56 protein-coding genes and 1 pseudogene (2 of these 57 running past the window's edge) are annotated in these 57,671 nt (G+C 41.5%); 21 read left to right on the top strand and 36 right to left on the bottom strand.

From position 1 onward, the window contains the following. The 6 genes from rplB to rpmE all read right to left on the bottom strand — a co-directional run. On the bottom strand, positions 1 to 679 hold the 5' portion of the coding sequence (gene rplB, locus ABMY42_RS16170; RefSeq protein WP_005450574.1) for a 50S ribosomal protein L2. It extends 146 nt beyond the left edge of the window; the window shows 679 of its 825 coding nt (coding positions 1-679); its start codon is at positions 677 to 679; its stop codon lies off the left edge, out of view. Positions 680 to 694: 15 nt separating this feature from the next. After that, on the bottom strand, positions 695 to 997 hold the full coding sequence (rplW, locus tag ABMY42_RS16165) for a 50S ribosomal protein L23 (protein WP_004398471.1): 303 nt from the start codon (positions 995 to 997) through the stop codon (positions 695 to 697). After that, positions 994 to 1,596 carry a 50S ribosomal protein L4 gene (rplD, locus tag ABMY42_RS16160; protein WP_005435074.1) on the bottom strand — a complete coding sequence of 201 codons (603 nt, stop codon included), beginning with the start codon at positions 1,594 to 1,596 and terminating at the stop codon, positions 994 to 996. Before rplD ends, rplW begins: the two co-directional genes overlap by 4 nt. Positions 1,597 to 1,613: 17 nt before the next feature. Next, positions 1,614 to 2,243, bottom strand: coding sequence for a 50S ribosomal protein L3 (gene rplC / locus ABMY42_RS16155; RefSeq protein ID WP_005435072.1), 630 nt, complete (start codon positions 2,241 to 2,243; stop codon positions 1,614 to 1,616). Between the two features lie 14 nt (positions 2,244 to 2,257). Further along, entirely contained in the window at positions 2,258 to 2,569 is a 312-nt protein-coding gene (gene rpsJ, locus ABMY42_RS16150; RefSeq protein ID WP_004410492.1) for a 30S ribosomal protein S10, read from the bottom strand. Positions 2,570 to 3,025: 456 nt separating this feature from the next. Further along, the gene (gene rpmE, locus ABMY42_RS16145; protein WP_005450576.1) at positions 3,026 to 3,247 is read right to left on the bottom strand and encodes a 50S ribosomal protein L31; all 222 of its coding nucleotides are present in this window, start codon (positions 3,245 to 3,247) and stop codon (positions 3,026 to 3,028) included. 297 nt (positions 3,248 to 3,544) lie between these two features. Here rpmE and priA point away from each other — a divergent pair, with 297 nt between their 5' ends. The 7 genes and pseudogenes from priA to rraA all read left to right on the top strand — a co-directional run bounded on the left by priA (position 3,545) and on the right by rraA (position 11,997). Continuing rightward, entirely contained in the window at positions 3,545 to 5,746 is a 2,202-nt protein-coding gene (priA, locus tag ABMY42_RS16140) for a primosomal protein N' (RefSeq protein WP_252044779.1), read from the top strand. 203 nt (positions 5,747 to 5,949) lie between these two features. Then, positions 5,950 to 6,960 (top strand): annotated as a pseudogene (gene cytR / locus ABMY42_RS16135) (DNA-binding transcriptional regulator CytR); the annotation flags it as partial. Between the two features lie 164 nt (positions 6,961 to 7,124). Then, complete coding sequence (locus tag ABMY42_RS16130) at positions 7,125 to 7,670, top strand: SPOR domain-containing protein (protein WP_349266550.1); 546 nt, start codon at positions 7,125 to 7,127, stop codon at positions 7,668 to 7,670. Between the two features lie 585 nt (positions 7,671 to 8,255). After that, a complete protein-coding gene (gene hslV / locus ABMY42_RS16125; protein ID WP_009698878.1) occupies positions 8,256 to 8,807 on the top strand; it encodes an ATP-dependent protease subunit HslV in 552 nt (183 codons plus the stop codon). Between the two features lie 29 nt (positions 8,808 to 8,836). Next, positions 8,837 to 10,168, top strand: a complete 1,332-nt coding sequence (hslU, locus tag ABMY42_RS16120) for an HslU--HslV peptidase ATPase subunit (RefSeq protein WP_009698879.1) — start codon at positions 8,837 to 8,839, stop codon at positions 10,166 to 10,168. 308 nt (positions 10,169 to 10,476) lie between these two features. Then, positions 10,477 to 11,394 (top strand): 1,4-dihydroxy-2-naphthoate polyprenyltransferase, encoded by a 918-nt coding sequence (locus ABMY42_RS16115; RefSeq protein ID WP_005450584.1) that lies wholly within the window; start codon positions 10,477 to 10,479, stop codon positions 11,392 to 11,394. A 75-nt stretch (positions 11,395 to 11,469) separates the two neighbouring features. After that, complete coding sequence (rraA, locus tag ABMY42_RS16110) at positions 11,470 to 11,997, top strand: ribonuclease E activity regulator RraA (protein ID WP_005450585.1); 528 nt, start codon at positions 11,470 to 11,472, stop codon at positions 11,995 to 11,997. A 97-nt stretch (positions 11,998 to 12,094) separates the two neighbouring features. Here rraA and zapB read toward each other — a convergent pair whose 3' ends face one another. Next, positions 12,095 to 12,337, bottom strand: a complete 243-nt coding sequence (zapB, locus tag ABMY42_RS16105; RefSeq protein ID WP_005450586.1) for a cell division protein ZapB — start codon at positions 12,335 to 12,337, stop codon at positions 12,095 to 12,097. A 347-nt stretch (positions 12,338 to 12,684) separates the two neighbouring features. On the opposite strand from zapB, the gene glpX reads away from it, so the two are divergent. The 3 genes from glpX (at position 12,685) to ABMY42_RS16090 (ending at position 16,590) form a co-directional block, all read left to right on the top strand. Beyond that, entirely contained in the window at positions 12,685 to 13,692 is a 1,008-nt protein-coding gene (glpX, locus tag ABMY42_RS16100; RefSeq protein WP_005450587.1) for a class II fructose-bisphosphatase, read from the top strand. Positions 13,693 to 15,493: 1,801 nt separating this feature from the next. Continuing rightward, positions 15,494 to 16,108 carry a metalloregulator ArsR/SmtB family transcription factor gene (locus tag ABMY42_RS16095; RefSeq protein WP_005446749.1) on the top strand — a complete coding sequence of 205 codons (615 nt, stop codon included), beginning with the start codon at positions 15,494 to 15,496 and terminating at the stop codon, positions 16,106 to 16,108. A 137-nt stretch (positions 16,109 to 16,245) separates the two neighbouring features. Continuing rightward, positions 16,246 to 16,590, top strand: a complete 345-nt coding sequence (locus tag ABMY42_RS16090; RefSeq protein ID WP_009698881.1) for a DUF3135 domain-containing protein — start codon at positions 16,246 to 16,248, stop codon at positions 16,588 to 16,590. Here ABMY42_RS16090 and ABMY42_RS16085 read toward each other — a convergent pair. The 3 genes from ABMY42_RS16085 to ABMY42_RS16075 form a co-directional block, all read right to left on the bottom strand. Continuing rightward, positions 16,587 to 16,874 carry a GIY-YIG nuclease family protein gene (locus ABMY42_RS16085; RefSeq protein ID WP_081097968.1) on the bottom strand — a complete coding sequence of 96 codons (288 nt, stop codon included), beginning with the start codon at positions 16,872 to 16,874 and terminating at the stop codon, positions 16,587 to 16,589. The genes ABMY42_RS16090 and ABMY42_RS16085 overlap by 4 nt on opposite strands. Before the next feature lie 228 nt (positions 16,875 to 17,102). After that, complete coding sequence (locus tag ABMY42_RS16080) at positions 17,103 to 17,525, bottom strand: DUF805 domain-containing protein (RefSeq protein ID WP_045490736.1); 423 nt, start codon at positions 17,523 to 17,525, stop codon at positions 17,103 to 17,105. A gap of 205 nt (positions 17,526 to 17,730) precedes the next feature. After that, positions 17,731 to 18,078 (bottom strand): 5-carboxymethyl-2-hydroxymuconate isomerase, encoded by a 348-nt coding sequence (locus ABMY42_RS16075; RefSeq protein WP_020195823.1) that lies wholly within the window; start codon positions 18,076 to 18,078, stop codon positions 17,731 to 17,733. A 271-nt stretch (positions 18,079 to 18,349) separates the two neighbouring features. Between ABMY42_RS16075 and tpiA the strand changes: the two genes are divergently transcribed. Both tpiA and ABMY42_RS16065 read left to right on the top strand, forming a co-directional pair. After that, complete coding sequence (gene tpiA, locus ABMY42_RS16070) at positions 18,350 to 19,120, top strand: triose-phosphate isomerase (protein WP_005428123.1); 771 nt, start codon at positions 18,350 to 18,352, stop codon at positions 19,118 to 19,120. A 766-nt stretch (positions 19,121 to 19,886) separates the two neighbouring features. Next, positions 19,887 to 21,236 carry an MBL fold metallo-hydrolase gene (locus tag ABMY42_RS16065; RefSeq protein WP_349266549.1) on the top strand — a complete coding sequence of 450 codons (1,350 nt, stop codon included), beginning with the start codon at positions 19,887 to 19,889 and terminating at the stop codon, positions 21,234 to 21,236. Between the two features lie 153 nt (positions 21,237 to 21,389). Here the strand turns inward: ABMY42_RS16065 and galU are convergent, their stop codons facing one another. From galU to ABMY42_RS15965, 20 genes are all read right to left on the bottom strand, one after another. Then, a complete protein-coding gene (gene galU, locus ABMY42_RS16060) occupies positions 21,390 to 22,268 on the bottom strand; it encodes a UTP--glucose-1-phosphate uridylyltransferase GalU (protein ID WP_005449262.1) in 879 nt (292 codons plus the stop codon). Between the two features lie 52 nt (positions 22,269 to 22,320). Continuing rightward, positions 22,321 to 23,325: an NAD-dependent epimerase gene (locus ABMY42_RS16055; protein WP_349266548.1), complete on the bottom strand. Its 1,005-nt coding sequence runs from the start codon at positions 23,323 to 23,325 to the stop codon at positions 22,321 to 22,323. A gap of 68 nt (positions 23,326 to 23,393) precedes the next feature. Then, a complete protein-coding gene (locus ABMY42_RS16050; RefSeq protein WP_258517145.1) occupies positions 23,394 to 24,560 on the bottom strand; it encodes a nucleotide sugar dehydrogenase in 1,167 nt (388 codons plus the stop codon). A 181-nt stretch (positions 24,561 to 24,741) separates the two neighbouring features. After that, entirely contained in the window at positions 24,742 to 26,688 is a 1,947-nt protein-coding gene (locus ABMY42_RS16045) for a nucleoside-diphosphate sugar epimerase/dehydratase (protein ID WP_025558432.1), read from the bottom strand. Positions 26,689 to 26,844: 156 nt separating this feature from the next. Then, positions 26,845 to 27,393: a sugar transferase gene (locus ABMY42_RS16040; protein ID WP_272591689.1), complete on the bottom strand. Its 549-nt coding sequence runs from the start codon at positions 27,391 to 27,393 to the stop codon at positions 26,845 to 26,847. Position 27,394: 1 nt separating this feature from the next. Then, the gene (locus tag ABMY42_RS16035) at positions 27,395 to 28,351 is read right to left on the bottom strand and encodes an SDR family oxidoreductase (RefSeq protein WP_349266547.1); all 957 of its coding nucleotides are present in this window, start codon (positions 28,349 to 28,351) and stop codon (positions 27,395 to 27,397) included. Beyond that, on the bottom strand, positions 28,344 to 29,264 hold the full coding sequence (locus ABMY42_RS16030) for a glycosyltransferase (RefSeq protein ID WP_053047764.1): 921 nt from the start codon (positions 29,262 to 29,264) through the stop codon (positions 28,344 to 28,346). Before ABMY42_RS16030 ends, ABMY42_RS16035 begins: the two co-directional genes overlap by 8 nt. Further along, entirely contained in the window at positions 29,239 to 30,330 is a 1,092-nt protein-coding gene (hisC, locus tag ABMY42_RS16025; protein ID WP_069485158.1) for a histidinol-phosphate transaminase, read from the bottom strand. The genes ABMY42_RS16030 and hisC overlap by 26 nt, the downstream gene beginning before the upstream one ends. A 12-nt stretch (positions 30,331 to 30,342) precedes the next feature. Beyond that, positions 30,343 to 31,320, bottom strand: a complete 978-nt coding sequence (locus tag ABMY42_RS16020; RefSeq protein ID WP_025558427.1) for an ATP-grasp fold amidoligase family protein — start codon at positions 31,318 to 31,320, stop codon at positions 30,343 to 30,345. Continuing rightward, positions 31,317 to 31,964 (bottom strand): HAD-IB family phosphatase, encoded by a 648-nt coding sequence (locus ABMY42_RS16015; protein ID WP_349266546.1) that lies wholly within the window; start codon positions 31,962 to 31,964, stop codon positions 31,317 to 31,319. The genes ABMY42_RS16020 and ABMY42_RS16015 overlap by 4 nt, the downstream gene beginning before the upstream one ends. After that, positions 31,961 to 33,184 carry an oligosaccharide flippase family protein gene (locus ABMY42_RS16010; RefSeq protein WP_025558425.1) on the bottom strand — a complete coding sequence of 408 codons (1,224 nt, stop codon included), beginning with the start codon at positions 33,182 to 33,184 and terminating at the stop codon, positions 31,961 to 31,963. Before ABMY42_RS16010 ends, ABMY42_RS16015 begins: the two co-directional genes overlap by 4 nt. Continuing rightward, the gene (locus ABMY42_RS16005) at positions 33,165 to 34,400 is read right to left on the bottom strand and encodes a glycosyltransferase (RefSeq protein WP_140094394.1); all 1,236 of its coding nucleotides are present in this window, start codon (positions 34,398 to 34,400) and stop codon (positions 33,165 to 33,167) included. Before ABMY42_RS16005 ends, ABMY42_RS16010 begins: the two co-directional genes overlap by 20 nt. Further along, the gene (locus tag ABMY42_RS16000) at positions 34,393 to 35,334 is read right to left on the bottom strand and encodes a glycosyltransferase family 52 (protein WP_349266545.1); all 942 of its coding nucleotides are present in this window, start codon (positions 35,332 to 35,334) and stop codon (positions 34,393 to 34,395) included. Before ABMY42_RS16000 ends, ABMY42_RS16005 begins: the two co-directional genes overlap by 8 nt. Then, positions 35,318 to 36,328 (bottom strand): EpsG family protein, encoded by a 1,011-nt coding sequence (locus ABMY42_RS15995; RefSeq protein WP_349266544.1) that lies wholly within the window; start codon positions 36,326 to 36,328, stop codon positions 35,318 to 35,320. Before ABMY42_RS15995 ends, ABMY42_RS16000 begins: the two co-directional genes overlap by 17 nt. Positions 36,329 to 36,333: 5 nt before the next feature. Next, positions 36,334 to 37,455, bottom strand: coding sequence for a UDP-N-acetylglucosamine 2-epimerase (gene neuC, locus ABMY42_RS15990; protein ID WP_349266543.1), 1,122 nt, complete (start codon positions 37,453 to 37,455; stop codon positions 36,334 to 36,336). A 3-nt stretch (positions 37,456 to 37,458) separates the two neighbouring features. Then, positions 37,459 to 38,502 (bottom strand): N-acetylneuraminate synthase family protein, encoded by a 1,044-nt coding sequence (locus ABMY42_RS15985; RefSeq protein WP_025558420.1) that lies wholly within the window; start codon positions 38,500 to 38,502, stop codon positions 37,459 to 37,461. Beyond that, complete coding sequence (locus tag ABMY42_RS15980; protein ID WP_025558419.1) at positions 38,499 to 39,194, bottom strand: acylneuraminate cytidylyltransferase family protein; 696 nt, start codon at positions 39,192 to 39,194, stop codon at positions 38,499 to 38,501. Before ABMY42_RS15980 ends, ABMY42_RS15985 begins: the two co-directional genes overlap by 4 nt. Before the next feature lie 57 nt (positions 39,195 to 39,251). Next, on the bottom strand, positions 39,252 to 40,223 hold the full coding sequence (locus ABMY42_RS15975) for a Wzz/FepE/Etk N-terminal domain-containing protein (RefSeq protein WP_349266542.1): 972 nt from the start codon (positions 40,221 to 40,223) through the stop codon (positions 39,252 to 39,254). Between the two features lie 304 nt (positions 40,224 to 40,527). Next, positions 40,528 to 43,200: an SLBB domain-containing protein gene (locus ABMY42_RS15970; RefSeq protein WP_349266541.1), complete on the bottom strand. Its 2,673-nt coding sequence runs from the start codon at positions 43,198 to 43,200 to the stop codon at positions 40,528 to 40,530. A 66-nt stretch (positions 43,201 to 43,266) separates the two neighbouring features. Next, positions 43,267 to 43,782, bottom strand: coding sequence for a porin family protein (locus ABMY42_RS15965; protein WP_005489430.1), 516 nt, complete (start codon positions 43,780 to 43,782; stop codon positions 43,267 to 43,269). A gap of 621 nt (positions 43,783 to 44,403) precedes the next feature. Here ABMY42_RS15965 and ABMY42_RS15960 point away from each other — a divergent pair. The 9 genes from ABMY42_RS15960 (at position 44,404) to waaA (ending at position 53,551) form a co-directional block, all read left to right on the top strand. Beyond that, positions 44,404 to 44,622, top strand: coding sequence for a hypothetical protein (locus ABMY42_RS15960; RefSeq protein ID WP_009698932.1), 219 nt, complete (start codon positions 44,404 to 44,406; stop codon positions 44,620 to 44,622). Positions 44,623 to 44,695: 73 nt separating this feature from the next. Then, positions 44,696 to 45,370 carry a YjbF family lipoprotein gene (locus ABMY42_RS15955; protein ID WP_025634059.1) on the top strand — a complete coding sequence of 225 codons (675 nt, stop codon included), beginning with the start codon at positions 44,696 to 44,698 and terminating at the stop codon, positions 45,368 to 45,370. Further along, complete coding sequence (locus ABMY42_RS15950) at positions 45,367 to 46,128, top strand: YjbG polysaccharide synthesis-related protein (protein WP_349266540.1); 762 nt, start codon at positions 45,367 to 45,369, stop codon at positions 46,126 to 46,128. The genes ABMY42_RS15955 and ABMY42_RS15950 overlap by 4 nt, the downstream gene beginning before the upstream one ends. Before the next feature lie 2 nt (positions 46,129 to 46,130). Further along, positions 46,131 to 48,338 (top strand): YjbH domain-containing protein, encoded by a 2,208-nt coding sequence (locus ABMY42_RS15945; RefSeq protein WP_349266539.1) that lies wholly within the window; start codon positions 46,131 to 46,133, stop codon positions 48,336 to 48,338. Positions 48,339 to 48,474: 136 nt separating this feature from the next. Then, complete coding sequence (gene rfaD / locus ABMY42_RS15940; protein ID WP_005449311.1) at positions 48,475 to 49,416, top strand: ADP-glyceromanno-heptose 6-epimerase; 942 nt, start codon at positions 48,475 to 48,477, stop codon at positions 49,414 to 49,416. Between the two features lie 115 nt (positions 49,417 to 49,531). After that, on the top strand, positions 49,532 to 50,518 hold the full coding sequence (lpxM, locus tag ABMY42_RS15935; protein WP_005434372.1) for a lauroyl-Kdo(2)-lipid IV(A) myristoyltransferase: 987 nt from the start codon (positions 49,532 to 49,534) through the stop codon (positions 50,516 to 50,518). Further along, positions 50,515 to 51,237 carry a glycosyltransferase family 25 protein gene (locus ABMY42_RS15930; protein ID WP_049534432.1) on the top strand — a complete coding sequence of 241 codons (723 nt, stop codon included), beginning with the start codon at positions 50,515 to 50,517 and terminating at the stop codon, positions 51,235 to 51,237. The genes lpxM and ABMY42_RS15930 overlap by 4 nt, the downstream gene beginning before the upstream one ends. Beyond that, entirely contained in the window at positions 51,234 to 52,289 is a 1,056-nt protein-coding gene (gene waaF / locus ABMY42_RS15925) for a lipopolysaccharide heptosyltransferase II (RefSeq protein ID WP_349266538.1), read from the top strand. Before ABMY42_RS15930 ends, waaF begins: the two co-directional genes overlap by 4 nt. Then, positions 52,283 to 53,551: a lipid IV(A) 3-deoxy-D-manno-octulosonic acid transferase gene (gene waaA, locus ABMY42_RS15920; protein ID WP_349266537.1), complete on the top strand. Its 1,269-nt coding sequence runs from the start codon at positions 52,283 to 52,285 to the stop codon at positions 53,549 to 53,551. The genes waaF and waaA overlap by 7 nt, the downstream gene beginning before the upstream one ends. Before the next feature lie 28 nt (positions 53,552 to 53,579). Here the strand turns inward: waaA and ABMY42_RS15915 are convergent, their stop codons facing one another. The 6 genes in view from ABMY42_RS15915 to ABMY42_RS15890 are tightly spaced (at most 40 nt apart) and all read right to left on the bottom strand, a layout consistent with a single transcriptional unit that may run on beyond the window. Further along, positions 53,580 to 54,440, bottom strand: a complete 861-nt coding sequence (locus ABMY42_RS15915) for a glycosyltransferase family A protein (protein ID WP_349266536.1) — start codon at positions 54,438 to 54,440, stop codon at positions 53,580 to 53,582. 40 nt (positions 54,441 to 54,480) lie between these two features. Next, positions 54,481 to 55,113 carry a NeuD/PglB/VioB family sugar acetyltransferase gene (locus ABMY42_RS15910; RefSeq protein ID WP_114092359.1) on the bottom strand — a complete coding sequence of 211 codons (633 nt, stop codon included), beginning with the start codon at positions 55,111 to 55,113 and terminating at the stop codon, positions 54,481 to 54,483. Beyond that, complete coding sequence (locus ABMY42_RS15905) at positions 55,114 to 55,989, bottom strand: formyltransferase family protein (RefSeq protein ID WP_050936151.1); 876 nt, start codon at positions 55,987 to 55,989, stop codon at positions 55,114 to 55,116. Further along, complete coding sequence (locus ABMY42_RS15900; RefSeq protein WP_349266535.1) at positions 55,982 to 56,722, bottom strand: SDR family oxidoreductase; 741 nt, start codon at positions 56,720 to 56,722, stop codon at positions 55,982 to 55,984. The genes ABMY42_RS15905 and ABMY42_RS15900 overlap by 8 nt, the downstream gene beginning before the upstream one ends. A gap of 5 nt (positions 56,723 to 56,727) precedes the next feature. Then, positions 56,728 to 56,943: a phosphopantetheine-binding protein gene (locus ABMY42_RS15895; protein ID WP_021453150.1), complete on the bottom strand. Its 216-nt coding sequence runs from the start codon at positions 56,941 to 56,943 to the stop codon at positions 56,728 to 56,730. Beyond that, a protein-coding gene (locus ABMY42_RS15890) for a ketoacyl-ACP synthase III (RefSeq protein ID WP_050932724.1) crosses the window boundary here: on the bottom strand, positions 56,944 to 57,671 show its 3' portion. Its footprint extends 340 nt past the window's final position; only the last 728 of its 1,068 coding nucleotides appear in the window; its start codon lies beyond the right edge, outside the window; it ends in the stop codon at positions 56,944 to 56,946. It abuts the gene before it with no gap.

Genomic DNA, 57,671 nt, shown 5'->3' with positions numbered 1-57,671 from the left:
GGTTCATTACTACACCACGTACGGTTGGACGTACGCCGCGCCAGCGTGAAGCACCAGCTTTACCAAGTTCACGTAGCATGTGCTCAGAGTTACCAACTTCACCGATTGTTGCACGGCCTTCAGAAAGAACTTTGCGCATTTCGCCAGAACGTAGACGGATAGTTACGTACGCACCGTCGCGAGCAACGATTTGAGCGTAAGCACCAGCCGAACGAGCTAGCTGACCACCTTTACCAGGTTTTAGTTCAACGTTGTGTACAGTTGAACCTACTGGGATGTTACGCATTGGTAGAGTGTTACCAGCTTTAATCGGTGCATCAACACCAGATTGGATAACATCACCAGCTTGAACACCTTTAGGTGCTAGGATGTAGCGACGCTCACCGTCTTTGTAAAGAACTAGAGCAATGTTTGCGCTACGGTTTGGATCGTATTCTAGACGCTCAACTGTCGCTGGGATACCGTCTTTAGTACGTTTGAAGTCAACTACACGGTAGTGGTGCTTGTGACCACCGCCGATGTGACGTACTGTGATACGACCGTTGTTGTTACGACCACCGTTCTTAGAGTTTTTCTCTAGAAGTGGTGCGTATGGCTTGCCCTTGTGTAGGTCAGCGTTAACAACTTTAACAACGTGACGACGACCAGGGGAAGTCGGCTTACATTTAACAATAGCCATTCTTAACTACTCCTGTTATTCCGCGCCGCCAACAAAGTCAAGATCTTGACCTTCTTTCAAAGTAACGTACGCTTTCTTAACGTCGCTGCGGCGACCTTGGCGTAGACCTTGACGTTTGGTCTTACCCTTAGTGATAAGAGTATTTACAGACTTAACTTCAACTTCAAAAAGCTTTTCTACAGCTGCTTTGATCTCTTTTTTAGTTGCATCTTTAGCTACTTTGAAAACGATAGTGTTCGCTTTCTCAGCTGCCATAGTTGCTTTTTCAGAGATGTGCGGAGCACGTAGAACTTTTAGGATACGCTCTTCAGTGATCATGCTAGCATCTCCTCAACTTGCTTAACTGCTTCAGCAGTCATTACAACTTTGTCGAACGCGATTAGTGAAACTGGGTCGATACCAGCAACGTCACGTGCGTCAACTTTGTATAGGTTACGAGCAGCTAGGAATAGATTCTCATCTACTTCGCTAGTCACGATTAGAGCGTCAGTTAGCTCAAGCTCTTTAAGCTTAGCAACTAGCTCTTTAGTCTTTGGCGCTTCAACTGAGAAGTTATCAACAACGATTAGACGCTCTTGACGAACTAGCTCAGAAAGAATGCTCTTCATAGCACCGCGGTACATTTTTTTGTTTACTTTTTGGCTGTGATCTTGTGGTTTCGCAGCAAAAGTAACACCACCTGTACGCCAGATTGGGCTACGGATTGTACCAGCACGCGCACGGCCAGTACCTTTTTGACGCCATGGCTTAGCGCCACCGCCAGAAACTTCTGAACGTGTTTTTTGAGCACGTGTACCTTGACGAGCACCTGCTGCAAACGCAACAACTACTTGGTGTACAAGAGCTTCGTTAAACTCACGTCCGAAAGTAGTTTCGGAAACAGTTAGTGCATCAGCACCTTTAACCATTAGTTCCATTACTTACTCCTGAGACGTTATGCTTTAACAGCTGGTTTAACGATCACGTTGCCACCTGTTGAGCCTGGTACTGCACCTTTGATAAGAAGCAGATTGCGCTCAGCGTCAACACGTACGATCTCTAGGTTTTGAGTCGTTACACGCTCAGCACCCATGTGACCTGCCATTTTCTTGCCTTTAAATACGCGACCTGGAGTTTGACATTGGCCAATTGAACCCGGTGCACGGTGAGACAATGAGTTACCGTGAGTCATATCTTGAGTACGGAAGTTCCAACGCTTAACAGCGCCTTGGAAACCTTTACCCTTAGATGTACCAGTAACGTCTACTTTCTTAGTTTCGTTGAATAGTTCAACTGTTAGCTCAGCGCCAACTGCGAACTCTTCACCGTTTTCCAAACGGAATTCCCAAAGACCACGACCAGCTTCAACGCCAGCTTTAGCAAAGTGACCTGCTTCAGCTTTGTTTACGCGGTTAGCTTTCTTAGAACCAGCAGTTACCTGGATTGCAGCGTAGCCATCTGTCTCAAGAGTTTTAACTTGAGATACACGGTTTGCTTCAACTTCAACAACTGTTACTGGGATAGAAACGCCGTCTTCAGTAAATACGCGGGTCATGCCCACTTTACGACCGATTAGACCAATCATTCTTCTAATCTCCCTTAACCTAGGCTAATTTGAACGTCAACGCCCGCAGCAAGGTCTAGACGCATTAGAGCATCAACAGTTTTGTCTGTTGGCTCAACGATGTCGATTAGACGCTTGTGAGTACGGATTTCGTACTGGTCACGTGCTTTCTTGTTAACGTGTGGAGAGATAAGAACTGTGAAACGCTCTTTACGAGTTGGTAGTGGGATTGGACCACGAACCTGTGCGCCAGTGCGCTTAGCTGTTTCAACGATTTCCGCTGTAGAAGCGTCGATTAGTTTGTAATCGAATGCTTTTAGGCGGATACGGATACGTTGGTTCTGCATGAGACAGAGCTCCAATATTAAAAATTACACAAACAATATCGCCACTCAGACTCGTAAAGACGAGAGAATGCCGATTGATTTATGTGAAACCGTAGCATCCAAGATTAGGACGCATTGTCAGTTAATTTTCGATTAACTACCCCTACATACCAGAGTCACCTCTGGGGATAGTTTTTCCGAAGAAAAGATAGCTAATTGTATTAACCGCGAACATAAGCTGAGTCTACATTACCTCGTAAATCCGAAGATTTACTCGCTCCTCATTGCTCATTGGTTCACAACTGGCTTAACCAGTGCGCTGCATTATACAGATCACACTTTAGGATGCAATAGCCGAGTGAAAAATAATCGAACAAATTTTAGCCGCTCGATTCTCCCCTACTTTTGCACTAGCCAATAAACAAAAAGGACGCCGAAGCGTCCTTTTTTAAACTGTAATCGTAATAGCGTCTGCTATTATTTCTTACCGCTTGATAGTGCACCGAAACGCTTGTTGAAGCGATCAACACGGCCGCCTGTATCAACGATACGTTGCTTACCTGTGTAGAATGGGTGACACTTGTCACATACGTCTAGGTGGATAGATTCCTTCGCTAGAGTAGATTTGAACTCGAAAGAGTTGCCGCAAGAACAAGTAGCAGTGATTGCTTTGTATTCTGGGTGGATACCAGCTTTCATGGGATAACCTCAATTGTAGGCCGTGTCGCTATACGAGTCTAAGCCGCACACCACACGTAATTAATAATAAAAAGTGCGATACCGCATCGACCAATCGCCGAAGCCATATCTCAAGGCGCAGTATAGTAATGAATCACTAAGCTAGGATCAACACATTTGGCAACTTTTTCGCCACTTTTTTCACCAGTACTTTAGTACTGAGAGGAATCTACCCTCATTAAATACCGATCACTCGAATTTCTTAGTGCGTTTTAATAGACTATAGCCCTCTTCCCTCTTTTATATAGTAAAGATTCTATGCGTCCATCCATTGCCAGAGTGGCACTGCCAGTCCCTCTCGACAAACAGTTTGATTATGCCATTCCCGGGCATCTGTTTCCGATCATTGGTGGGCGAGTTTCTGTACCTTTTGGGCGTCAAACTTTAGTTGGAATTGTCACCGCGATGGTTAATCACTCTGACTTTCCTAAAGAGCAACTTAAGCCACTTAAAGCTGTATTAGACACCCAACCCGTTTGGTCAGAGAAGCTCTATTCTTTGCTTACTTGGTGTAGTCAGTTTTATCAGTATCCTCTTGGCGACACCTTGCACAATGCTATGCCTGCCGCCCTAAGAAAAGGCAAACCTGCTGACTTCTCAACCTTATACGAGTGGCAAATTACCACTTCAGGCAAAGATAAACTTATGCAGGGGCTTGGTCGCGCGGTTAAACAGCAGCGTGCTCTGCAGATGTTGATTGACGGTCCCATTCCACATCAAGAGTTTAGTGATCAAGAAATACCATCTTCAGTGCTCAAGTCTTTAGAGGAAAAAGGCTGGATTGAACGTATTGAAAAGAAACCTGAGATCACCAAATGGGGAGAGCAAGTTGAGCGTGAAGTAGAGAAGCCCAAGCTTAACCATGAACAAGCTCTGGCAATCGCCAGTGTTAATAGCCAAACCGGATTTGCCTGCTATTTATTAGAGGGCGTTACCGGTTCGGGGAAAACCGAAGTCTACTTAAACCTGATCAAGCCAGTGCTCGAGAAAGGCAAACAAGCGTTGGTTTTAGTGCCCGAGATAGGCTTAACACCGCAAACCATCAATCGCTTTAAGCATCGCTTCAATGTTCCTGTGGACGTGATTCATTCTGGTTTGAATGATACTGAGCGACTCAATGCTTGGCTTTCAGCGCGAGACAAAGCAGCTGGCATCATTATCGGAACACGCTCTGCTCTGCTTACCCCTTTTGCTGACCTTGGCATTATTATTGTCGATGAGGAGCATGACTCTTCATACAAACAGCAAGACAGCCTGCGCTACCACGCCCGCGATGTCGCTGTGATGCGAGCACATAAAGAACAAGTACCCATCGTACTTGGTTCTGCGACACCTGCTTTAGAAACACTGCACAACGCACTTTCTGGTAAATATCACCACTTAACGCTGACCCAACGAGCAGGCTCTGCGGTACCAACAACGAATAAGGTACTGGATGTTAAAGGGCTTTACCTAGACAGTGGCTTATCTGCCCCTCTGATCGCTGAAATGCGTAAGCACCTCGATTCTGGCAACCAAGTCATGCTGTTCCTAAACCGCCGTGGTTTTTCTCCTGCGTTGATGTGTCATGAGTGTGGCTGGACAGCAGAGTGTAAGCGCTGCGATGCCTACTATACCTTCCACCAGTACAGCAATGAGATCCGATGCCACCATTGCGGGTCTCAACAACCCGTAATTCATCAATGCCAAGGTTGTGGCTCCACTCAACTAGTAACCGTTGGAGTTGGGACAGAGCAACTGGAGCTTCAACTTGCCAAGCTCTTTCCTGAATACAAAGCGATTCGTATTGATAGAGACAGCACTCGCCGTAAAGGCAGCTTGGAAGATGCTCTCGAATCGATTCGTAAAGGCGAATATCAAATCCTGATTGGTACGCAAATGCTGGCGAAAGGTCACCACTTTCCGAACGTGACACTCGTGGCGCTACTGGACGTGGACGGATCTCTATATAGTAGTGACTTTCGTGCTTCGGAAAGGCTGGCACAATTGTTCATTCAAGTTGCGGGGCGTGCTGGTCGTGCAAGCAAACCTGGCGAAGTGATTTTACAGACTCACCACCCTGAGCACAGCTTGCTTCAGTCTCTATTACAGAAAGACTATCGTGACTTTGCCATGACAGCATTAGAGGAACGTAAGTTGGCTCAGCTTCCACCTTACAGCTTCTTAACCCTATTTAAAGCGGAAGCCAACCAAAGCGAGTTGGTCGAAGACTTTTTGCGTCAGGTTCGCTTCACTCTTGAGTCACACCCATTATTTGATGGTTCCTGCATGGTTTTGGGTCCGACTCCATCACCATTAGCTAAGCGTGCTGGGAAATATCGTTGGCAGTTGTTACTGCAAACTCAGCATCGCTCATTGATGCAAAAGTTATTAACCAGTGCAAAACCTGCTATTGAGTTGTTGCCAAATGCCAAGAAAGTTCGCTGGAATTTAGACATAGAACCACAGGATCTCAGCTAGCAAACGTTTAACTATGTAATGAATTACCTTCTAATGTGAGTCAAATCACATTAGGATTGCAATTTTTGTTAAACAGACCGTAACTTTCCCTTTAGAAATGAATAGACTATTCAAATTAGTAAAGTCTAAAGTGGATCAGTCACATAGGCTTCAATTAGAACAATGACTCACGTCATCTTGGCGAATATTTTAAGAGGGTAAAAACTATGGCGACAATGAAGGATGTTGCCCAGCTTGCAGGGGTATCTACTGCTACGGTATCGCGAGCATTAATGAATCCAGAAAAAGTCTCTTCATCAACAAGAAAGAGAGTGGAAGATGCCGTACTTGAAGCTGGTTATTCACCGAATTCATTAGCTCGTAATTTACGTAGAAATGAATCAAAGACCATTGTCACTATCGTACCGGACATATGCGATCCGTATTTCTCTGAAATCATTCGCGGTATCGAAGATGCAGCAATGGAACACGGTTACCTAGTTCTTCTTGGCGATAGCGGTCAGCAGAAAAAGCGAGAAAGCTCATTCGTAAACTTAGTATTCACCAAGCAAGCTGATGGCATGTTACTACTGGGCACCGACTTACCATTCGATGTCAGCAAGCCAGAGCAGAAAAACCTACCACCAATGGTCATGGCGTGCGAATTCGCTCCTGAGCTGGAACTACCAACGGTGCATATCGATAACTTGACCTCTGCATTTGAAGCCGTGAACTACCTGACGCAACTTGGTCACAAGCGTATTGCTCAGATCTCTGGTCCAGATACTGCGGTGCTGTGCCAGTTCCGCCAACAAGGTTACCAACAAGCACTTCGCCGTGCTGGTATTAGTAAAGAAGAGCAATACAGCATTGTGGCTGACTTCTCTTTCGAAGGTGGCGTTCAAGCCGTACGCAAACTTCTCGAACTGCCTGAACCACCAACCGCTCTATTCTGTCACTGTGACACCATGGCGATTGGTGCTATTCAAGAGGCGAAACGTCTTGGCCTCCGTATTCCGCAGGATTTGTCGGTTGTCGGCTTTGATGATATTCAATTCGCGCAATACTGCGATCCACCGTTAACCACCATCTCTCAACCACGTTATGAGATTGGTCGCCAAGCAATGTTAATGATGCTAGAGCTACTGAAAGGTCACGATGTGCACTCAGGCTCTCGCTTGCTTGAAACTAAATTAGTTGTGCGTGGCAGTGCAGCACCACCACCTTTGCGCTAATCAGTAAGCGAATCCACAACATAAATAGAAACGAAAGCGACGCATCTAGCGTCGTTTTTTACGCCTATCCTGTACGTAGCTAACAAGATTACGTGAATAGGGTGTTTTCTCGTCGCGTTCTGGATTAACATATTTGCCAGAATCCTTGATGACCAGAAGTAACCGTGGCAAATAGAGATTATGTAAGACGCGGACGCGGCGCTCCGAAGAAGTCGACAAAAAAACAACCTTCCAGAAAGAAACCTTGGCGTAGTGGTCTACTAGCAATCCTGCTTGTGGGCGGTTTTGGCTACGGCTTATATCTACTCAGCAATGATCCTGAACCGAAACAACCCGTTGCGAAACAGGAACCAGTGGCGACCAGCAAACCAAAGCCGAAGAAAGAGTTACCGCCCCCACCAGAAGAAAAGTGGGAATACGTGGAATCTCTACCGAAGCGTGAAGTGGAAGTCGTTGCCAAAGAAGTTGAAGTATCAAAAGTCCCTTATGTGATGCAATGTGGCGCTTACAAAAAACAGAGCCAAGCTGAAGAACGTAAGCTAGCGATTGCTTTCCAAGGTATTACGAGCCGTGTCATTAAGAAAGACGGAAGCTCTTGGTACCGTGTTGTTCTTGGTCCATACAAGTTCAAACGAGACGCAGAGAAAGATCGCCACAAGTTGCAACGCGCGAAGATCGAGCCGTGTGCAATTTGGAAAGAGAATCTTTAATTCTTATTCGATATACCCAAGTGACTTCAAGATGCAGGATTCAGAGCGTTGTCATTGATTCGAGATCAAGGAAAACAACGCAGCGGAATAGCCTGCTCTTTCCAAGTTGTTTGACACAGAGATCGAATTAATGACACGCTCCCGAAGGGCGAGTTGTCTTGGCTCGTATACTTTGTTGTCGATTATTGATTTAGAGTAACTAGATCTTCAAATCGCCGCCGCGTCTACGAACCAAGTCATTCTCGCTGAAGCAAGCATCTCGAGGTTACTTGGGTATACATTAATGCAGAGACCAACCGAGTGAACGGTTGGTCTTTTCTTTTATTGGAGAGTGCTGCTCATTCTCACGCTAGGGAATGACTCAAGATCATTCATCACCACGAATCCAGTTCAGTTTCACTATATAGGGTATATACCCAACTCGTTCGTATAAACCAGCACCCTCGCCAAACACCCTGCTCTCTTCCTTGTTCAAAATGACAAAACGTAATGTCTGCAATCGAAAAACACCTTCCCCTTGAATCCCCGAATCCCTTACCCCATATACTTAATTAAATCCAAAGAGAAATAATTAAGAGGTCGACTGTGACTACCATTGTATCTGTACGTCGAAACAATAAAGTCGTCATCGCGGGTGATGGCCAAGTGTCGCTAGGCAATACCGTAATGAAAGGCAACGCACGTAAAGTTCGCCGCCTATACAACAACCAAGTTCTTGCTGGTTTTGCTGGCGGTACTGCGGATGCCTTTACCCTATTCGAGCGCTTTGAAAGCAAGCTGCAAATGCACCAAGGTCACCTTACTAAGGCTGCCGTTGAGTTAGCAAAAGATTGGCGTAGCGACCGTGCACTTCGCAAACTAGAAGCACTACTGGCCGTTGCGGATGAAACAGCTTCACTGATCATCACTGGTAACGGTGATGTCGTTCAGCCAGAAAACGATCTTATCGCCATTGGCTCTGGCGGCGCATACGCGCAAGCAGCAGCAACCGCATTATTAGAAAACACAGATCTAGACGCGCGAGAAATCGCAGAAAAAGCACTGAACATTGCTGGCGACATCTGTGTATTCACCAACCATCATCACACTGTAGAAGAGCTAGAATCTACAGCAGAGCTTCCTAAGCCAACGGCTTAAGCGTAATCGTAACGAAGTAAGGAAAGAATATGTCTGAAATGACTCCTCGCGAAATCGTTCATGAACTGAACCGCCACATTATTGGTCAAGACAAAGCAAAACGTTCGGTTGCGATTGCACTACGTAACCGCTGGCGTCGTATGCAGCTTGAAGAAAGCTTGCGTGTCGAAGTAACGCCAAAGAATATCCTTATGATTGGTCCAACTGGCGTTGGTAAGACAGAGATCGCTCGTCGTCTTGCTAAGCTGGCAAACGCACCTTTCATCAAAGTCGAAGCAACAAAGTTCACCGAAGTGGGCTATGTAGGTAAAGAAGTGGAAACCATCATCCGCGATCTGACCGATGTTGCTGTGAAGATGACTCACCAACAAGCGATGGAAAAAGTAAAATTCCGCGCTGAAGAGCAAGCCGAAGAGCGTATTCTTGATGCCCTGCTACCACCAGCACGTGATGCTTGGGGTCAAACAGAGCAGAAAGAAGATACATCGAACACGCGCCAAGTCTTCCGCAAGAAACTGCGCGAAGGTCAGCTAGACGACAAAGAAATCGAAATCGATGTAGCTGCACCGCAAATGGGTGTCGAGATCATGGCGCCTCCTGGTATGGAAGAAATGACCAACCAGCTACAAGGTATGTTCCAAAACCTTGCTGGCGACACCAAGAAAAAACGCAAGCTGAAAATCAAAGACGCGATGAAAGCATTGGCGGAAGAAGAAGCAGCGAAACTGGTGAACCAAGAAGAGCTGAAAGAGTCTGCCATCTTCAACGTAGAGAACAACGGCATCGTATTCATCGATGAGATCGATAAGATTTGTAAGCGCGGTGAAAGCTCTGGCCCTGACGTTTCTCGCGAAGGTGTTCAGCGTGACCTATTACCTCTTATTGAAGGTAGCACGGTATCAACGAAGCACGGTATGGTGAAAACAGACCACATCCTATTCGTCGCTTCTGGCGCATTCCAAGTAGCGAAACCTTCTGACCTGATCCCAGAATTGCAAGGTCGTCTACCAATTCGCGTTGAGCTTGAAGCACTGACCAGCAACGATTTCAAACGTATCCTAACTGAGCCAAAAGCGTCTCTGACAGAACAGTACGTTGCGCTGATGAAAACAGAAAACGTGGATGTAGAATTCACGGAAGATGGCATCACGCAAATCGCAGAAGCGGCATGGACAGTAAACGAAACCACTGAAAACATCGGTGCACGTCGTCTGCATACTGTGATGGAGCGTTTGATGGATGAGATTTCTTACGACGCAGCAGAGCAATCAGGTGCGAAGTTCGTGATTAACGCGGCTTACGTGAAAGATCGTCTAGGCGATACGATTGAAGATGAAGATCTAAGCCGATTTATTCTTTAATCGCAATCTATCATGCCAAAGCCCAGAACCTTGTTTCTGGGCTTTTTCGTTTAGAATGATGGTAGCTTTAACAAGCTCTAGACCAAAAGAGTTCATCATCCTAGCGAACTCAGGCGTGGCTATGGATCTAATCATCGCGTGCATCGCCTTCTTCTCTTCATGAAAGAGTGCTGTTTTATTGCCTCAAATATGGAAACTGTGTTCCTTCTCTATAAGTCTTTGAGTCTTAATTGAGTTGTTTCAAGTCAATAGCGCATCGAGCGCTTTGTGCTTATACTGGGCACATTGGTTACTAGCACGAAATATCCATGAAACAATCATTGCAGATCTGGCTTGAAGCCGCTCGCCCAAAAACTTTACCTCTCGCACTGGTGTCTATTTTAACTGGTAGCGTACTTGCATACTCTGCTGGTCACTTCTCGCTGACCATCGCAGTGATGGCATTTGTCACAGCAACACTGCTGCAGATTCTATCTAACCTTGCGAACGATTATGGCGACGCAGTGAAAGGCACAGATAACGACAATCGCTTAGGTCCTCAGCGGGCGATGCAGTCTGGCGCAGTCACAGCGGATCAAATGAAAAAAGCGATCATCTTCAACATCATTCTGACTGCCATTGCCGGTCTGACATTGGTGTTTTACGCGCTGAGCTCGTTTGAAAGCATCATTACCTTTATTGGCTTAGGCATTCTTGCCATCCTTGCGGCGATTGCGTACACCATGGGCAGTAAACCTTACGGCTATGTTGGTCTAGGTGACTTGTCAGTATTCCTTTTCTTTGGCTTACTTGGTGTATCTGGCACTTACTTCCTGCACACGGGTCATGTTGATGCGACGTTATTCTTACCAGCGCTAGGCTGTGGTTTATTGGCGGTAGCAGTACTGAACATCAATAATATGCGTGATATCGAAAATGACAGCGAATGTGGCAAACGCACCATGGCAGTTCGACTAGGGCAACGTAAAGCTAAGCAGTATCACTTTATTTTGCTTGGTGGTGCGCTACTGGCTTTTGCCGCTTACCTGCTCATTCAAGACAAGCCAGTATGGATCAGCTTACCCTTCTTGCTCAGCATCTACGTAGTAGCCCACCACGGGAAAGCCGTTTGGGATACTGAGAAACCAGCACAAATTGCACCTATGATGCCAGTTGTCGTGAAGTGCTCACTGGTGACTAACGTTTTATTTGCAACAATTGTGGTAGCTCAAACTCTGATGAGTTAAAAAAGGATTGTCATTGCATTGACTTAATGCCTAGATATACTCAAAGACAACAGTTTCTGTTTAGAAAGGTACGCTATGGAATACAATACCTCAGCACTCTGTGATATCTATCTTGATCAGGTAGATGTAGTTGAACCGATGTTCAGTAACTTTGGCGGTCGAGCGTCGTTTGCCGGGCAAGTGACGACGATTAAGTGTTTTGAAGACAACGCACTGATCCGTGAAACGTTAGAACAAGATGGTATCGGGCGAGTATTGCTGATTGATGGTGGCGGTTCCTTACGCAGAGCCTTAATCGATGCAGAAATCGCAACACTAGCAGAAGAAAACGAATGGGAAGGGATTGTGGTTTACGGTTGTGTTCGCGAAGTGGACGAACTGGAAGACATGAACCTTGGCATTCAGGCTCTCGCTTCAATTCCTGTTGGGGCCGCAAATCAAGGCATTGGTGAAATCGACGTACCAGTGAACTTTGGTGGTGTTAGCTTCCTACCTGAAGATTACATCTATGCCGATAGCACAGGCATCATTCTTTCACCTGAGCCACTCAATGTAGACTTAGAGCTCGATGAAGAAGACGAAGATGAAGCAGAGTTAAATTAATCTTTTATTAGCAACTAGCCACATCGCTAAAAAAATATCGCCAAATACGCAAACACCCGCCGAAGCGGGTGTTTTTGATTCTGGATACTTAAGTGGGTTATTCCACTTCGTCCATCTTGCCAAGTAGTGCACGAATGCGCTCTTGCCATTGTGCGTGCTCTTGTTGAGCTTGCTGAGATTTTTGCTCTAGCTCTTCACGTTGAGAACGAAGCTCGTTAGCTTCTGTTTCAAGTTTTACTTTATCTTCTTTCAGCTCTTCGACTTCCATCTGAAGAAGAGTGATTGTGTCAACTGCAGTTTGAATTTTCGCTTCTAGTTGTTCTAGTACTTCAAAAGACATCTTGGCCTACCTATTGTTATTCCGTTGGGACGATGCGCGAGCGTTCGCTTGCACCTTACCGATAAGGTTCATTCTACTCAGCGTAGCGACGAGAAACACTCACTATATTCGATATTTCGCATCATTCGGTTAAAAAATCAGCGCAATCTCACTAAACGCTGACTTTTCTTATCCTAGAGGCATTTTTGAACAATGCAATTTGCTCTCACGACGCCAAAAACTCACCCAAGTATTGATCAAATTCAACTTAGTTAAAGTAAAAGCTCAGCAAAAAGGCAAACGTTTAACTTACGATGTGATAGAATCGCCGCGCAAATTCTTCTTCCCTCTTGTTACTTGGAGACATCATGAAACGCGATTTAGCAATGGCATTTTCCCGTGTTACTGAAGGTGCCGCTCTGGCTGGCTATAAATGGCTTGGTCGTGGCGACAAAAACGCAGCGGACGGTGCTGCTGTTGAAGTTATGCGCACCTTGCTGAACAAAACAGACATCAGTGGTGAAATCGTTATTGGTGAAGGCGAAATCGATGATGCGCCAATGCTATACATTGGTGAGCAAGTGGGCATCGGTGGCGATGAAGTAGATATCGCCGTTGACCCGATTGAAGGCACACGCATGACAGCAATGGGTCAATCTAACGCATTAGCAGTGCTAGCAGCCGGTGAGAAAGGCAGCTTCCTTAAAGCGCCGGACATGTACATGGAAAAATTGGTTGTTGGTCCTGGTGCAAAAGGCGTTATCGACTTAGGTAAACCTCTAAAAGAAAACCTAGAAAACGTTGCTAAAGCACTGAACAAAACTCTTGATACACTTGTTGTGATTACGCTTGCTAAGCCACGTCACGATGAAGTGATCGCAGAGATGCAAGCAATGGGCGTTCGTGTGTTCGCAGTGCCAGACGGTGATGTAGCCGCTTCAATCCTAACTTGTATGCCAGATAGCGAAGTAGACGTGATGTACTGCATCGGCGGCGCTCCAGAAGGCGTAGTATCGGCAGCAGTGATTCGCGCACTAGACGGTGACATGCATGGTCGTCTTCTTCCTCGTCACGAAGTAAAAGGCGATACTGAAGAAAACCGCATCTACGGCGCTGCTGAACTTCAACGCTGTGAAGAGATGGGCGTTCAAGCGAACGTGGTTCTAAAGATGGAAGACATGGCACGCAGCGACAACGTAGTATTCTCTGCAACAGGTATTACCAAAGGTGATCTACTGGAAGGCATCTCTCGTCAAGGTAACATCGCAACAACAGAAACCCTATTGATTCGCGGTCGCTGTCGTACTATTCGCCGCATCAAGTCTACGCACTACCTAGAGCGTAAAGACCCTGAAGTGCGCGATATCATTCTTTAAGCAGTATTCGAGGCTCCCACTCACTCTGAGTTGGAGCCTTTCTTTTCTGGTAAGTCATTTAAACTTCGTTTTTAATCGCGAGACTGAGAATCTAATTCCAGCAAGCTCTTAAGCTTTATTCCTCCTCCAGACCACAGAATCAAAGGATAATAGATTCTGAATCACACTCGTTCCTCGTTGTTCAGAATGACGACTACTTTAACAAGCTATAAACCAAAAGAGTTCGTCATCCTAGCGAGCTCAAGCAAGACTAAGGATCTAATAACAGCGCCCCCAAGCTCTTCCTCATTCACCTTAAATCACAGCACAAACGGACAATAGATTCTGCGTCATGCCCGTTCCTCGTTGTTCAGAATGACGATTACTTTAACAAGCTACAAACCAAAAGAGTTCGTCATCCTAGCGAGCTCAAGCGAGACTAAGGATCTAGTAACAGCGCCCCCAAACTCTTCCTCATTCACCTTAAATCACAGCACAAGCGGACAATAAATTCTGAATCACACTCGTTCCTTGTTGTTCAGAATGACGACTACTTTTTTAACAAGCCATAAACCAAAAGAGTTCGTCATCCTAGCGAACTCAAGCGAGACTAAGGATCGAGTAACAGCGCCTCCAAACTCTTCTTCATTCACCTTAAATCGCAGCACAAACGGACAATAGATTCTGAATCACGCTCGTTCCTCGGTGTTCAGAATGACGATTACTTAAACAAGCTATAAACCAAAAGAGTTCGTCATCCTAGCGAGCTCAAGCGAGACTAAGGATCGAGTAACAGCGCCCCCAAACTCTTCCTCATTCACCTTAAATCACAGCACAAACGGACAATAGATTCTGAATCACACTCGTTCCTCGTTGTTCAGAATGACGATTACTTTAACAAGCCATAAACCAAAAGAGTTCGTCATCCTTGCGAGCTCAAGCGAGACTAAGGATCTAGTAGCAGCGCCCCCAAACTCTTCTTCATTCACCTTAAATCGCAGCACAAATGGATAATAGATTCTGAATCACACTCGTTCCTCGATGTTCAGAATGACGATTACTTAAACAAGCTATAAACCAAAAGAGTTCGTCATCCTAGCGAGCTCAGCGAGACTAAGGATCGAGTAACAGCGCCCCAAACTCTTCTTCATTCACCTTAAACCACAGCACAAACGGATGATAGATTCTGAATCACACTCGTTCCTTGCTGTTTAGAATGACGATTACTTTAACAAGCTATAAACCGAAAGAGTTCGTCATCCTAGCGAGCTCAAGCGAGACTAAGGATCTAGTAACAGCGCCCCCAAACTCTTCTTCATTCACCTCAAATCACAGCACAAACGGACAATAGATTCTGCATCATGCCCGTTCCTCGGTGTTCAGAATGACGATTACTTTAGCAAGCTATAAACCAAAAGAGTTCGTCATCCTAGCGAGCTCAAGCGAGATTAAGGATCGAGTAACAGCGCCCCCAAACTCTTCTTCATTCACCTTAAATCACAGCACAAACGGACAATAGATTCTGCATCATGCCCGTTCCTCGATGTTCAGAATGACGATTACTTAAACAAGCTATAAACCAAAAGAGTTCGTCATCCTAGCGAGCTCAAGCGAGACTAAGGATCTAGTAGCAGCGCCCCCAAACTCTTCTTCATTCACCTTAATTCACAGCACAAACGGATAATAGATTCTGAATCACACTTGTTTCTTGTTGTTTAGAATGACGACATATACCCAACAAATCTACACACAAATTAAGTCAACACTTTTCTTTACTAACCCTATCGAGCATAATATGTACTGATGTATAGATGGTGGGTATATGAAGACCGTAGATAGGATTTTGCAAATCGTTAAGCGTGATGGCTCTGTCACTGCGAAACAACTCTCTTCTGAACTGGGTATGACAACCATGGGTGCGCGTCAGCATCTACAAGGTTTAGAAGATGACGGCATCCTGTCGATCCATGATGTGAAAGTCAAAGTTGGGCGCCCAACCCGTCATTGGTCCCTTACGCAAAAAGGTCATGAGCAATTTGCTGATCGCCACGGCGAACTGACCATTCAGTTTATTGAAGCGGTAGAGCACATCTTCGGTAAAGACGGATTGGAGAAAGTCACGTCTGAGCGCGAGAAACTCACCCTACAAAACTACCAGCAACACCTAGAGCAGTGCGACTCTCTGGAAAGCAAGTTACAGACACTTGTTACTCTGCGTGAGCAAGAAGGCTACATGGCAGAACTAGAAAAAGATGAACATGGGTTTATTCTCATCGAAAATCACTGCCCTATTTGCAAAGCAGCCACTCGCTGCCCAAGTTTGTGCCAATCTGAACTCAATGTCTTCCAATCACTTTTAGGTAGCGAAACCAAAATCGAACGAGATGAGCACATCATCAGTGGTCAACGTCGCTGCGTGTACCGAATCCAGCAATAAATCTTCGACCAAACCAACCGTTATTATGAACATACTCTCTTATAAATGAGACTATGACGCAATTCATCCGCTCTCATCCTCTATGTGGATTAAGCTTTTAGTAACTAGGAGCAACATCCAATGGATTTGGAGCGGCTATGCCGAACAGCTACACACCTCAAGTTTTGCCCTCATTCGATGAAATGGTAAAAATGGCAGAACGCGACCCCGAAGCCTTTGAACAATTTCGTCACGATATGGCGAAAGAAATGATTGAAGGTGCTTCAGAGCAGATGCAACCACGATTGTGGGCACAGCAAAGTCACATAGATAGAGTCATTCATAACTGCAAAAACCCCAACCACACAAATGTCGTATTGATGAACGAGCTGCAGAAACAGGTCGTGAAATTCAGAGAGGCATTACAAGGGGAAACCGCCCCAACTAAAAAAGCCGATGTGGTTGAGTTGAAAACGTTTAAAGATAGGGATGATTTTTACTAAAACTCGTTGGATAAATCGAGAAAGTCAGGATTCGTTTTTCTCACTAAATCTAACTTCCACTCTCGCTTCCATTGCTTAAGCTGCTTTTCTCGGTTTATGGCAGTTGCCATATCTTCAAACAACTCAAAGTAAACGAGCTTGTGAACGTGATATTTCTTGGTAAAACCCTCAACGACTCCGTTTTTATGCTGCCATATTCTTTGGGCTAGTTGGCTGGTAACACCAATGTAGAGAACTGAGTTATTTTTTGAAGTTAGGATGTAAACGCAAGGTACCTTGTCGATGGTTCATTCTCCTTAATGATCTGTGGCTACTTTTCCATTGTAATTCACTAGCTCGGTCGTTTACTGCAAACTCGGAGCACTCGGTGAGTAGATTCTGAATCACGCTCGTCCCTCGCTGTTCAGAATGACAGTTAATTTAACTTGCTATTAAATAAAAGGAATCCGTCATTCTAGCGAGCACTAGCGAGACTAAGAATCTACCTCCAATGAGTTCGATACCTAAAGACCTTACTCCGGCTCAGGACCATATTTGTTCTGACCGGCAGAACCTTTCAAGAAACCACACTCGACAAGAATCCATAGACCACATAGCAGAGAGACCGAAGCAATCAGCATTTGCGGTGTAGATGGATCCTGCGCGGCTGGGTTAGTCATTGGCGTGGCAACTCGGCCAATGATCAATGGAATATTCAATGCTAGCCAGTAAATCGACTTATTACGGTCATGCCAACGCTTAGTGGTTATCGCCAAATCTGGGATCAGAAGAATCAATAAGAAAATAGGCAGAAGAATATAAGAAAATGCTGGGAACAACTTACTGATGCCCGCACCAAAACCTAAGATTAGGATGTAGTAGATGATGTTCCACATCCAGTAAGTTTTACGACCTATACGCCCTTGGAAAGAAAACAATAACTCTTTAATCGACATCGACTTTTACCCTAATTTTGAAAGGCTATAGATTAGCCGAGTCAGCATGGTTTGAAAAGTTCATCCCCCAGAGGAAAATATCACCAGATTTCAAACTGTAGGTATGCACATTTAGAGCCTTCAGTTTGTAGACTCTAAATGTCTAAATGTCTAAATGTCTAAATGTCTAAATGAGGCAGTTTGGACTTTAACCCGAGCAATAGAGCTAGTTCACCACCTTCTGGAAGCAATCAATATCCATATCGCGCACATTCACCGTTAAGCTACGAACATGACTCGCTTGTTCCTGTAAAACAACCATCAGTGCTCTTGATAACTCGCGTTTTTGTTCTGCATTTCTACCTGCCAACAAATCAAAGTTGATGTGAATAAAATCAACACTATCGCCCTCTTCTCCCACCAACCAATTGTGGCAACGAAGCGCACGTGATTTGACGGACGCAAGCTCGAACAAACCACTCTCCAAGGTGACTTTGTGTAGATCTTCTAGTAATCCCTGAACATTCACACGCTCATCGACTGAGTTGGAATATTCTAAAACTAAGTTTGGCATTTTGATTCCTTTCTTATTACGGCGAACTTTTAACCCACAGTAATACCAATCTAAGGCGCATTTTCCGAGGAATGGACTATCATTCTGTCTACGCGATCACCAATCGATTGCTTTTGACAAAAATAACAGAACTAATGCAGCACCGACCAGATGAAGAAAGCCGAATAAGACATGACGCCAATCATGATCTGTTCACATTATTCTGTTATATTCCTACGTAGATTTTTTACATTAATAGACTATTTACATTAAAGATAAGGGAGATATTCCTATGCGTCGTCCTGTAGTGATGGGTAACTGGAAACTAAACGGTAGCAAAGCAATGGTAACTGAGCTGCTAACTGGTATTAACGCTGAACTTGAAGGCGTTGAAGGTGTTGACGTAGCAGTAGCTCCACCAGCTCTTTACATCGATCTAGCTGAGCGCGTAATCGCTGAAGGCGGTAACAAAGTTATCCTAGGTGCACAAAACACTGACCTAAACAACAGCGGTGCTTTCACTGGCGACATGTCTCCAGAAATGCTGAAAGACTTCGGTGCTTCTCACATCATCATTGGTCACTCAGAGCGTCGTGAATACCACAACGAATCTGACGAGTTCATCGCTAAGAAATTCAACTTCCTAAAAGAAAACGGTCTAACGCCTGTTTTCTGTATCGGTGAATCTGAAGCTCAAAACGAAGCTGGCGAAACTGAAGCAGTATGTGCACGTCAAATCAACGCAGTTATCGACACTTACGGTGTTGAAGCTCTAAACGGCGCAATCATCGCTTACGAACCAATCTGGGCTATCGGTACTGGTAAAGCAGCAACAGCTGAAGATGCACAACGCATCCACGCTTCTATCCGCGCACTAATCGCAGCGAAAGACGAAGCAGTTGCAGCACAAGTAATCATCCAATACGGCGGTTCTGTTAAGCCAGAAAACGCAGAAGCTTACTTCTCACAACCAGACATCGACGGTGCTCTAGTTGGTGGCGCTTCTCTAGACGCTAAGAGCTTCGTAGCTATCGCTAAAGCAGCGGCAGCAGCTAAAGCTTAATTTCGCTTTTTATTAAGCAGAAATAACAAAGGGATGCATCACGCATCCCTTTTTGTTTGCCTACGATCTAATGAGTTTTGTCATTCCGAGGAGTCTAAGCGACATCAGGAATCTGCCTATTACTAGTGCCAAACTTTACCCCGTCAAACGGCAGACATGTCCACAAGAATCCCGTCATTTCGAGGAGCCTAAGCGACATCAGGAATCTACTAACCGCACACACCCAAATCAAACCAACAAAACAACAGACATAACCTATGAGAATCCCGTCATTCCGAGGAGCCTAAGCAACATCAGGAATCTACTCTCCGCACGCACCCAAATCAAATCAGCAAAACAACAGACATAACCTATAAAAATCCCGTCATTCCGAGGAGCTCAACGACATTAGGAATCTACTAACCGCACGCACCCAAATCAAACCAACAAAACAACAGACATAACCTATGAGAATCCCGTCATTCCGAGGAGCCTAAGCGACATCAGGAATCTACTAACCGCACGCACCCATATCAAACCAACAAAACAACAGACATAACCTATAAGAATCCCGTCATTCCGAGGAGCCTAAGCGACATCAGGAATCAACTAACCGCATGTGTCAAACCCAAAGTTAAGTAACGAAAAACGCCTTACATCAAAACAAAGAGCCTAATCGCACTTCCGATTATTCCCACTCAATTCCATCCAACCAACGAACTCTATTCACTTACCCTGCCCACTGGATTTATAGTTACTGATACTTGTTCAAGGAGGAGCAATCGACATGACAACACCAATATCAGACATCGCCAGTGTGATTCACCATGGTGGGAAACATACCGTCACTGGCTCTTGTCATGAATTGAAACTGCCACACGGCAGCATCTTGATCGATTGCGGACTCTTTCAAGGCAAAGACATCCATTTTGGTAATCGCAAGGCATCACTGGATATTGAATTTCCGGTTAAACACATCAAAGCATTAGTCCTGACTCATGCTCATATCGACCATATTGGACGCCTACCTTGGTTACTGGCTGCTGGATTTAAAGGTCCCATCTACTGCACCAAAGCAACAGCCGAACTCGTACCGCTCATGCTAGAAGATGGATTAAAGCTGCAACTGGGTTTGAACTTCCATCAGCGTCAACAAGTCCTCAATGTCATTAAAAAACAGCTGAGACCTCATGACTACCAACAATGGCTGCCACTTGGTAACCAATGTTACCTGCGCTTTCAACCAGCAGGGCACATTCTTGGTTCCGCTTACGTGGAATTCAAACTCCCCAATCATGAAATCATCGTGTTTTCCGGCGATCTAGGTCCGTCCAATACCCCGCTCTTACCCGATCCAAAGCCGCCAAAGCGTGCCGACCATCTGTTCATCGAGTCCACATACGGCAACAAAGAGCATGAAGACATTGCAACTCGAACTGAGCGCTTGAACGCCATTATCGATCACGCACTGCAAGACGGTGGTGTTATTCTGATCCCAGCTTTCAGCGTAGGACGTACACAGGAACTGTTATTCGATATTGAGCAACTGATTCACCAACGCGACTTGTCGTCTTCTTTGCCAATTATCTTAGACTCTCCGCTCGCGAAAAGAGTCACGAAGACCTACCGGCGTTTCAAAAAACTGTGGGGAAAAGAAGCAAAGCAAAAGCTCAACAACCATCGTCATCCCCTCGCTTTTGAACAATGCATTACCGTGGAAAACCATCGAGAACATCAAGCATTAGTAAATCGACTAGCCTCCACCGATGAGCCTGCAATTGTCGTCGCGGCATCCGGTATGTGCGAAGGAGGAAGAATCGTCAATTACTTAAAAGCACTCTTGCCAGACAAAAGAAATGATGTGTTGTTTGCAGGCTATCAAGCGCAAGGGACATTAGGGCGAGAAATCCAATCAGGCAGCCACACGGTGGATATCGATAACCAACTAATCGAAGCCAATGCACAGATCCATACCATCTCTGGATATTCTGCACATGCAGACCAAAGCGATTTATTGAAGTTTGTTACTGGTATTCCAGCACAACCAAAAGCCGTGCATTTGATACATGGAGAAAAAGAAGCGAAAAAAGAGTTAGGAGAGAAATTGGAAGCAGAGGGAATTGAGGTGGTTTATTAAACTAATATCAGCCGACATTAGAACGATACAACCTAGTTCTTACTTATTGTTAATGAGTTAAAACAGCATAAGAATTTGAATATCAACGTGCTTTAACTAAGCTTTGTACGTCAGAAAGCCATGTTAAAGCACATTGGTAACGAGCCTGAACAACTATGCTGGTTCAGCAACCTTTACGGTTGGTGTTTTAGCAAGCTCAGCACTAGACGCTTTTTTGTATAGGTTCTCGTAGCAGTAGTTTGTCGCCTCGATGTAACCTTCTACACTGCCGCAGTCAAAACGCTGACCTTTAAATTTGTAAGCAATAACACAACCAGATTGCGCTTGTTGCATCAATGCGTCAGTGATTTGGATTTCTCCACCTTTGCCTGGTTCTGTATTTTCGATAAGCTCAAAAATATCTGGCGTTAAGATATAGCGACCAATAATTGCTAAATTACTTGGTGCTGTGCCTGGTTCTGGCTTTTCTACCATGTTATCAATTCGGAAGATGTCATCTTTAATCATCTCACCGGCAATTACACCGTATTTATGAGTTTCAGTTTCTGGAACTTCTTGAACCGCAACAATAGAGCAACGGAACTGCTTATACAGCTCAACCATTTGCGCTAATACGCCCTGCTCTTCATTCACACAAAGGTCGTCTGCTAGTACAACAGCAAATGGCTCATCACCCACCAACTCACGACCAGTCAAGATAGCATGACCAAGACCTTTCATCTCACGTTGACGGATATATGTGTAACTCGCTGAATCAATCAAAGAACGGATATCGTCCAATAGTGCTTCTTTGCTTGTTCCTGAAATTTGATGTTCTAACTCATAGTTTTTATCAAAGTGGTCCATCAAAGAGTGTTTGCCACGACCAGTGACAATGCACATGCCATCCATGCCAGCTTCAATCGCTTCTTCAACACCATATTCAATCAATGGCTTGTTAACTACCGGCATCATTTCTTTCGGCATGGATTTTGTTGCAGGTAGAAAACGAGTACCGTAACCCGCTGCAGGGAAAAGACATTTTTTAATCATTGTGATTTATACCTAGCTAGACACAAAAACGAGGCTTTCGCCTCGTTTTGTATTACTTGTTATAGAATTCTTTATACCAAGAAACAAACTCTGCAACACCTTCTTTAACTGTTACTCTTGGTTTGTAACCAGTAGCGGTAAATAAATCTTCTGTATCAGCATAAGTTTGATAAACATCCCCAGGTTGCATTTCGCGGAAGTTTTTCTTCGCTTCAATACCAAGCTCATCTTCAATCGCTTTAACGAAGTCCATCAAGTTGATAGGAGACCCATGACCAATGTTATAAACCGAATATGGAGCAGAACTGCTTGCTGGAGTTCCAGATTCTACAGTCCAGATTTCATTTCGAGTTGGTAAGACGTCTGCAATACGGACTACACCTTCAACAATATCATCTACATGGGTAAAGTCTCTCCACATATCACCGTTGTTGTTGATATCAATGGTATCGCCATCAAGAATTTTCTTAGTGAAAATAAATGGAGCCATATCCGGACGCCCCCAAGAACCGTACACAGTGAAAAAGCGCAAACCTGTTGTTGGGATGTCATACAGATGAGAATAACTATGAGCCATTAGCTCGTTAGACTTTTTCGTTGCTGCATAAAGTGATACTGGATGGTCAACACTATCTGAAGTGGCAAAAGGAACTTTTGCATTAAGGCCATACACAGAGCTCGAAGATGCATAGACTAGATGGCTGACTTTGTTTTGACGGCATCCCTCAAGAATATTGAGATGCCCAACTAAGTTTGAGTCCGCATAAGCATGTGGGTTTTCTAGTGAATAACGCACTCCAGCTTGGGCAGCCAGGTGGATAACGCGATCAAACTTCTCAGTCGCAAACAATTGCTCCATCGCTCCACGATCTGCAATATCCACACTTACAAATTTGAACAGTGGATTTTCAATACGAGCGAGTCGAGCATGTTTTAGATTCACATCGTAGTAATCATTTAGATTATCGATACCCACAACTTCATGCCCTGCAGCATTAAGCTTCTCTGCTGTTGCACTACCAATAAAACCAGCAGCACCAGTTACTAAGTATTTCATAATTAACCAATTCCTAAAGAAACAAAAGCCAGTCAAATAAGACTGGCTTAACTTAATCAAGTGTGAGGTTAGTCACTACCAAATAGATCGCGTGTATAAACTTTTTCAGCTACGTCCGCCAACTCTTCAACCATACGGTTAGAGACAATCACGTCCGAACATTTTTTGAATTCATTCAGATCTTTTACAACACGTGAATGGAAAAACTCAGCATCTTGAAGCACAGGTTCATAAACGACTACTTCTATACCCTTTGCTTTAATACGCTTCATAATGCCTTGGATTGAAGACGCACGGAAGTTGTCTGAGCCAGCTTTCATGATCAAACGATATACACCTACTACTTTTGGCTGACGTTTAATGATTGAATCTGCAATAAAGTCTTTTCGCGTTCGGTTAGCATCAACAATAGCACCAATAATATTGTTCGGAACTTCTTGGTAGTTTGCTAAAAGCTGTTTGGTATCTTTTGGTAAACAGTAGCCGCCATAACCGAAAGATGGGTTGTTGTAATGATTACCGATACGAGGATCTAAACCGACACCTTCAATGATCTGACGAGCATCTAAACCGTGAGCTTCTGCGTAAGAATCCAGCTCATTAAAGTACGCAACACGCATTGCAAGGTAGGTGTTTGAAAACAGTTTTACTGCTTCAGCTTCTGTAGAGTCAGTAAAAAGAACTTGAATATCTTCTTTTACTGCCCCTTCCACCAGCAAGTTCGCAAATACTTCTGCACGTTCACTGCGTTCACCAACAATAATACGTGAAGGGTGAAGGTTATCATAAAGCGCTTTGCCCTCTCGCAAGAACTCAGGTGAGAAGATGACATTCTCACACCCCAGTTCTTCCTTAATTCGAGCAGTATAGCCAACAGGTACAGTTGACTTAATCACCATTACGGCTTCAGGGTTAATTGACATAACATCTTTAATCACCGCTTCAACAGAAGATGTATTAAAGTAATTAGTTTGTGGATCGTAATCTGTAGGAGTTGCAATAACAACGTATTCTGCGTTTTGGTAAGCTCTCTGCTTATCCGTTGTTGCCAAAAAGTTTAGCTCTTTGTGCGCCAAAAAGTGTTCAATTTCAGTATCAACAATCGGCGACTTACGTCGGTTCAGTAAATCAACCTTCTCAGAAATGATATCTAAAGCGACCACCTCGTGATTTTGAGCTAACAACATGGCATTAGACAGCCCAACATAGCCGGTCCCAGCAACTGCAATTTTCATGGATTAATCCTTCATTTATTTTTGGCTGAGGATACCAAAAATCAAAAAAATGAGCTAGCGAGGATCGCTAGCTCAAAACATCTGTGTCATAAAAGGGCAAGAGCAAACCAGAAAGTTCAATCTTTGAGAAACTCATTCGTACCAAAACGAAACCAGACTATTTAGAGAATACAGTTGTCATTCAATTACTCACAAGCTGTATGGAGTCCAAATAGTCACTCTCAGATTGACTATAATTCCATACTAAATCACCAATACCATCCGTTGGATTAAAGCCTGTAGGGGCATTTAGTAACAATGTACGAATATTTTCGTGATCCATATTATGACAGGCAAAATCAAGCTCATTCAACAACAACTCGTATTCTCCCAAAGGCAAGTGAACCTCATGAGCTGTCATGATTCGCTCATGCGCTGTCTGCTTAACATTGTCACCAATTAGTAACTCTTCATATAATTTTTCACCTGGACGAAGTCCTGAAAATTGAATCTCAATATCACCATGAGGGTTAGCTTCAGATTTAACTTCAAGACCGGATAGTTGAATGAGATTGCTTGCTAAATCCGTAATTTTGACTGACTCACCCATATCTAAAACAAATACATCCCCACCTTTTCCCATCGCACCTGCCTGAATTACTAGCTGTGCAGCTTCAGGAATTGTCATGAAGAAACGAGTAATCTCTGGGTGAGTTACGGTAACAGGTCCACCTGATGCAATTTGCTTTTTAAACACAGGAATAACGGAGCCAGAGGAGCCAAGAACATTGCCAAATCGTACCATGCAGAATCGAGTACCATTTGGTTTTGTATTTTCCTGCTCAGCAAGAGCTTGCAAACCAAGTTCTGCCATTCGTTTAGTTGTCCCCATAACGTTAGTAGGGCGGACGGCTTTATCGGTAGAAATTAGTACAAATGATTCAACGCCGGCTTTAATCGCCGCGCACGCAGTGTAATAAGTGCCATAAATATTATTACGCACTCCCTCTATTACATTAAACTCGACTAATGGGACGTGTTTATATGCTGCTGCGTGATATACCGTTTGAACTTTAAAAGCAGACATTGTCGTTTCTAGACGATGTTGACGCTGAACAGAGCCCAACAAAGGAATAATGTCGCAAGTTAGCCCTTTTTCAATTTTAAGTTGATTTAGTTCGCGATCAATCTGATACAGACCAAATTCAGACAACTCAAATAAAATAATAGACTTAGGTGATTGCTCCACAATTTGACGACACAATTCAGAGCCAATAGAACCACCAGCACCTGTTACCATAACCACTTTGCCTTTGATATTCGCTTCTAGCAACACTTGTTGAGGCGCTACTGGATCTCGCCCAAGTAAATCCTCAATCGCAACGTCCTTAAGCTCATCTATTTTGGCTTTCCCAGAGACAATATCTGTCATATCAGGAACAGTAAGCACTTCAACAGGTAACTTAGCCAGCTCATCAAGAATAACCTTACGACGCGAACGCTTAGCACTCGGCACTGCGAGTAAGACTTGAGAAACGTCATATTTGTTTATGAGGGGCATCGCGTCTTCAATAGCAATAACAGGCAACCCTAGGATCATCGTATTACAAAGAGTTGAGTCACCATCAACAAACGCTCTTACGCGATAGTCTCCACTACTTCTTAATGCCATAGCCAGTTGTCGACCGCCTGAGCCCGCACCATAAATAAGAACCTCTTTACTCTGCGTTGAATAGCTTTGGGCAATCAAAGATCGGACAATAACGCGAGGTCCACCACAAAAAAGGGCAAGAAATGCACCATAGATAATAGGAACGGTTCTAGGAAACGGGTCGCTCATGTAGAAACTAAAGGCAGCTACGAGCGTAGCAGAAATGACCGCACCAGCAGTCACTACAAACAAAGCTTGAAAGGTTAGGTAACGAAGAACCGCTCTGTAGAGCCCTAAGCGGGCAAAGACAGCAATCGTGACTATTGTCACCGCAATTTGAATACCCCAAACTGCAGGATAAGTGAAGTAATTAGAATCTCCTGAACGGACTAAGATTGCCAAATGAAAAGCTATAAAGATCAATATAATATCAATCAGAACACTGATAATTCTCTTGTTGGTCCGAGAAAGCTGCCATATAAATTGTAGACGTTGCATAATAATTCTTGTGTATGGTTTGATTGGAGATAGCTTGCTTTAGTTTAACATGAAAACAGAACCCTCACTGGAATCAATACAGACAAGCTATTGCAAGAGCTCTTAGTAACAGGACTGAGCGCGATTGGGGCTCGATCAAAGTTCTTTCCAGCTAAACTATTTTACAGCATCGCCGGAACCACTGCCTGTAACGGTCATAATGATGTACTTAAAGTAACCCTTTATTGTCAACGTATCGATCATTTCCTTATCGGTTTTTGCCAACAAAGCTGGAGTAGACATATCAATATTCTGAACTTGCGCCAATCCGGTAATTCCTGGCAGCACATCATAAACACCAAGCGCTTCACGCTCAATAATAAGCTCATGTTGGTTAAACAAATTTGGTCGCGGACCAACAAGGCTCATATCCCCTTTCAAAACATTTATTAGTTGTGGTAATTCATCGATCTTTGTTTTACGCAAAAATGCGCCGAGCTTAGTAATTGAAGCAGTATCAGCGAGATGACTCGCTACAGATTTAGTTTCAATAGTCATCGTTCTGAATTTAACCAACTTGAAAGGTTTTTTCTTTCGCCCTACACGCTTTTGAACGAATATAGGAGAGCCAGTATCAAATATACCGAAAATAGTAACCGTGAGTAGCACTGGCCATAAAAGTAACAGACCAAAAAAAGCTGCTAACAAATCGATTATACGAGTCATATTATTTACCCATTTTCTGAGGTTGCAGGAAAGTATCTACTGTCTTTTTTATTCCGTCTTTCAGCGTCTGAGGAGGAGACCAGTTTAAAGTATCTTTAGTGTAAGAAATATCGACATTTAATGAACCAGTCAATCGATAAATTACATCTGACTTATTTAATATTTTCCCCATTACCTCAAAGCACCAAATTGGAACCGGAAGTTGCCACCTAGGTTTCCCCATGGCATGAGAAATTTCCCGTACCAAACCAGATGTGGAAACATCGTGATCATCAGAAGCAAGAAAAATCTGATTTTTTGCGCGAGGATGACTGATACAAGTATGGATAAGGTCAACGAGGTTATCAACTGAAATCAAGCTACGTGAATTAGTGTTCACACATCCAAAAGGCAACGGCACCCCCTTCGATATTAAGCTCATTAAAGAGGCGAAATTCGCTTTTACACCCGGACCATAAACTAAAGTTGGTCTTATGATTACCACTTCTAAACCAGTATTCTTTGCTAGCTCCAACAATTCGATCTCAGCCTCAGCCTTGGATAGACCATATGCGTCACATGGAGCAATGTTACTTAAATTACAAAAAGGCTTGCCGGTTCTGGTAGTCTCTCCAAGAACTTTGATACTGCTTATGAAAATAAATCTTTTCACACCGGCGGAAATAGCTTGCTTAGCTAAATTGATAGTTCCGGCAACATTGGTATCTCTGTATAGATTAATTGCAGCACTTTTCTCTTCATTCATAACATGAACTCTGGCAGCGCAATGGATAACAACCTCACAATCTGAAAGAGCATCATAATAAACTTGATTCGGAGAAATTTCACACTGAAAGTAGTTTGCGTAACCATAAGTGTTATTACCGCGAGATAGTGTATTAGTATCCTTTGCCGGTAAGCGCGTACAAAGGTGCCTTCCTACAAGACCATTGGCACCAGTAACCAAGATTTTAGGCATTTTCTTTCTCTTTCCTCGGGTCTAGGTAATGATATATATTTCTGAGAGCTCTATTTAGAAATTGTGGAGTCAAGGAACTTATTAATGGGTAAAAAACATAAATTCGAGGAAGCAGTCCATACCCCATGGCTTGACAACCTTTATAACCAATCATTGATTGCTTAAAATTATATTGTAAGCCGTTTTTCTTCTTAGCGGACTGGACTAATCTATATTTAATCAATGTATCTTTTAAATTAGATATCTCCATTCCACTTTGCGCACACCGAAACCATAATTCATAATCTTGTCTGCGCCTCAAGTCTTCTTTGTAACCGCCAATTGACAATATCTTACTTTTTTTATACATAACAGTGGGGTGTATAAGAGGGCAACTCCATATGATATTACGAATATTATTATTATCGATAGGTACATGCTTTGAACCAATAATATTACCACAAGCATCAATAATATCGCACTGACCTCCTAAAATATCCACATTAGAGTTCTGATTAAAATACTCGACTTGGACCTCAAACCTATTTTCCAATACGATATCATCCGCATCAATTCTAGCAACGAGCTCATAACTACAAGCCGACAACCCCTGATTCAAAACAAAAGCCAAACCTTTATTTACTGGGTTTCTTAGTATTTTACATCTTCCATCCAAAATACTTGAATATCTGTTAACAATATTTTCAATTTCTATGGATACGGGACCATCAAGGACAATAACCAACTCATCAGGTTTTTTTGAAGACAATAGACATACACTGTTCAAGCACTCATTCAACCATTCTGGTTTATCACCGCCATAAACAGGTACTAAGCAACTAAAACTTTCAAAATGCACAATAACACCTAACTGAGAGAGCAAAGGTCCCCCTTTGCTCTCAATAAAACTAAAAAGAAGTATAAACGTCTTCAAAAATACTCATAAAATGAGACATTTGCTCTCTTGTTCCAACAGTAATTCTCACCAAGCCTTCAGAGCGTCCAACTTTAGAGTAAGAGCGAATAAAGATATTTCTCTGCTCTAATTGTTCGATGCAACGGTCAGCTTTATTTTCCAGATCTACAAAAACAAAATTCCCCCCAGCGGAACTTAAGACCTTCACTCCTAGATTTCTTAAGTTTTCAATGAATATATCTTTCGCACAATTTATTTCGTTTACATATTGCCACATATATTCTACATCATCTAATGCAGCCATAGCCGCTACTTGAGCAAAAGAACTGACACTTTTAGGGTTTCTTATCTTGCTGATACCTGCAATATTTTGCTTACTTGAGATTGCATAACCAAAGCGAATTGATGCTAATCCAAAGGCCTTTGAAAATGTCCGACATATTAATATGTTTTCATATTCATTGACAAAATGAGATGCACTATTAGTGTTAAATTCATAGTAAGCCTCATCTACAATAAACAGCACATCATTAAATCTTTTAATTAATGTTTTTATTTCTTCTGGAGAGTATATATTTCCTGTAGGGTTGTTCGGGTTACATAAATAAACAGCCTTAGGGCGAACTTGATTTAAATAATCACTAAAATCTTCAATATCAAATTTATAATCATATTTTTTATCTAGATAATAGTAGTCGACACGAGCACCTACACTTTCCGCAACTGCTCGGAAATTATCGTAAGTAGGTGCGATCATCACCACAGTATCCTCATAATCGACAAATGCACGAAGAATATATTCATGTAATCCATCTGAACTTGAGAAGTACTCGAGGTTATCAGGTTCAACATCCACGTACTCTGCAAGTTTTTTCTTAAGTTTTAAATTCGCAGTTTCTGGATACCAATTCAATCTCCCGTTTTGAATAAAGTCAATCAATGCCTCATTAACTTTAGGAGATGGCGGAATTGTAGCTTCATTCCAATCAAGCTTAAGAACGGATTTATCTCCAATATTCTCCCAAGCCTTATGAGATGTAACCTTATAAGGATTTAAATCATTAACAACTTTATTTAAAAACATGTAAGCCCTTTATTATTTATTATTGATATCAAATAGCGAGCCATAGTACTCGTCATATTTAGCAGGAAGTATAGGTTCAAAACCACTACCATGTTGTAACGTTAGTTCACCAAAGAACATCTCTTTACCTGTGGAGTAGAGATCAACCCTGATATATTTGAAGTCTTGTGAAATTTTCTCTGCGACTTCAATAAGTTTATTTAAATTTTCTGGAGGAGAAATATCATCCCCTTCAAAACACTTTTCTTTTCCAATTTTAGTCCAAGTGAAAGGAGCTGGAGTCCAATCTGGATAATAGATTTTTCGATAATCATCTCCTTCCCGGTCAACAGAAACATAGATGAACTCGACTTTCCCATTAAAACAGTGAAACTTATAATCGTTTGGTATATGTCCGTCAGAATCTTCTAAGAGTTTCTCAATCAAAAACTTCTTAGGTATATTTTTATACTGCCACTCTTTCGAACTATAATAGTGATTATATTTCATTCTTTCTTTAATAAAGTATCTAATGTAGGCTTCGTTATAATCATATGTTGAATTAAAATCAGATTCTGAGAATTTTGGCTCACTGATACCTTTAACATTAATTAATGGTTCGTTTGGATTTCTTAATATTAAACCACCAGAACAATCGTGGTTAACCTTAATTATAACAGGGAAAGACGAGCTATTAATATTCGATAGATTAAACTCTTCAAATGATGAGCCTTCACCAAAACAAGGAATTAAGACTTCCTGAAGCCCCATATCAGTTAAATATTTTCTCACGCCAACTTTATCAGCTATAACAGTGTATAGAGGGTTCCTATCGTAGATTTTTACCCATTGCAGCTTTTGATTAAGGTTTTCTGGTTTAGAAAATGACAATGTCTTCCCAGTTGTTGCTTTAAACTTGGTTTTAAGCAATAACTTATTGATAATTTCAATATCAGGTACAACTCTAACCACTCTTAGATAGCAGTTTTTAATTAACTCTTTTTGATTCATTTTTCTACAATCTCAAATTTATTACTTAATGCCCAAGTCAAATCCCTATGACTAGTAACTACAAATGGTTTATCAACAATCTCCAATAATGGTAAATCGCTTATATGATCAGTATAGAAACTAGTTTTTGCTCTAACGAAATCATGTTTAGGAAACTTATCGTATAATTTCTTAAGCTTATTTAAGCCTAAGCAATCTAAGCCTTTAATCTCGCCAGAAAAAATTTGATTTCGGAAATCCAATTCTGTACATATTAACAAGTCAATATAATCAGGAAGGAAGTGTTTTATATATATATCGTATCCACCCGATATAATAAAAATACTTGCACCATCAAGCTTAGCATCCTTGAGAGCTTTGTTTATATTTATATTGGATTTTTCTCTTGTTATATACTCGATATACTCTTTACCATATTTATCTAGTTTTTCATACTTCTTCCCTTTAAGAAGCTTCAAGATAGGTAATTTTGGTGAGCAAACAAAGCCAAGTTTTACAAGAACTCTATAGAATAGACTTTTATAGATTTTAAACTTTAACATTCCTTTTAGATCGCCATCATTTTTTAATACAAAATGGACGTAATCATCAGCTGTTTGCAAATCAACTAGAGTTTCACAAAAGTCAAATATTACAATATTCAAAGCAACCTCTTCTTCTTCGCTAATATGACTCGAGATATCATCTCAAAGATATAAGTAAATAATATAACAAACAGATAATATCGTAAGTTATTAAAATCATTGATAATGTAGAAAATCAATAGAGAAGCGAAATAAAAAGCGGTTGTTAGTACAACATTAATCAACAACTCTCTATTATACCCCATAGCAGCTAATCCATTAGTTGCTATCATTGAACTGATAGACAGAAAACAACTAGATATCGCCATGATCATTATAGATGACACATTATAAGCATCAAATTTGAACGCATGCTCATTTATATAATCAAATACAAAAAAGAAAAACGCATAACCGGTCAGAGTTATACACCCACCAATAAGCAAAATCTTAAAAAATAGACTTTTATCTTTTCGTTTACTATTCGTTGGGTAGGCAGCCTGCGAGAGAATTGATGAGGGTAGAGACAGAATAGTCACAATTTTCATAGCAAAGTCGACAACAACTACAGCCGCGGGACTAAAAAAATGAGCTACAATGATCAAGTTAAATCTATCTTTAAGAGACGTAATGAAGATCACGCTAAAAAGATGTTGCGCCTCCTGGATTTTATCTCCAACAGCTTTTAGAACAACTTTTTGAATTTTTAAATTATAGTTATACTTAGCATAAAGAAAAGAGGCACACCCTAAAAAGAAATATTCCAAAGAAAATATAAGTGCAATGTATTGACCTGAAACGTCATTTATTTTACTTATTATTAAAACACTGATTATAGTGAATATTTTTGTAAAAAACACAATATATGTCAGTTTTTTAACAATTCCTCTTCCGTGAAAAAACCATTGACAATATAGCATTTCTCCAAAAAAATAAAAAAAACCATAACCGAAGAATTTTTCAGTATAAGAGCCCCAAATTACATTCGTTATATAATATAAGATAATTACAAAAACCGTGATTAACACCTTACTCCAGAACACATCATTAAATAATGTATTAATCTTATCTTTATCTTCAATTTCTGAAAGAGCTTTTGTTGCAGACAGGTTAAAACCGAAACTAATGAACATCAAAAAGAACATGACGATCGACTGAAAAACTAAAACCTCACCAAATTCAGTTTTTCCGACACTGGATATTACTAGCGGATATACAAAAAGGGGAGTACATACTGTAGCTAGCTTTATAATCGTAAGAAATCCGGTCGTTTTAAAAATATTAATTATATCGTTTTTCATTTTTAATTTTTTTAAATACTAACTCCCACTGATGAAGTATAGAGGTAGGGTCAAATCTATCTAAGCATATGTTTTGTTCTATACCGAACTTGATTGCATCATCCATAATAGAACTGAAATTGTTGACCATCGACGCCTCATCTTCCATTTTTACCAGATACTTACTTTCAGGTCCTAACAACTCTCTCGGCCCGGTAGGACAATCACTAGAAATAACCGGAGTACCTACGATTAAAGATTCTACTAATACTCTTGGTAAACCTTCAGACTCAGATGTTAATAAGGTAGCCTTTGCATTTTTCATGTAACTGTAAGGATTTTCTTGATTACCTAAGAAAAGAACATTCTCAGATACACCGAGATTATCTGCCAATACTTTTAAATTGGATTTTTCTTCACCATCACCAACAATCAATAGCTTGTATTCATCTCTGTGATTAAGACGGCTAAAACTTTTTATAGCTATATCGACTCTCTTTCTTTTACACAAGCTTCCTACAATAAGAAAATACTTTTTGTTCATAGTATCTTCTATAGGCAAAGTTTCATTTGACTTCAACCTGATGTAGGAAAAATCAAAAGGGTTATATATTGTGCTTGTCGGTCTATCTGTGATTTTCCGCAATTCAGACTCGGAGTCCTTAGATACGCATACAAAGCTAATATTTTTAAAGTACTTATCAAAACTAAATAACTTCGGTTGAATTCTTTTAGTAAAAACTTCCTCTGGAGAGTTTCTAATAGACATAATTTTATTAACATTATCATAATAAAATATATGTTCTAGATCATTATACATGTTATTGGTAATTACAAAATCATATTTATTTTTTGAAATCAATTTTTTTACGCCATGTTTTTTTCCATACCATAAGAGAAGATTCCTTAAGTAACGAGTATAAATTAAAATCTTTCTAACTAATGGATACTTTTGAAAGACATTAACTTTGTAGGTCGAAATTTTTTCAGCCTTGTTGCCCTTGTTGCTCTCATTTCTATTAGGCAAATAAAAATCAGACTTTGCATATGTCATAAAATTTGAAATGACATTTATTTTTATTTTATTTTTCGGCAAAAGTTTAACATTATTGTTCTCTAATATTAGTTCAACTTTATGACCTGCATTAACAAGTAAGTCAGCTAACAAAAGTAAAGATTTACTTCCACCTGTAATAGGCAAAGAATGTGTATGTATTAGAATTTTAAACTTAGACAATTATTGACTCCTCAATCACACCAAACTTTCTTTCGATTGCACTAATACCTTTTGTCCCTGCAATGATTTTTCTCTTAAACTTCGTATTATATATAGAAGAAGAGAATAAAGTCATAACAGTTGCATCGTAGGAAAAAAAGTCAGAAACCAATTCAAATGGAATATCACTCTCTAAAACTGTAGCATCAGGGAAGAAGTCAATATAAGCTGTAATCTCTCTAGGATGTGGCTTTATAAATAAATTCAAATTGCTTAAATCGTATTGTTCAATAAGGTCTGAATAAATATTTATTTTGCTATCTTCATCAATGATACCATCTTCACTAAGAGGTTGAGTCAGTAAAAGAAGCCCATTTCCTTCCATTGTGTCAAGTGACTTCAAGTCAAACACATCCAAAATTTCCTTTGTGACAATTGGAGTATGTATAACAACTTTTTTTGAAACAGATTTTGGGGATTCCATCATACCACTTAAGTATACTTTACTACACCATTTGGATAGTCCAAATTGCTTGCCAAGAATTACCTTGTAAATTATTGGAATATTCTTTTTCTCAAAAATATAGTTAATAAGACCATCTTCAATAAGATTATAATTTTTGTTTATCTTCAATATTGGAGAATAAAAAAGATGATCAACACCAAAAAAAGAAAATGTTTTTTTAGCCCTTTCAATTTCTCTTTTGAACTGAAGAAAGAAATATAAAAAACCAACATAATCTATTATTTTTTTTGCTCCGGAGTTTAACTCATTAAAAACAATTAGGTTTTCAAACTTTTTAGCAATATGAAAAGGAATCGCTTCAGCGCATATCAATAAAGTATCTTTTGAAGTTGAACCTGGCAAAGACAAATAATAATAAATAGAATATGCATTGCCAACCAATAAGATTTTATCCACTTCCTCAAGACAATAATTAGAATATTTTATCATAACTCACCACTGCATAAGGAAATATATCATACAAATTCCCATCAATATAATAATAGAACATCAGAAAATGATACAAGCATATAAACATGATTAGAATCACTCGATTCGATAGCTTAACGCTTACATCACAACTCAATAATTTTGAAAAATATATTACTTTAAAAAATATTAAGAAATACGCCAATCTAAACAAAATTGGTATTGTTGTAGCAACAAAGGCGACCAGATAACCCACAAATACGATACTACCTAGATATCTTATATTTATATTTTTGCTTTTATTTAAAAATATCGTTACCACGTAAAACATAGTAAATTCGATTATAAATTTCGTACCTAATGTTTTGCCATCACTAAAATCCATATCTAGATAACCTGAAAATTTTTCCGGTAAAAACGCCACGAAAAACTGATATATACCTAAGAACAAATTTAGCTGACTAGCTAGATATACAGTAATAGCAATAGGAAGATAAAGCACAGAGTTTATCCTAAATTTCCTTAGAAAAATCAGGATAAAACATATCAAGCCGGCCATAAAATGACACGAAATAGATAGGAAAAAGTAAAGAACCACCCTTTTATTACATTTATCGCATATTGAAACATAAAATAAATAAAGAAACGGAAGAGCTAATGACTGCCTTACAATATTGAATTGAGTTAGATAGACCTCAGAGAAGAAATATATAAAGATAGCAAACCAAAATTCATTTTTTTTTGTACATTTATTAATTGCCAATAACATTAGTAAGTTTGTAATTATGGCCATTGCAATATTTGCAATATAATATGTTTTAGAAAAACTATAGATTATAAAAAAAAATGGTTCAAATACTGGTTTATACCCAAATTCTTTAATGAAAAAGAAAATCCTCTCATAGTTAAAATAGTCTGCTCCAGACTCGTATCTTAAGCCAGAAATTAAACTTGCTATAATAGTAATAGCAAGTCCAAAAATTATAACTTCAATTGTATGCCTTCTAATGTTCATACATATTACTTTATATCAAGGAATACTTTTTGCTTCTCTGTATTCCAAAGCTTTTCGTTACTTAGAGCTTCCATAAAGAGAGTATCACTATTACCAAAGCCAAACTCTTCTGTTTTGTGGTAATAATTTTCATTTAGGTGATAAATTTCTTTTTCTATATCTTTAGCGTTTTCTTTGATATTAATTATTGACTGGGCCTGAGAGCGATTACTTTGACGAGAACCTAGGTTTATTGTTGGTTTCCCATAAAATGGCATTTCTCTTATACCAGCACTCGAATTGCCAAGCATGAAGTCAGCATTTTTAAGCAAGGTTAAAAAACACTCGAACCTTATACTAGGATACACTTTAATATTATCAAGATGACGAAAACGCTCATACTCTTCAATAATAACATTTGAACCATGATCATTATTAGGATAAATGACAATAAAGTTCTTATTACTATTTATTACACCAGAAACCGTACTCTCAATATTAGACTTTAGTTCATCTAACTCAGTGGTAACCGGGTGGTACATTAGTACACCATATTTCTCAAAGTTTATTTCATACTTACTTTTTACCTCTTCAAGACTTGGCAACTCTTTTGAGTTCATAATATCCAAATCCGGAGAGCCAATAACATAAATACTAGAATCAAGCTCACCTAACTGTAGTAAACGTTTACGAGCCTGTTCATTTGATACAAAATGCAGGTGAGACATCTTCGATACAGAATGCCTAATAAGCTCGTCAATCGTCCCTGAAACTTCCCCTCCCTCAATATGCGCAACAAGGATATTATTTAATGAGCCAACTATAGCACCAGCCATAGCTTCCACCCGATCGCCGTGAACAACAATCATATCGGGAGAAACTTCTTTCACATAGTCGGATAACCCTTGTATTGTTTTTGACAGAACTACATCCATCGAATCATGGCCATTTTGGTTGATATACTTATAGAGTGACTTGAATCCTGCTTTTTCAACCTCAATAGCCGTCATTCCATATTTATTTATCATGTGCATTCCTGTGATAAATATATGAGCTTGAAAGGATGGATGTTGCTCAACTTTAGATATTAGACTTTTCAATTTACCAAAATCTGCGCGTGTACCTGTCAAAAACAATATCTTTTTCATATTTTACTTAACGTATTCTTTTTTTAATTGAACATCAGATGGAATAGCTTGTGAAGCAATTTTGCCAATTAGAGATTCATATTCTTCAGCCAAAAAATCTCCAGTCCCTGGACGTTTAACCCACAAATTTTCTCGAGTAAATACTTCACCAGCTTGGATTTCAGAGATTGTAACAACACTTGCATAAGCAAAGTCGATAGTTACTTGCTCTTCTTTCGCTGGTTCTTTCTTACCTCCACGCATTTGAGCCATACGCTTCGATTGAGAAATTAGCTCTGCACATTCTTTAGCATCCATAGAGCAAACAATGTCCGGACCATTTCGATCTTTACTATCTGTAAAGTGACGCTCCAAAACAGATGCTCCTGAAGCCACCGCTCCTAAGCAAGCTAGATTATCAATACTGTGATCAGACAATCCAACCACTGCATCAGGGAAAGCTTCTTGCAATTGCTCCATCGCACCAATACGAATTAGATGATCAGGAGTAGGATACAAGTTGGTAGTATGCAATAAGCAGAAAGGCGTATTGTGTTTTCGGAAAATATTAACTGCTTTTTCAATAGATGGTATATCGTTCATTCCAGTACTAAGAATGATTGGTTTACCGAAACTAGCAATTAGATCTAACAATGGGTAGTTATTACACTCCCCCGAGCCAATTTTATATGCTGGAACATTCATTCTTTCTAGGCGAAGTGCTGCAGCTCGAGAGAATGGCGTACTAATAAATATAGCCCCTTTGGACTCTACATAGTCTTTCAGCTTAGTCTCATCCTCTTCATTTAATGCGCAACGTTCCATAATTTCATAAATAGAAACGTCGGCATTTCCAGGAATTACAGCTTTTGCTTCATCACTCATCTCATCTTCAACCACATGAGTTTGGTGTTTTATCACTTCAGCTCCTCCCTCAATAGCAGCATCTACCATTTCAAAAGCTACTTTTAGCGAACCCTCATGATTAATACCAATCTCCGCGATCACCAGAGGGTCATAGTCTAACCCTATTTCTCTTTGGCATATTTTGAATACTGGATTTTTCATTCAATCAATTCCTTCATTATTTTTTCTACAAGTTTAAAATCAGTTTCGGTATCTATATCTGCAGAGAATAACTCCGGCATAATATAAGGGTAAACCCTGTTCTTAGGGAATTGTTCATACTTTTTGAATTCGTTTTTTGAGAAAGCATAAATAGCGCCATTTGGCTGAAACACTCTGGGTAGGTCTTGACGCCTCATATATGGTGCGGAATCACTAAATAAACCAGACATGGAGCCATCTTCTTTTTCTACGTATGATTTTATCGGGGTATTTGAAGGTTCAAAAACACTAATGACAAAATTGGCTTTTTTAGAAAAAAATAATTTCAAAGCTTCTTCTAAGTGAGTAGATGTTCGTAAAGGCGATGTTGGTTGTAATAAAACGATACTGTCGAATTTCACTCCTTTATATTCAAGAGCATCTATTGCATGTGACACAGCTTCTGCACTACTAGAACAATCTGAAGCAAGCTCTTTAGGTCGTTCAATTATTTTTGCATTATATTTCAAACTAATTTTTGCTATTTCTTCATCATCAGTTGATACGTATATATCTTTAATCGAAGAACACGCTTTAGCAGCCTCAATCGTCCATGCGATTAGAGGCTTACCATTCATTGGCAATATATTTTTTCTTGGTAAGCCTTTTGACCCACCTCTGGCAGTAATCAATGCTATAAAATCTTTTTTCATAGTTTACCCTCGCCCAACATTAAAACATTAAAGAAAAAAATCTTATTCATCGACGAATTAATCTTGCTTAATAAAAATATACTTAAATAAAACAAAAATACATGCAATGACAAAGCCTAGCATACTGATAAAAACACATATTAAAGCACGTTTAGGACCGTCTTTTATTTCTGGTACGACTGCAGGATCAACCACTTTAAAAATAAACTCTTCTTGAACCTCAGCTAACATCAGACTTTTGGTCTGCTCCTCTATTAGCTTGTAGAAGGTACTTTGCATATCTGCAACCGCAGTTTTTTGTAACTGAGTATTCAAGTAAGTCAGGTTTTGGGATGTTTCTTTAATTGTGCGCTCACGCATCACTTTATTAATATCATCGATTAACCAGTTTACCCATTGTTGTGCTAAATAAGGAGAGTAACTTTTAACAGACACAGTATATAAACCACTATCTTTGTCTTGGTTAATACTCAATACTTCTTTACTGAACACTTCAAACGCTTCTTGTGCCGTTGGTGTTGCACCACGCAAGCCATCAGGTTCACGCAACCACTCACCTGTACGAGGGTTATAAAGATCTTCATCAACGATGATTTTGTTATTAGCTAAATCCCAATCTTTTGCAGCTATTAGTGGTACAAGTAAATCATGTTTGTTAATAAACGCTTCTACAAACTGACGAGACTTCATGACCTGAACGGCTAAATCTGTTTGAGAAGACTCACTTCCCCCAAGATTAACACCCGCCAAAGCAGCTAACCCGCCAAGCTGACCTGCCATTTTTGATAATCCACCACCGTTTGAACTTTCTGCTGGAGCAAGAAGCGCATCCGCTTTGTAGATATTCGGAAGGCTCATAGCATAAAGCACAGAGCCTAGAGCAAATACAAATGTGGTTGCGATTATGAGCCATTTTCCTTTCCACAATGCAGCGAAAAGTTCGCGCAAATCGATTTCATCATCTGCAGATTGCTGGCTGTGTGGTGGATACGGTAAGTAATGTTGTGGGGATTCTTTTTGTGGTTCCATTGGCCTTTAATCCTAAGCTCTGAAGTTCGTTATATTGGACTCAGAGATTGGTGAAATTTGGTAGATTGTTCTCCGACTTTCAAAACACAACCGCGCTGTGACAAGATTCCTAGTCTCGCTTCGGCTCGCTGGAATGACGGGCTACGGCTGAATAATGCCACTATTGGTGTTCAGAGTAGTATTTGCCGTTTTGATTAATAATGTTCATAAAATTGAGCTTATGTAACTTCAATCGTTACATAAGCTCTTACTATTATTGTATTTCTAATCTTGTTTTAAGCTGATTGGAATGACCTGTCGTTCGTTACTTCAACGCGTTGATCGCTACACCCGTTTGGTAAAGGATCTGCGTAGCAGCCGTCCAGGTGCTTAACGCATCACGGTAATCAGTATCAATTGGCACAACAATCGTATCGCCAGCTTTTAGCTCTTCATGATTATTACCAAACCAGTAGCCTGATGCTGGTTTGTAAACTGAGCCGTCTGCGCGCACAACGAAGATACGGTCTTCATCTGCTTGTTTTTTCGCACCGCCGGCTTTGTTCAAGTAATCATCCACATCTAGCTTGTTATCCAGCAGATATGTAATTGGAACTTGAACTTCACCCATTATCGAAACCGTGTTGCGGAAGGTCGGTACAAATAGGAAGTCACCATCTTCTAACATAAAGTCCGCAGAACGCTCGGCTTTAAGGATACGATTAAGCTGTACGACCATACGACCAAGAGCTTTGCTACGACTTGCCTCTTCAACAAACTTCAGTGTTTTATCTGGGTCAGAGATCACCGAACCCATATTGCTGTCTGCGCGGAAGGTTTTCTTCGCCGTTTCTGCTCGCATATCTGCAGCATATTGGTTTAGTAGCTTTTGCTCTTGAAGGCGCAAAGCCTCACGAGTAAAGATAGCCCCTTGTGGATGTGCAAATTCGGTAAGACCACCTGCACGCTCTAACAATTCACCTAAGGTTTCACCTTGGCGAACTGTGTAAGTACCAGGGAAGCGCACTTCACCTTGCAGTGTCACTGTGCTTTGCAATTTGACGTTTGGCTTCTCAAGAATATTCAAACGGTCTCTGCCAACAATAATGGCATCGTCAGCGGTACTGCCCTTGATGGCTTGGCGCAAATCAATACGCTCAACATCAATAGAAGCACGCTCATCTTTACTGTTGATCACTGTGCGAGCTAACTCGGCGTTGATGGTAAATGCGTTATAAGTTAAGCCACCCGCAGCTTCAACTAAGGTAGAAATCGTCATACGTGGGGTAATTGGGTAACGCCCAGGGTGCTTTACCTCACCGAAGACCTCTGCAATTTGTGGAGCCAAACCCAAACGCGACTGCTGTTGAAGTTGCAGCAATACAGGAGCAAGCAAGGTTCTTCGTGTGTTTTGTTTTAATGCTTCAAAGTCGTCTTTAGTGATTTCTTTACCACGGAACACAATCTTTGGTTGCTTTGAATCTTTTTCTAGTGGCGCTGCAGAAGAAACAGCCACTGACGAGCTCATAACTTCTTGCTCTTTTAACTGCTCTTGTTGTGCTTGAAGTTGAGCTTGCTCTAAGGTTTTCGCTTTGGTAACGGTTTCTTGATCCGCTAATGTATCCAAATCTTCGTTATTGAAGCGGTTAAATACCAAGACTCGATCGCGAGAGTTGAGCTTCAAGTTATCCTTACTCGTTGGAGAAAGAATCGCATTAGCGAGGCTAACTTGGTAAACCTCGATATCGCGTTGAGGGTTAATCTCACGCACAACAACGGCATAGCTTACATCTGCAGTAGAATTAAACGAGGTATCAACAGATTGGAATAAATCTGCGATTCGCAGACCGCTCTTCCATTCAATATAACCCGGATGACGAACATCACCTTCAATTTGTACGTAACGGGTCAGTTCTTCATTTTTCTTAAGCACATTAACCGCATCACCATCTTTGACTTTAGTTTGTTGGTCATGTGACTGGCTAAAGTTCAGTGTTAAGGCATCGCGAGCACCTTTAGCTGCATAACGCTTCACTTCGATTTGATCGCTATAAGCGTTAGCCGTAAAACCGCCAGCCATTTGAATGGCTTGCTTATAGGTTTCACCTGGTTTGATTTCATAGATTGCCGGACGGTTTACTTCACCATCAATCGAAATCGTGTTGCCCAATGCACCGATGAAGACCACGTCTCCTGGTAATAAGCGAATGTCGTTACGCGCATCACCTTTAAGTAACAGGTCGTACATATCAAGTTTACGAATAACCTGACCATTGCGCTTAAGTTGCACGTTACGAAGGGCACCACTCTCACTAAAACCACCACTGTAATAAATAGCTTGAGAGATCGTAGTTAGGGCGCTCACCGTGTAAGCGCCAGGCTTGTACGCATCACCCATCACAAACACTTGCATGGTGCGCATTTCGCCCAACGAAATATCACTGCGAACCCCGATCATTTGCTCTTTTACACGCTGATTTAAAGAATCACGCACATCAGAGAATGTCATGCCTGCCACTTGAACAGGACCAAGAGAAGGGAAATTAATGATACCAGCGCGATTAACACGAAGGCGATGCGTCGTGTTCTCTTTACCAAACAGTTGGATAACGATTTCATCACCAGCTCCTACCGTGTAGTCAGCCGGAACAGGCACATCACTGATTGGTGCAAACGTCGTAGGTGAACCTGCAAACAAATCTAAACCAAAACGCTTTAGACCTTGCTCGTCTTTTTCGGCGTCGTTTACTTTTGCTTCAGTCGCGCTGCTAGCAACCGGACGTTGTTCAACCACTTGAGGATTTTGGTAACTGCTTGGCTGAGACGAAGCGCCGGATGGAATAGAGATACCATACTTACTCGCCAGTGCTTGTTGCTGGTCAGCAGGTAAGTTCTGAAACATCTGAATTTGTTCTGGGGTTGGAGTCTGCGCATTGGTAAGCGGCGCAAATAGGCTTGCCAGAATGCAAGCACCTATCGAGAAATATCCTTTGAGCATGATAATTCGCTATTTAAAGTCAGGAGTTAAAAATCCTAGCCACAAAACTAGGCGCTAGGTCTTTAATTAAAATCGGTGTTGAAAGCCAAGAGTAAGTGCGTTCAAGCGAACCTGATCTTCAGATGTACTGTCAACAAACTCAAAGACAACCGCATTCTGCTTGTCTAAAGCGTAATGCATCCCTAAACCAAAGCTAAAACCTTGATCTTTATTTGAGCCTACATTCTGTTGGTCGATCTGAACGCTCGAATAACCGGCAAGTCCGTAAAGGGCGATACGTTCGGAGACAGGCATGTTCAACTTGATAAAACCACTCGCGAGGCTGTCTACTGCCAGTCCGCTGTCTCGTTGTACAGAGGTTCCGTAACGCGCTTCAAAAGCGAGGTAATCATTGAAAAAGTAACCAGCTTGCGCTTGAAGAAGGAAAGGGTTTCCCTCGGTTACTGAAGAAGAGGAATGATGAAATTCGGCGTTAGAGTAACTGACTAACGCACCAGCATAAAAATCTGCTGAGGCAGAAAATGAGCACAAGCCTAAGCTGATTGCACTCAACGCCCCTAGCCATGGTCGTTTATTAATCACGTAAGTGTTCCTTGGGTGTCGACTGACCGCTGCACATTATGAATGACGCGCGCAGTGAATGTCTGTTAACTTTTGTCAATTTCGTTTGTGCGTTTCCACGCTACCGCCCGGCGGCATTACGCGTTAGCCACTGTTCGCTGATTTCCGATTCATTCGGTTTATTGATATAACTATTCTTTTTAAGCCTCACTTTTGCGACTAGTCGTTCAAAAAAACAGTCTTGCTAAACGCTACACAAAAGCTGGCAAATTATGCATGGATTAGCGCAAAACGGCAAGAGGGAGGGACTTCTAAGAGTTCGGTTTATGGTTAGCAAATTCTCACAGATGAGAAAATCATTGGCAGCCAGCGACTTAAAACAAGACATACAAAGGGTCGCGTTGAATAAAATATCGTGAACGTTTGCGTGAACGCTGAGGTGACTTCAACTTAAGTATTTTTATTAAATACGATAATCACACCTAAGCAACCCTCTATTCTTCCACGATCTTTCTTTAGCGTTAGGTAAATTCGCATAGGAAACTATTTACATGCTGATTGTTTTTTAACTAAAATGAGAAATGGTGTGTGATAAACAGACCAAACATCGATGTTTTAAAATCTGAAATACAAGGATTAATAATGAAGAACACAGCTCTAGCTATTCTTATGGCTCTAAGCGCATCAACTGCATTTGCAGCGACTGAAGCTGGTACAGCAGGCACAGCGGCAGCATCTGCAACTGGCACAACTGCAGTAGCAGTAGGTGCAGCAGCAGCAGTAACTGTAGTAGCAGTTGCAGCGTCAGACAGCGATTCAACTTCAACGTCTACTTCTACTTCTACTTCAGTAACTAAATAATTTTTTAGTTTTGTAGATATGGAAACAATCGCCCTGATCTATTCAGGGCGATTTTATTTGTAATGAGGGAATGATGAACACCTTTCTATCGCTAAAATGGATGCGCTTATTGATTGCCCTACCTTTACTGAGCTCAATCTTTGGCTGTACACAAAAATTTAATGACGTATCCGCTACGGTCCAAGAAGCTTATGGCAACTACATCGATGTCGAGCTAACTCCAGAAGAAATTGAAGCGGTTCCTTATGCCAGTGCTTACTTAAAAATTGGTGACCAAAAACAGGTCTTTGTGGTATTAGCCTTTGCTGAGCAAAACCCACTAACTGGCAATACCCAGTTAAAGTGGGTAAGTGCAGACAAGGCAATGGTGGTAACAGAAAACGGTCATATCGTTAAAACTATTGGCTTGCAAACCACCAATCTAGCAGGCATTTATGGCAACGTTCCTGCCTACTCAGCGCCCTCTGCACAATATTCTCTTTCTTACGATTGGTCTGACAAATACCGTTATGGATTCCCGGCTAAAGTCCAGCGTTCTCGTCAAGGTAAAGAAACCGTCATCACCCCTATTTCATCTACCTCTACTGATGTTTATAGCGAGGTTGTAACGTTTACCAGCTTAGAAAAAAGTGTAGAGAACCAATACTGGGTAAACGGTAAAGGAGAAGTAGTGAAAACACGTCAACACTTAGGTCCAAACATGGTGCCCGTTGAATTGACGATTCTGAAAGGGTACAGCAAATCATGAATAAGCGACTGCTATCTTTATTAAGCCTAAGTTTAACGGCAACGATTCTGGCGACACCTACTACTGTTCAAGCTCAAAACCACCCCTCTTCACCGCTTAATGTTGAACTTGTCGGAACGGGCAAAGCATTGCAGTTCCAACAAGCGGCGCGTTTAGAGAGCGTACTTAAGCATGCACAAGAACAACAAATCGCCCTACAATACCCTTTAGCTGTGACTCTATTTGATAATTCCGAAACTGCAGTGCAAAGAAGTACTGCCTTAAAAAATTCGGTGTTGAACCAAATGATTCAACATAATTTAGTTGCGCACCCATTTTACAAGTTTATCCAACGAAGCCAGTTTGCACCTCGCGTGCTGTCGGCCATTGATGTTGATCGCATCCGTCTGGATAAATTTGATAACCCTCTTTTACAAGGTCAACTTGCGTTAAGTGCACCAAAACGCAAAGAGAAAGTGTTGTATGTGGGTAACTTAGAAAAAGTCTACGCGGTAGAAAACCAAGCGGGCATCGCTCTGCATGAACAGGTCGAGAATCTAGGTTCAAGTGACATTGGTGAGCTCGCCTATCCGCCAATCCTAATTTACCCGGACGGTAAGGTTGTTCATCCTCACCATGGCAGTTGGTTAACCACTCAATATTACTTGCCGCCACTTACCATTGTGTATATCCCATTTGATGAGTTCGAAAAATCACAAATGGATAAAGACATTGTCGCTCTGCTTGCACAACGTAAACCAACCTCATCGAAGAACTAAACATGAACCTGATCAGAACCAGTTTATCCCTTTCTTTAATGGGTCCAGCGTTGGTGTGGGCTCAAGACATACCTTTTGAAGTGCCGCCATTGCAACCATCACAAATGGACTTTGGTGGTGTTGGCTTAATGCAGATGCCAACAGGTCGTATGGCGCCTGAAGGCGAGTTTAACTTTGCTGTTACTGGCAGCGATGAGTACCTTTTCTATAACGTCACACTGCAAGTCATGCCCTGGTTAGAAACGACGATTCGCTACACCATGGTGAATGATCTCTTTTATAGTGATGATCCAAGCTTCTCAGGTGATACCAAATACACTGACAAAGGCATCGATTTTAAAGTTCGACTTTTGCAAGAGTCAGAGTACTTGCCAGAGCTTTCTGTGGGTGTGCGTGACTTTGCAGGCACTGGTCTTTTTGATGGTGAGTTTGTTGCTGCGACAAAGCGTTACTCTAACCCAAACCTTGGTACCTTTGATTTCACTTTAGGTATGGGCTGGGGCTATTTAGGCACGCGCGACAACATCAGCAACCCAGCTTGTAAGCTGTCCGATAGTTTCTGTGTACGCCCTTCAGACTTTAAAGGTAATGGCGGTAGTGTGGATTTTGAACGCTGGTTCAAAGGTCCTGCTGCACTCTTTGGTGGTGTCGAGTATCAAACTTTGCATGCCCCGCTACGATTTAAGCTTGAATACGACAGCAACGATTACAGCGAAGATTTCCCTGTAGTACGTGGTGGTGTAGACATGACACCTCATACGCCTTGGAACTTTGGTGTTTTGTATCGCTTAGGACATATGGCAGATTTGCGCTTGAGCTACGAGCGAGGCGATACGTTAGTGGCAGGCGTAAGCCTTTACACAAACTTCAATGATATGCCGTCGTTCTGGCGTGATACACCAACACCAGAAGTTGAAGACAAGCAACCAGAGCAACTGTCTGATGTAGATTGGGAACGTGTTACTGAGGAGCTGGATAAAATTGCTGGCTACCAAAATACCCAACTCTATGTTGAAGACAATACCGTTTCGGTTGTCGGCGAGCAGAAGAAGTATCGCGACCGCAACGAGGCGCATGAAAAAGCAGCGGCAGTCCTTTACAACGAAATGCCAGACAACATTGATACCTTTACTATCAATGAACGCAGTCGTGGCCTGATCGGCGATCAAACGGTTATCTCCAAAGAGAAATACCGTGACTTTGCAGAAGTTAACTACATCAATCCAAATATCGAAGATGCAACATCAACCTCAAGCGATAAACCGCAAGGTGAGCCTGCTTACGACGGTTTTGAGCGCTTTGATTGGGGCTTCTCACCAAAACTGGCTCAGACCTTAGGCAACCCAGAAGAGTTCTATCTGTTCAGTGTCGGTTTAAGTGGCAGCGCCTCTTACTGGCTGACAGATAACCTAGAAATTGGTGGCTCGCTATACTGGGATTGGTACAACAACTACGACAAGTTTAACTACGTCACCCCACCGGATGGCACTTCGATTCCTCGGGTACGTACCATGTTCCGTGCTTATCAAAATGAACACGCGGTAACCATGTCCAACCTGCAGTTAACTTGGTTCCAAGAGTACTCAGATACCATGGACCAACAGTTCTACGCTGGTTATCTAGAAAGTATGTTTGCGGGTGTGGGTACCGAATTCCTGTACCGACCGAAAGGCGCAAATTGGGCGATCGGTGCAGATGTAAACTTGATCTCTCAACGTGACCCACAAAGCTACTTCGGTGTATACGATGAGAAATGGCAATACGTTCCAGAATATGGGCGTCCGTTCCAAGTTGTAGACAAAGGCTTTACTGGTTTTGTGTCGGGTTATTACTACCCTCAATGGGATTTCCTACAAGATTTGATGATTCAAGTTGATGTTGGTCAGTTCCTTGCGGGTGATATCGGTACACAAGTGAATGTATCTAAACAGTTCAAGAGTGGTGTCATTGCTGGTGCATTCGCATCAATCAGTGATTTGTCGGCTGACGAATTCGGTGAAGGTAGCTTTACTAAAGGCTTCTACATTTCAATTCCATTCGACATCATGACAGTGAAACCAAGCAACAACCGCGCGTTCTTTAGCTGGCAGCCACTGACTCGCGATGGTGGTCAGAAGCTAGGTCGTAAGTACAGCTTGATTGAACTGACTGATGAACGTAATCCTTGGTACCAAAGACCAAACGCGTCAAACGCGTCAAACGCTGAATAACAACACTATTTAAGGGAGCTTCGGCTCCCTTTTGTTTATACCCAAGCGCTCTTTACCTTTCTTTTCCTTCCAATAGCGCTAATTTCTGTTTCTTGCTAGAATTCCTGAGAAAATTTTAATCTATGGTGGAAGTCTTATGATCATCGTAACTGGTGGTGCTGGCATGATCGGCAGCAACATTGTTAAAGCACTGAACGAAGCAGGTATTAACGATATTCTGGTTGTCGACAACCTAAAAAATGGCAAGAAGTTTAAAAACTTAGTTGATCTTGATATCACAGATTACATGGATCGTGATGACTTCCTTACTCAAATCATGGCAGGTGACGACTTCGGTCCTATCGAAGCCATCTTCCATGAAGGCGCTTGTTCTGCGACAACCGAGTGGGACGGCAAATACATGATGCTAAACAACTATGAGTACTCAAAAGAGTTGCTTCATTACTGTCTAGATCGTGAAATTCCATTCCTGTACGCGTCATCAGCAGCAACATACGGCGAGACAGAAACGTTTGTTGAAGAACGTGAATACGAAGGCGCACTTAATGTATACGGTTACTCAAAACAGCAATTTGATAACTATGTGCGTCGCTTATGGCAAGATGCCCAAGAGCATGGTGAACAGCTTTCTCAAATCACTGGTTTCCGCTACTTCAATGTGTACGGTCCACGTGAAGATCACAAAGGTAGCATGGCATCGGTAGCCTTCCACCTAAATAACCAAATCAATGCAGGTGAAAACCCTAAATTATTTGCAGGCAGCGAATCATTCAAACGCGACTTCGTTTACGTTGGTGATGTGTGCAAAGTTAACCTTTGGTTCCTAGAAAATGGTGTTTCTGGCATCTTCAACTGCGGTACTGGGCGTGCAGAATCTTTTGAAGAAGTGGCAAAAGCAGTGGTCAAACACCACAACAAAGGTGAAATCCAAACCATTCCGTTCCCTGATCACCTAAAAGGCGCTTACCAAGAATTCACTCAAGCGGACCTAACTAAGCTTCGTGCAGCTGGTTGTGATGTAGAATTCAAAACGGTAGCAGAAGGTGTTGCTGAATACCTAGCGATTCAAAACCGTTAATTCCCTTCAAAGGTGGTAGTTAACTCTCTACCACCTTTACTCTGATACGATTACTAGTATCATTTCTACAGACCCCCAATCGCCTTTCTTCAAAAATATAGGTACTTAAAACTTCATGACTAATCAACGTGATGATTTCGATCCTAAAGCTTATAACCCTGAATTTGAGCGCCACTTTTTAGCGCCGAAGTATTGGGGTACGTGGATAGGCGTTGTCCTTTCTTTGCCGCTTGCTTTACTACCTTTAGGGGTTCAAAAATGGCTAGCAAAAACCATCGCGAAGAAACTGGCTAAATCGCACAAAGGTCCGGCTCACCGAGCTCGAGTCAACTTTGAGCTGTGCTTCCCAGAGAAATCATTTGAAGAGCGCGAAGCACTGATTGAAAAAACGCTTTATACCGCAGCATTGTTCTTTTTCCGTTTCAGCTTACTTAGCTTACGTTCATCTAAATGGTTACAGCAGCGTTGCCAGATCCGAGGTTTAGACATCCTTCAAAAACACATCGACAATGATGAGAAAGTCATTTTGATGGTTCCACACTCATGGGCGATTGATATTCCTGCGGTGTTACTTGCTTCGATGGGAATGCCCGTCTCTGCGATGGCAAAAAAGCAGAAAAATGAAGTGGCAGATTGGCTAATGCACGAACAACGCGTGCAATATGGCGGTCGCGTTTATGAACGCTCTGGTGGTGTTAAGCCGTTTTTGAAATCAGTTCGTGACGGTTACATTGGCTATTACTTACCCGATCAGGATCATGGTCCTGAACACAGCGTTTTTGTCGATTTCTTTGCAACCAGAAAAGCAACGCTCCCAGGCTTAGGTAAAATTGCCAAACTATCACGCGCTAAAGTGTTACCTATGTTTGCTTCTATGAATACAGAAGATGGTACGTTTGATATCGAAATCTTACCGGCGTTTGAATTAGACAAGGGCGAAGAACAAGATGCTCGCACTTGTAACCAAGCGATTGAGTACTTTGTAGCAAATAAGCCTGAACAATACATGTGGGTGTTGCAGCTTTTACACTCTCAAGAAGATGGCAATAATTATTACAATTTGTTTAAACCAAGATATAACAGCGACTGGAAAGTGCAGTGAAAGTATTTGTCGTAAGCTTGGCTAGATCACTGGATCGCCGAGAACGTATTGAAGAAAAGTTAAAACAACAGGGCATTGAGTTTGAATTTTTTGATGCCGTAGATGGTTCTATTGACGGTTTTCTTCATTCAGAAAAAAGCCGTCCAACCATTACTCAGCGCCGCAAAGGGTATCAATTAAAAACCAGTGAAGTCGCCTGCTTCTCAAGCCATTACGAGTTGTGGGTCCGCTGTACTGAGCTCGATGAACCGATCATTATCTTAGAAGATAACGTCGACCCTGTAGAAGGGTTAAAGCAAGTACTCGCGCATACCCTTCCGCTGACTTCTACTTATGACTACATCAAGCTGTCTGCCACTCAGAAGCGCGCATTCACTCCAATCATACCGATTGATGATAGTCATATGCTAGGAGGCTACTCTGCTGGGACTTGTGGTACCACCGCTTATATTGTCACACCGAAAGCAGCCTCTAAGTTTGTTAAGCATGCTCAAGAGTTTATCGAACCGGTAGATGACTACATGGAAAAACCATGGCGTCATAATGTTCAGACTTACAGTGTTGCCCCAGATCTTTTCACTAGAGCTCAAATCGCTTCAACGATTGGCGCTAAAAGAAAAGACAAGTCGAAGATGACCGTACCTAATAAGATCTACGCAGAACTCTTCAGAACCTACGAATCCATTCTTAAGTTTATGTACTGGAAGAACAAAGCATGAAAATACTCATCATCGGACCGTCTTGGGTTGGTGATATGGTGATGTCACAGTCACTGTACATCGTTTTAAAGCAACTTCATCCAGAAAGCCAAATTGATGTAATTGCACCAGGTTGGTGTAAACCAATTCTTGAGCGCATGCCAGAGATCCACCAAGCCATTGAAATGCCTATTGGTCATGGTGAGTTCAACTTATTGGGTCGTCGAGAAATTGGTAAATCACTACGAGAAAAACAGTACGACCGCGCCTACATCCTACCGAAGTCTGCAAAGTCAGCACTGATTCCTTGGTTTGCTAATATCCCACTTCGCACTGGTTGGAAAGGTGAAATGCGCTACGGTCTACTCAATGACTTGCGTCCAAATATGAAATCTTTCCAGTTTATGGTTGAGCGCTATGTTGCATTAGCCTATTCACAAGCGAAGATGATCGACTCTTCTTCTCTGGGCGGCTTAGAAACATTGCCTCGCCCTAGCCTGTTTATTGATAAACAAGAACAAAGCGCTACGATTTCTAAGTTTAATCTCAACCAAGAATCTCCTGTTGTTGGTCTATGCCCAGGAGCAGAATTCGGTCCCGCGAAAAAATGGCCCGAAGCGCACTATGCAGAAGTGGCAATTCAAATGGCGAAATCAGGGCATCAGGTATGGCTGTTTGGCTCTCAAAAAGATCTCGAAACCTGCAACAACATCAAGCAATTAGTACCTCAAGAACATCAGCATCAGATTCACGTTCTAGCAGGGCAAACAAGCCTGATTGAAGCGGTTGATCTTCTGGCGGCTTGCCAGACCGTTGTTGCGAACGACTCAGGTCTGATGCACGTGGCAGCGGCCGTTGGCTGTAATGTCGTGGCGGTCTATGGCTCCACCTCACCGAAATACACGCCACCACTTGCAGAGAAGGTAGAGATTGTTCATACGGACATTGACTGCCGTCCATGCTTTAAGCGCGAGTGTCAGTTTAAGCATTTGAAGTGCTTAACTGAGTTATCGCCAAAGCAAGTTTTGGATAGTATTCAAAAACTAGAAGCGATCGCTGTTGGCTCATGTTAATTCGTATTCTCTATACTCTCTTGCTCACAATCGCATCGCCTTTCCTATTGTTTGGCTTATACAAAAGTAAGCCAAACAAACCCAAATTTGGTCAACGTTGGAAAGAGCACTTTGGTATTACTCCGAAATTAACAAGCGACGAAAAGCCGATTTGGATACATGCAGTCTCTGTCGGCGAAAGCATTGCTGCTACGCCTTTTATTAAGGCGCTTAAAGAGCAAAACCCTGATCAGCCTATTCTGGTTACGACCACGACGAGTACCGGAGCGGAACAGATTGCTAAGCTGGGTGATTTAGTTGAGCACCGCTATATGCCAATTGACTTCGCCTTTGCGGTAAAACGCTTCCTGAAGACAACACAACCGAAGCAAATGCTGATCATCGAGACGGAGCTGTGGCCAAATACGTTAAACGAGGTCCATAAATCCGGTATTCCTATCAGCGTGGTCAATGCCCGCTTATCGGAGAAATCATGTAGCAACTACGCCAAAGTTCAGCCTTTGTTTAACCTGATATTACCATGCCTAACTCAGGTTCTTTGTCAGACAGAGTCAGACGCAAACCGTTTTGAACGACTGGGGGTTGATAAAGACAAACTGAAAGTCACTGGCTCTATTAAGTTTGATATTCAAATCTCGGATGACGTGAAAGAAAAGAGCAAAATACTAAGGCAAGAGCTAGGTCAAAATCGCCCTGTGTGGATTGCTGCAAGTACTCATAAGGGCGAAGACGAGCAAGTCTTGGCAGCACATAAAAGAGTGTTAGAGTCACACCCAGATGCACTTTTGATCCTTGTACCTCGTCACCCAGAACGTTTTGATGATATGTACGATCTCTGTCAACAGCAAGGCTTTGAAACCGTACGTAGAACCACACAAGAGAACGTGGCTAATTCAACTCAAGTCTATCTCGGCGATACAATGGGAGAAATGCTTCTATTGTTAGGGGCTGCAGATATCTGCTTTATGGGTGGCAGCTTGGTTGGAGATAAGGTTGGTGGACACAATGTATTAGAGCCAGCAGCTTTAGGCGTCCCTATTATCAGTGGTCCAAGCTTCTTTAATTTCAAAGAGATCGTACATGAAATGAAGCAGAACAACCTCATCGAAATTGTGAAAGATGTGGATGAACTGGCAAGAGCTGTCGTTGCACTAATTAAAGACGTAGCGGCTCATGAGCGCATCACGTCAGAGCTTGCTCATTTTATGTTAGCAAACTCAGGCTCCCTACAACGTACCGCCACAGCCACCTCTTCTATCTAAAAAAGCCGAGTATTAACTCGGCTTTATTTTAAGCTTTAGTTTTAAACCAACGCTTTATTTTCTTTCGGTAATGTTTTTTCGATTTTTTCAGATATATACCTAAAAAGCATGTCCAATACTTATAGTGATAGATCTTGTTCAAACCAAGAATACGGATTTTATACTGCTCAAACTCTCGGTCTTCTGCCGTTGAGTCTTTTGCTTGCTGGAGACTCCAAGAGCCCTCATGCATGCTACGATAAACCGACATTTTTTCAGGGAGGTACCAGGCGCCTTGCTCGATACTATTGATAATCTGCAACACAGAGTGCTCGCCATAAAGCTTGAAAAAGGCTTCATGTTGATAAATCAGGTCAAAAAACGGCTCTTTTCTAATAAACATCGATGCCATGGGCATAGTGTCTCCGCCCTTCTTAATGACATACTGGTAAGGTATTTTCTTTTCTAAATCGCCTTGGTATCCGTATTTCTTATCAACCAACTCGTCTTTTAGTAAAGTCAAAGAGGGATGAAAACAAGCATTAATATCCTTGTGGCTTGTCAACGCTTCAAGCTGTTTTTGAAGCTTGTTGTCATCAACCCAATAGTCATCGCCTTCACAAAAAGCTATGAACTCCCCATCGACATGAGGCAACATGTTAAAAAGTACAGCTGATGCTCCTTTTGAATATATATTTTCCTCTGGATAAATTCTCTTTATTTGGCATTTTCCAGAATACTCATTAAAAACTCTATCGATAATTTTTCGACTATTGTCAGGAGAGCAATCATCATGAACAAGCAACTCGTATTCAAAGTCTACTATCTGATTAAGTATAGATAAAAGTGTCTGCTCAATATATTTTTCGTGATTATAGCAGGTACAAATAACCGAGACTTTAGTGGACATTTTGTATTCCTCTGTCTTCTACTTTATTTATTAAGAAGAGTTACATCTTTTTAGCAGGATTACCTAGGACTGTGGTATTTGACCTCACCTTGGTAAACACGACAGACCCCATGCCAACTGTAGCATCATCTGCAACTTTGACTTTAGGGTGGATAGTTGCTCCGGAGCCAATCAATACTCTCTCACCAATTTCTACATAACCATTGATGGTATTGCTACCCAATAAAGAGGTATAACGACCAATTTTGACATCATGTCCAATCGCACAATTACAGTTTATAAGCGAAAAGTCACCTATAACCACGCCAGGAGATATACTGCAGTTTGGGTTAATAATGACACCTTCGCCTATCAAAGAAAACGGACTCAACACTACACTAGGGTGGATAAACGAGATAGCATTGCCACCTTTATCTTTCAATATTTCGGCAATACTGGCGCGAGCATAACCTTCCCCTCCAAATGCCAAAATAAAATCGAACTGTTCAATATCATCCAGCATAGAGATTGATTTTACTTCGTGCCCATAAAATGTTGTTTCTGGTACAAAATATTCGTCAGTCACACAAAAACACAAGAAACGTTCACGAATATCATTTACATCTTGTATCCAGCTGTACACTTCCGCAGCTAGACCACTAGCTCCAAATATAATAATTGGATTAGACATCATTTATCCCTGCTCAATCTCGATTTTGTCAACCTGTATTTTTAATAAGCCAAACTCATCACTTATCACGATGCTATTTTCACTACTATTTACAGACTTATCGCTTGGTTCATCAACAAACTGATAAGTACGCACAAAGTATCTATCACCATCATTGTCAATTTGAGCCTTAGGAAAAACTTTAAAAGGTCCGTAATCCAATGCTCTCAATATGCGATAGTTCTCTATCGTTGATCGCTGTATATCTAGCCAGCCATTCCCAGGAATATCTTTGGAAAGGTACAGATAGTCATACCTCAATGGCTGTTTAGTCAAGCAAGGCGTACTTCCTGTTTGCAACAATTCAACAATTACGCTTGAAAAGGCTTCCAGCCCAGCATGCATACATTTATGAGCGACTTGATATGCTTTGTCATGTTTATCAACTAATACATCCGAGAAAGCAATAGCCTCACCAGTATCTACACCTTCATCAACATAATGCCAAGTGACACCTGTTTTCTCTAATTGATGAAAAATAGCCCAACTAGGTGCGTTTCTTCCTCGTAAGTTGGGTAAAAGTGCATTATGAAAATTAATAATAGTTACGTTCTTTAAAGTCAGTAGCTTCCCTTTAAAAAGGTAGTTGTTATTCGCACTGATGATTAACGTATTACCAGACAGCCACTTGAGTAACGAGGACTCGATTTCTTCTTTCGTATGCTTAAATTGATATGCGACGCCGTGTTTTTGAGCAAATGACTCAAGAGTAGAAAAAGGTTGCATCTCTGTCTGTAACAATTTCAGCGTCACATCATATTGAAGAAGCGTGGAAGCAACGTCTTGAGCTATCTTACCAAAACCGATAACGATTACGGTTTCAAACTTTAATTTAGACACTGCGCCCCCCATCAATCACAAGATCTAAACCAGTCACCCAGCGAGACGCTCTGCTACTCAAAAAATAACAAGCCTCTGCAACATCTTCAGGTTTGCCTAAACCTAAAGGATATAGGTTATGTAACTTCTCAAGCGCTATTTCGCCCAAATCAACCGCTACATCTTTTGTATGCTTGGTCTCTACCCAGCCAGGCGAAACGGTATTTACTCTGATTTTACGTGGGGCTAATTCTCTAGCCATTGATTTACTTGCAGAAATCAATGCACCTTTTGCTGCAGAATAAGCAACTAATCCTGGCTCACCAACAAAATGGGCAATGCTAGAAATCAGTGTAATACTTCTATCCTGAGACTTATCTGAATATAAAGCATTCGAAAAAAGCTGGCAAAGGAGCAAGTGACTATTCACGTTCGTTTGCATAGTCAAAAGAAGTTCTTCATCCGATACTAACTTCAACGGTAAGATTTTATGATAGCCCGCAGCACAGATAAGATCTGTAATTTTACCTTGCTCGGTAACAATCTTTTTCAGCAGTGGTTTTAATGAGGAAGGAGACTTCAAATCCCAGACATAAGTGGCCGAGGAATCGTTTCCTAAAGATTCCTCAGCGATTTTAAGACTCTCTTCATTACGTCCAAGAAGGATCACAAAGTTTCCCTCTTGAACATGTTTGTGAGCAATACTCAAGCCAATGTCTGAAGTCGCTCCTGTAATAAGAACTTTTCTTTTCATCGAAATTACTGAGGAAGTAGCTCGAGCAATTGACCCACAGTTTTTCGTTCGATTAAATCACCGTGCCCAATTTCTACTTGATATTCATCTGCGAATAAAGTGATAAGAGATAACTGGGCTAAAGAGTCCCATTCTTCCGTTTCTTGATATTCAAAATCAGGGGTTAGCTCTTCTACTTCCAACTCTAGGATCTCAGCTAGTTCTTCCAAAAAAACAGTCATTTATACATCCAACTTAATTAGTTTACATAGTGTAAGTTCATTGATATCAACCAAGGTCGCACCCCAACTCAAACCTACACCAAAGCCTGATAATAGTGCTTTTTTACCCTCAAAGCCCGAATTCTTCATCCAAGATGATAAAATCGACATTGGAACAGTTGCGGACGAAGAGTTACCATAAATAGTCACTACCTCTGAAGGTAACTGCGCTTCCGTTACCTTCAGCGCCGAACGGAAACGATCCAAGATAAATTTGTTTGCTTGATGAAAGAAAAAGTAGTCAATCTCTTCTGGTTTTGCGTTCGTTTCAATAAACTCTTTAATAAAATTGATTACCGTTGTTTGAGTAAACGTAAAAACGTCTCTACCTTGCATGACCAAATGTTCAGAACAACGCCAATTCCCTTCCTCATCCTCAGCAAGCGTGGCAGTATCAGAGGTACAAGGGCTTACCATACCACCTGATGGGATCATTAAAGCTTTTGCGCCTTTGCCATCATGCTTGATCTCTAGAGGAGCCTTTACGTTTTCCGCTCTTTTTTCTATTAAAGTGATAGTAACCGCATCCCCAATAAGAGGGTATGAGTTACGATCTTTTAAAGAAACCTTACGGCTTAAAACATCACCAGCAATTAGTAAAACTTTTTGCGCATCACTATTACGGATTAGGCTAGAAGCTTCAAACAAGCCTCGAATGTAACCATTGCAACCATCGTTGATGTCCATAC

It is taken from the genome of Vibrio sp. SSH13-20 (genome assembly GCF_040104475.1).
Classification (GTDB): Bacteria; Pseudomonadota; Gammaproteobacteria; order Enterobacterales; family Vibrionaceae; genus Vibrio; species Vibrio harveyi.
This window is presented reverse-complemented; position numbering and strand designations above follow the sequence as displayed.

Coding starts and splice junctions, on each gene's coding strand:
- rplW (WP_004398471.1), bottom strand. CDS start 997: ATGATCACTGAAGAGCGTATCCTAAAAGTTCTACGTGCTCCGCACATC.
- rplD (WP_005435074.1), bottom strand. CDS start 1,596: ATGGAACTAATGGTTAAAGGTGCTGATGCACTAACTGTTTCCGAAACT.
- rplC (WP_005435072.1), bottom strand. CDS start 2,243: ATGATTGGTCTAATCGGTCGTAAAGTGGGCATGACCCGCGTATTTACT.
- rpsJ (WP_004410492.1), bottom strand. CDS start 2,569: ATGCAGAACCAACGTATCCGTATCCGCCTAAAAGCATTCGATTACAAA.
- rpmE (WP_005450576.1), bottom strand. CDS start 3,247: ATGAAAGCTGGTATCCACCCAGAATACAAAGCAATCACTGCTACTTGT.
- priA (WP_252044779.1), top strand. CDS start 3,545: ATGCGTCCATCCATTGCCAGAGTGGCACTGCCAGTCCCTCTCGACAAA.
- hslU (WP_009698879.1), top strand. CDS start 8,837: ATGTCTGAAATGACTCCTCGCGAAATCGTTCATGAACTGAACCGCCAC.
- ABMY42_RS16115 (WP_005450584.1), top strand. CDS start 10,477: ATGAAACAATCATTGCAGATCTGGCTTGAAGCCGCTCGCCCAAAAACT.
- rraA (WP_005450585.1), top strand. CDS start 11,470: ATGGAATACAATACCTCAGCACTCTGTGATATCTATCTTGATCAGGTA.
- zapB (WP_005450586.1), bottom strand. CDS start 12,337: ATGTCTTTTGAAGTACTAGAACAACTAGAAGCGAAAATTCAAACTGCA.
- glpX (WP_005450587.1), top strand. CDS start 12,685: ATGAAACGCGATTTAGCAATGGCATTTTCCCGTGTTACTGAAGGTGCC.
- ABMY42_RS16095 (WP_005446749.1), top strand. CDS start 15,494: ATGAAGACCGTAGATAGGATTTTGCAAATCGTTAAGCGTGATGGCTCT.
- ABMY42_RS16090 (WP_009698881.1), top strand. CDS start 16,246: ATGCCGAACAGCTACACACCTCAAGTTTTGCCCTCATTCGATGAAATG.
- ABMY42_RS16080 (WP_045490736.1), bottom strand. CDS start 17,525: ATGTCGATTAAAGAGTTATTGTTTTCTTTCCAAGGGCGTATAGGTCGT.
- ABMY42_RS16075 (WP_020195823.1), bottom strand. CDS start 18,078: ATGCCAAACTTAGTTTTAGAATATTCCAACTCAGTCGATGAGCGTGTG.
- tpiA (WP_005428123.1), top strand. CDS start 18,350: ATGCGTCGTCCTGTAGTGATGGGTAACTGGAAACTAAACGGTAGCAAA.
- ABMY42_RS16065 (WP_349266549.1), top strand. CDS start 19,887: ATGACAACACCAATATCAGACATCGCCAGTGTGATTCACCATGGTGGG.
- galU (WP_005449262.1), bottom strand. CDS start 22,268: ATGATTAAAAAATGTCTTTTCCCTGCAGCGGGTTACGGTACTCGTTTT.
- ABMY42_RS16055 (WP_349266548.1), bottom strand. CDS start 23,325: ATGAAATACTTAGTAACTGGTGCTGCTGGTTTTATTGGTAGTGCAACA.
- ABMY42_RS16050 (WP_258517145.1), bottom strand. CDS start 24,560: ATGAAAATTGCAGTTGCTGGGACCGGCTATGTTGGGCTGTCTAATGCC.
- ABMY42_RS16045 (WP_025558432.1), bottom strand. CDS start 26,688: ATGCAACGTCTACAATTTATATGGCAGCTTTCTCGGACCAACAAGAGA.
- ABMY42_RS16040 (WP_272591689.1), bottom strand. CDS start 27,393: ATGACTCGTATAATCGATTTGTTAGCAGCTTTTTTTGGTCTGTTACTT.
- ABMY42_RS16035 (WP_349266547.1), bottom strand. CDS start 28,351: ATGCCTAAAATCTTGGTTACTGGTGCCAATGGTCTTGTAGGAAGGCAC.
- hisC (WP_069485158.1), bottom strand. CDS start 30,330: ATGTTTTTAAATAAAGTTGTTAATGATTTAAATCCTTATAAGGTTACA.
- ABMY42_RS16020 (WP_025558427.1), bottom strand. CDS start 31,320: ATGAATCAAAAAGAGTTAATTAAAAACTGCTATCTAAGAGTGGTTAGA.
- ABMY42_RS16010 (WP_025558425.1), bottom strand. CDS start 33,184: ATGAAAAACGATATAATTAATATTTTTAAAACGACCGGATTTCTTACG.
- ABMY42_RS16000 (WP_349266545.1), bottom strand. CDS start 35,334: ATGATAAAATATTCTAATTATTGTCTTGAGGAAGTGGATAAAATCTTA.
- ABMY42_RS15995 (WP_349266544.1), bottom strand. CDS start 36,328: ATGAACATTAGAAGGCATACAATTGAAGTTATAATTTTTGGACTTGCT.
- neuC (WP_349266543.1), bottom strand. CDS start 37,455: ATGAAAAAGATATTGTTTTTGACAGGTACACGCGCAGATTTTGGTAAA.
- ABMY42_RS15985 (WP_025558420.1), bottom strand. CDS start 38,502: ATGAAAAATCCAGTATTCAAAATATGCCAAAGAGAAATAGGGTTAGAC.
- ABMY42_RS15980 (WP_025558419.1), bottom strand. CDS start 39,194: ATGAAAAAAGATTTTATAGCATTGATTACTGCCAGAGGTGGGTCAAAA.
- ABMY42_RS15975 (WP_349266542.1), bottom strand. CDS start 40,223: ATGGAACCACAAAAAGAATCCCCACAACATTACTTACCGTATCCACCA.
- ABMY42_RS15970 (WP_349266541.1), bottom strand. CDS start 43,200: ATGCTCAAAGGATATTTCTCGATAGGTGCTTGCATTCTGGCAAGCCTA.
- ABMY42_RS15960 (WP_009698932.1), top strand. CDS start 44,404: ATGAAGAACACAGCTCTAGCTATTCTTATGGCTCTAAGCGCATCAACT.
- ABMY42_RS15955 (WP_025634059.1), top strand. CDS start 44,696: ATGAACACCTTTCTATCGCTAAAATGGATGCGCTTATTGATTGCCCTA.
- ABMY42_RS15950 (WP_349266540.1), top strand. CDS start 45,367: ATGAATAAGCGACTGCTATCTTTATTAAGCCTAAGTTTAACGGCAACG.
- ABMY42_RS15945 (WP_349266539.1), top strand. CDS start 46,131: ATGAACCTGATCAGAACCAGTTTATCCCTTTCTTTAATGGGTCCAGCG.
- rfaD (WP_005449311.1), top strand. CDS start 48,475: ATGATCATCGTAACTGGTGGTGCTGGCATGATCGGCAGCAACATTGTT.
- lpxM (WP_005434372.1), top strand. CDS start 49,532: ATGACTAATCAACGTGATGATTTCGATCCTAAAGCTTATAACCCTGAA.
- waaF (WP_349266538.1), top strand. CDS start 51,234: ATGAAAATACTCATCATCGGACCGTCTTGGGTTGGTGATATGGTGATG.
- waaA (WP_349266537.1), top strand. CDS start 52,283: ATGTTAATTCGTATTCTCTATACTCTCTTGCTCACAATCGCATCGCCT.
- ABMY42_RS15915 (WP_349266536.1), bottom strand. CDS start 54,440: ATGTCCACTAAAGTCTCGGTTATTTGTACCTGCTATAATCACGAAAAA.
- ABMY42_RS15910 (WP_114092359.1), bottom strand. CDS start 55,113: ATGATGTCTAATCCAATTATTATATTTGGAGCTAGTGGTCTAGCTGCG.
- ABMY42_RS15900 (WP_349266535.1), bottom strand. CDS start 56,722: ATGAAAAGAAAAGTTCTTATTACAGGAGCGACTTCAGACATTGGCTTG.
- ABMY42_RS15895 (WP_021453150.1), bottom strand. CDS start 56,943: ATGACTGTTTTTTTGGAAGAACTAGCTGAGATCCTAGAGTTGGAAGTA.